Source organism: Exilibacterium tricleocarpae (genome assembly GCF_007004655.1).
Lineage (GTDB): Bacteria > Pseudomonadota > Gammaproteobacteria > Pseudomonadales > Cellvibrionaceae > Exilibacterium > Exilibacterium tricleocarpae.
The window spans coordinates 115,344-171,748 of the sequence record NZ_ML660088.1; the positions used below are offsets into that span (position 1 = coordinate 115,344).

Annotated in this window: 66 protein-coding genes and 2 tRNA genes (1 of these 68 only partly in view); 27 read left to right on the forward strand and 41 right to left on the reverse strand. The window is 54.9% G+C overall.

Features of this window, described 5'->3' with window-relative positions; all coding sequences use genetic code 11:
* Positions 1-445: 445 nt before the first annotated feature.
* From FKG94_RS03055 to FKG94_RS03185, 28 genes are all read right to left on the reverse strand, one after another.
* Complete coding sequence (locus FKG94_RS03055) at positions 446-709, reverse strand: hypothetical protein (protein WP_142902729.1); 264 nt, start codon at positions 707-709, stop codon at positions 446-448.
* A gap of 337 nt (positions 710-1,046) precedes the next feature.
* The gene (locus tag FKG94_RS03060) at positions 1,047-1,406 is read right to left on the reverse strand and encodes a DUF2793 domain-containing protein (protein ID WP_142902730.1); all 360 of its coding nucleotides are present in this window, start codon (positions 1,404-1,406) and stop codon (positions 1,047-1,049) included.
* A gap of 9 nt (positions 1,407-1,415) precedes the next feature.
* Positions 1,416-1,760, reverse strand: a complete 345-nt coding sequence (locus FKG94_RS03065) for a DUF4156 domain-containing protein (protein WP_142902731.1) — start codon at positions 1,758-1,760, stop codon at positions 1,416-1,418.
* 60 nt (positions 1,761-1,820) lie between these two features.
* The gene (locus tag FKG94_RS03070) at positions 1,821-4,277 is read right to left on the reverse strand and encodes a hypothetical protein (RefSeq protein WP_142902732.1); all 2,457 of its coding nucleotides are present in this window, start codon (positions 4,275-4,277) and stop codon (positions 1,821-1,823) included.
* 2 nt (positions 4,278-4,279) lie between these two features.
* Positions 4,280-5,095 carry a phage BR0599 family protein gene (locus FKG94_RS03075; RefSeq protein WP_142902733.1) on the reverse strand — a complete coding sequence of 272 codons (816 nt, stop codon included), beginning with the start codon at positions 5,093-5,095 and terminating at the stop codon, positions 4,280-4,282.
* Entirely contained in the window at positions 5,095-6,657 is a 1,563-nt protein-coding gene (locus FKG94_RS03080) for a hypothetical protein (protein WP_142902734.1), read from the reverse strand. Before FKG94_RS03080 ends, FKG94_RS03075 begins: the two co-directional genes overlap by 1 nt.
* A 77-nt stretch (positions 6,658-6,734) precedes the next feature.
* Complete coding sequence (locus FKG94_RS03085) at positions 6,735-7,652, reverse strand: hypothetical protein (RefSeq protein WP_142902735.1); 918 nt, start codon at positions 7,650-7,652, stop codon at positions 6,735-6,737.
* 1 nt (position 7,653) lies between these two features.
* A complete protein-coding gene (locus FKG94_RS03090) occupies positions 7,654-8,574 on the reverse strand; it encodes a hypothetical protein (RefSeq protein ID WP_142902736.1) in 921 nt (306 codons plus the stop codon).
* A gap of 3 nt (positions 8,575-8,577) precedes the next feature.
* Positions 8,578-10,638, reverse strand: coding sequence for a phage tail length tape measure family protein (locus tag FKG94_RS03095; RefSeq protein ID WP_142902737.1), 2,061 nt, complete (start codon positions 10,636-10,638; stop codon positions 8,578-8,580).
* A complete protein-coding gene (locus FKG94_RS03100; protein ID WP_142902738.1) occupies positions 10,638-10,910 on the reverse strand; it encodes a hypothetical protein in 273 nt (90 codons plus the stop codon). Before FKG94_RS03100 ends, FKG94_RS03095 begins: the two co-directional genes overlap by 1 nt.
* 77 nt (positions 10,911-10,987) lie before the next feature.
* On the reverse strand, positions 10,988-11,329 hold the full coding sequence (locus FKG94_RS03105; RefSeq protein WP_142902739.1) for a hypothetical protein: 342 nt from the start codon (positions 11,327-11,329) through the stop codon (positions 10,988-10,990).
* Entirely contained in the window at positions 11,329-11,757 is a 429-nt protein-coding gene (locus FKG94_RS03110; RefSeq protein ID WP_142902740.1) for a phage tail tube protein, read from the reverse strand. The genes FKG94_RS03105 and FKG94_RS03110 overlap by 1 nt, the downstream gene beginning before the upstream one ends.
* A 46-nt stretch (positions 11,758-11,803) precedes the next feature.
* Positions 11,804-12,307: a hypothetical protein gene (locus FKG94_RS03115; protein ID WP_142902741.1), complete on the reverse strand. Its 504-nt coding sequence runs from the start codon at positions 12,305-12,307 to the stop codon at positions 11,804-11,806.
* Between the two features lie 10 nt (positions 12,308-12,317).
* The gene (locus tag FKG94_RS03120; RefSeq protein WP_142902742.1) at positions 12,318-12,695 is read right to left on the reverse strand and encodes a hypothetical protein; all 378 of its coding nucleotides are present in this window, start codon (positions 12,693-12,695) and stop codon (positions 12,318-12,320) included.
* Positions 12,679-13,272, reverse strand: a complete 594-nt coding sequence (locus FKG94_RS03125) for a phage tail protein (RefSeq protein WP_142902743.1) — start codon at positions 13,270-13,272, stop codon at positions 12,679-12,681. The genes FKG94_RS03120 and FKG94_RS03125 overlap by 17 nt, the downstream gene beginning before the upstream one ends.
* Positions 13,269-13,580 carry a hypothetical protein gene (locus FKG94_RS03130; RefSeq protein ID WP_142902744.1) on the reverse strand — a complete coding sequence of 104 codons (312 nt, stop codon included), beginning with the start codon at positions 13,578-13,580 and terminating at the stop codon, positions 13,269-13,271. The genes FKG94_RS03125 and FKG94_RS03130 overlap by 4 nt, the downstream gene beginning before the upstream one ends.
* A 45-nt stretch (positions 13,581-13,625) precedes the next feature.
* Complete coding sequence (locus tag FKG94_RS03135) at positions 13,626-13,961, reverse strand: DUF2190 family protein (protein ID WP_142902745.1); 336 nt, start codon at positions 13,959-13,961, stop codon at positions 13,626-13,628.
* 69 nt (positions 13,962-14,030) lie between these two features.
* Positions 14,031-16,106 (reverse strand): ClpP-like prohead protease/major capsid protein fusion protein, encoded by a 2,076-nt coding sequence (locus tag FKG94_RS03140; RefSeq protein WP_179957469.1) that lies wholly within the window; start codon positions 16,104-16,106, stop codon positions 14,031-14,033.
* Positions 16,099-17,610 carry a phage portal protein gene (locus tag FKG94_RS03145; RefSeq protein ID WP_142902747.1) on the reverse strand — a complete coding sequence of 504 codons (1,512 nt, stop codon included), beginning with the start codon at positions 17,608-17,610 and terminating at the stop codon, positions 16,099-16,101. The genes FKG94_RS03140 and FKG94_RS03145 overlap by 8 nt, the downstream gene beginning before the upstream one ends.
* Positions 17,607-17,807 (reverse strand): phage head-tail joining protein, encoded by a 201-nt coding sequence (locus tag FKG94_RS03150; protein WP_142902748.1) that lies wholly within the window; start codon positions 17,805-17,807, stop codon positions 17,607-17,609. Before FKG94_RS03150 ends, FKG94_RS03145 begins: the two co-directional genes overlap by 4 nt.
* Before the next feature lies 1 nt (position 17,808).
* Positions 17,809-19,890, reverse strand: coding sequence for a phage terminase large subunit family protein (locus FKG94_RS03155; protein WP_179957470.1), 2,082 nt, complete (start codon positions 19,888-19,890; stop codon positions 17,809-17,811).
* Positions 19,787-20,290 carry a hypothetical protein gene (locus FKG94_RS03160; protein ID WP_142902750.1) on the reverse strand — a complete coding sequence of 168 codons (504 nt, stop codon included), beginning with the start codon at positions 20,288-20,290 and terminating at the stop codon, positions 19,787-19,789. The genes FKG94_RS03155 and FKG94_RS03160 overlap by 104 nt, the downstream gene beginning before the upstream one ends.
* A 267-nt stretch (positions 20,291-20,557) precedes the next feature.
* On the reverse strand, positions 20,558-21,127 hold the full coding sequence (locus tag FKG94_RS03165; RefSeq protein WP_142902751.1) for a hypothetical protein: 570 nt from the start codon (positions 21,125-21,127) through the stop codon (positions 20,558-20,560).
* Positions 21,128-21,162: 35 nt separating this feature from the next.
* Complete coding sequence (locus tag FKG94_RS03170) at positions 21,163-21,480, reverse strand: phage holin family protein (protein ID WP_142902752.1); 318 nt, start codon at positions 21,478-21,480, stop codon at positions 21,163-21,165.
* Positions 21,473-21,967, reverse strand: coding sequence for a hypothetical protein (locus tag FKG94_RS03175; protein WP_142902753.1), 495 nt, complete (start codon positions 21,965-21,967; stop codon positions 21,473-21,475). Before FKG94_RS03175 ends, FKG94_RS03170 begins: the two co-directional genes overlap by 8 nt.
* 158 nt (positions 21,968-22,125) lie before the next feature.
* A complete protein-coding gene (locus tag FKG94_RS03180) occupies positions 22,126-22,479 on the reverse strand; it encodes an antiterminator Q family protein (protein WP_142902754.1) in 354 nt (117 codons plus the stop codon).
* Positions 22,480-22,495: 16 nt separating this feature from the next.
* On the reverse strand, positions 22,496-23,209 hold the full coding sequence (locus tag FKG94_RS29465) for a DnaT-like ssDNA-binding domain-containing protein (protein WP_425460029.1): 714 nt from the start codon (positions 23,207-23,209) through the stop codon (positions 22,496-22,498).
* Positions 23,210-23,383: 174 nt separating this feature from the next.
* Entirely contained in the window at positions 23,384-23,650 is a 267-nt protein-coding gene (locus tag FKG94_RS03185; RefSeq protein ID WP_142902755.1) for a YdaS family helix-turn-helix protein, read from the reverse strand.
* 230 nt (positions 23,651-23,880) lie between these two features.
* Here FKG94_RS03185 and FKG94_RS03190 point away from each other — a divergent pair, with 230 nt between their 5' ends.
* The 25 genes from FKG94_RS03190 to FKG94_RS03310 all read left to right on the forward strand — a co-directional run bounded on the left by FKG94_RS03190 (position 23,881) and on the right by FKG94_RS03310 (position 36,936).
* On the forward strand, positions 23,881-24,471 hold the full coding sequence (locus FKG94_RS03190; protein ID WP_142902756.1) for a S24 family peptidase: 591 nt from the start codon (positions 23,881-23,883) through the stop codon (positions 24,469-24,471).
* Positions 24,472-24,626: 155 nt separating this feature from the next.
* On the forward strand, positions 24,627-25,109 hold the full coding sequence (locus FKG94_RS03195) for a helix-turn-helix transcriptional regulator (RefSeq protein ID WP_142902757.1): 483 nt from the start codon (positions 24,627-24,629) through the stop codon (positions 25,107-25,109).
* Positions 25,100-25,681 (forward strand): deoxynucleotide monophosphate kinase family protein, encoded by a 582-nt coding sequence (locus tag FKG94_RS03200; RefSeq protein WP_142902758.1) that lies wholly within the window; start codon positions 25,100-25,102, stop codon positions 25,679-25,681. Before FKG94_RS03195 ends, FKG94_RS03200 begins: the two co-directional genes overlap by 10 nt.
* Before the next feature lie 12 nt (positions 25,682-25,693).
* Entirely contained in the window at positions 25,694-26,182 is a 489-nt protein-coding gene (locus tag FKG94_RS03205) for a hypothetical protein (RefSeq protein WP_142902759.1), read from the forward strand.
* A 16-nt stretch (positions 26,183-26,198) separates the two neighbouring features.
* A complete protein-coding gene (locus FKG94_RS03210) occupies positions 26,199-26,384 on the forward strand; it encodes a hypothetical protein (protein WP_142902760.1) in 186 nt (61 codons plus the stop codon).
* A gap of 158 nt (positions 26,385-26,542) precedes the next feature.
* A complete protein-coding gene (locus tag FKG94_RS03215) occupies positions 26,543-26,785 on the forward strand; it encodes a hypothetical protein (protein WP_142902761.1) in 243 nt (80 codons plus the stop codon).
* A 32-nt stretch (positions 26,786-26,817) separates the two neighbouring features.
* On the forward strand, positions 26,818-27,639 hold the full coding sequence (locus tag FKG94_RS03220) for a YfdQ family protein (RefSeq protein WP_142902762.1): 822 nt from the start codon (positions 26,818-26,820) through the stop codon (positions 27,637-27,639).
* A gap of 71 nt (positions 27,640-27,710) precedes the next feature.
* On the forward strand, positions 27,711-29,519 hold the full coding sequence (locus tag FKG94_RS03225) for a DNA cytosine methyltransferase (protein ID WP_142902763.1): 1,809 nt from the start codon (positions 27,711-27,713) through the stop codon (positions 29,517-29,519).
* Positions 29,516-30,040: a hypothetical protein gene (locus FKG94_RS03230; protein WP_142902764.1), complete on the forward strand. Its 525-nt coding sequence runs from the start codon at positions 29,516-29,518 to the stop codon at positions 30,038-30,040. The genes FKG94_RS03225 and FKG94_RS03230 overlap by 4 nt, the downstream gene beginning before the upstream one ends.
* A gap of 3 nt (positions 30,041-30,043) precedes the next feature.
* Positions 30,044-30,364: an acetyltransferase gene (locus FKG94_RS03235; RefSeq protein ID WP_142902765.1), complete on the forward strand. Its 321-nt coding sequence runs from the start codon at positions 30,044-30,046 to the stop codon at positions 30,362-30,364.
* A gap of 25 nt (positions 30,365-30,389) precedes the next feature.
* Complete coding sequence (locus tag FKG94_RS03240) at positions 30,390-30,671, forward strand: hypothetical protein (protein WP_142902766.1); 282 nt, start codon at positions 30,390-30,392, stop codon at positions 30,669-30,671.
* A gap of 3 nt (positions 30,672-30,674) precedes the next feature.
* Positions 30,675-30,983, forward strand: a complete 309-nt coding sequence (locus FKG94_RS03245; RefSeq protein ID WP_142902767.1) for a hypothetical protein — start codon at positions 30,675-30,677, stop codon at positions 30,981-30,983.
* Positions 30,980-31,402, forward strand: a complete 423-nt coding sequence (locus FKG94_RS03250; RefSeq protein ID WP_142902768.1) for a hypothetical protein — start codon at positions 30,980-30,982, stop codon at positions 31,400-31,402. The genes FKG94_RS03245 and FKG94_RS03250 overlap by 4 nt, the downstream gene beginning before the upstream one ends.
* Positions 31,402-32,352, forward strand: coding sequence for a DUF5131 family protein (locus FKG94_RS03255; RefSeq protein WP_142902769.1), 951 nt, complete (start codon positions 31,402-31,404; stop codon positions 32,350-32,352). The genes FKG94_RS03250 and FKG94_RS03255 overlap by 1 nt, the downstream gene beginning before the upstream one ends.
* Positions 32,336-32,593: a hypothetical protein gene (locus FKG94_RS03260; RefSeq protein WP_142902770.1), complete on the forward strand. Its 258-nt coding sequence runs from the start codon at positions 32,336-32,338 to the stop codon at positions 32,591-32,593. Before FKG94_RS03255 ends, FKG94_RS03260 begins: the two co-directional genes overlap by 17 nt.
* Before the next feature lie 17 nt (positions 32,594-32,610).
* Positions 32,611-32,823: a hypothetical protein gene (locus tag FKG94_RS03265; RefSeq protein ID WP_142902771.1), complete on the forward strand. Its 213-nt coding sequence runs from the start codon at positions 32,611-32,613 to the stop codon at positions 32,821-32,823.
* A 39-nt stretch (positions 32,824-32,862) separates the two neighbouring features.
* Positions 32,863-33,111: a hypothetical protein gene (locus tag FKG94_RS03270; protein ID WP_142902772.1), complete on the forward strand. Its 249-nt coding sequence runs from the start codon at positions 32,863-32,865 to the stop codon at positions 33,109-33,111.
* Positions 33,112-33,119: 8 nt separating this feature from the next.
* A complete protein-coding gene (locus tag FKG94_RS03275; protein WP_142902773.1) occupies positions 33,120-33,350 on the forward strand; it encodes a hypothetical protein in 231 nt (76 codons plus the stop codon).
* A 10-nt stretch (positions 33,351-33,360) separates the two neighbouring features.
* Positions 33,361-33,552 (forward strand): hypothetical protein, encoded by a 192-nt coding sequence (locus FKG94_RS03280; RefSeq protein WP_142902774.1) that lies wholly within the window; start codon positions 33,361-33,363, stop codon positions 33,550-33,552.
* Positions 33,536-33,814: a hypothetical protein gene (locus tag FKG94_RS03285; protein ID WP_142902775.1), complete on the forward strand. Its 279-nt coding sequence runs from the start codon at positions 33,536-33,538 to the stop codon at positions 33,812-33,814. The genes FKG94_RS03280 and FKG94_RS03285 overlap by 17 nt, the downstream gene beginning before the upstream one ends.
* Before the next feature lie 374 nt (positions 33,815-34,188).
* Positions 34,189-34,557, forward strand: coding sequence for a hypothetical protein (locus FKG94_RS03290; protein WP_142902776.1), 369 nt, complete (start codon positions 34,189-34,191; stop codon positions 34,555-34,557).
* Between the two features lie 3 nt (positions 34,558-34,560).
* Positions 34,561-34,848 (forward strand): hypothetical protein, encoded by a 288-nt coding sequence (locus tag FKG94_RS03295; RefSeq protein WP_142902777.1) that lies wholly within the window; start codon positions 34,561-34,563, stop codon positions 34,846-34,848.
* A gap of 35 nt (positions 34,849-34,883) precedes the next feature.
* Entirely contained in the window at positions 34,884-35,084 is a 201-nt protein-coding gene (locus FKG94_RS03300; RefSeq protein WP_142902778.1) for a hypothetical protein, read from the forward strand.
* 5 nt (positions 35,085-35,089) lie between these two features.
* Entirely contained in the window at positions 35,090-36,163 is a 1,074-nt protein-coding gene (locus FKG94_RS03305; RefSeq protein ID WP_142902779.1) for a site-specific integrase, read from the forward strand.
* A 101-nt stretch (positions 36,164-36,264) separates the two neighbouring features.
* Positions 36,265-36,936, forward strand: coding sequence for a hypothetical protein (locus FKG94_RS03310; protein ID WP_142902780.1), 672 nt, complete (start codon positions 36,265-36,267; stop codon positions 36,934-36,936).
* Positions 36,937-37,632: 696 nt separating this feature from the next.
* Here the strand turns inward: FKG94_RS03310 and FKG94_RS03320 are convergent.
* Positions 37,633-37,709: transfer RNA gene (locus FKG94_RS03320), tRNA-Arg, on the reverse strand.
* A 223-nt stretch (positions 37,710-37,932) separates the two neighbouring features.
* Here FKG94_RS03320 and FKG94_RS03325 point away from each other — a divergent pair.
* Positions 37,933-38,430, forward strand: coding sequence for a hypothetical protein (locus tag FKG94_RS03325; RefSeq protein ID WP_142902781.1), 498 nt, complete (start codon positions 37,933-37,935; stop codon positions 38,428-38,430).
* Between the two features lie 63 nt (positions 38,431-38,493).
* On the opposite strand, the gene FKG94_RS03330 is transcribed toward FKG94_RS03325, so the two are convergent.
* The 10 genes from FKG94_RS03330 to FKG94_RS29330 form a co-directional block, all read right to left on the reverse strand.
* On the reverse strand, positions 38,494-38,742 hold the full coding sequence (locus FKG94_RS03330) for a helix-turn-helix domain-containing protein (RefSeq protein WP_142902782.1): 249 nt from the start codon (positions 38,740-38,742) through the stop codon (positions 38,494-38,496).
* A gap of 95 nt (positions 38,743-38,837) precedes the next feature.
* On the reverse strand, positions 38,838-39,086 hold the full coding sequence (locus FKG94_RS03335) for a helix-turn-helix domain-containing protein (RefSeq protein WP_179957472.1): 249 nt from the start codon (positions 39,084-39,086) through the stop codon (positions 38,838-38,840).
* A gap of 357 nt (positions 39,087-39,443) precedes the next feature.
* Positions 39,444-39,533 (reverse strand) — tRNA-Ser (locus FKG94_RS03340).
* Between the two features lie 190 nt (positions 39,534-39,723).
* Positions 39,724-39,918 (reverse strand): carbon storage regulator CsrA, encoded by a 195-nt coding sequence (gene csrA, locus FKG94_RS03345; protein WP_142902783.1) that lies wholly within the window; start codon positions 39,916-39,918, stop codon positions 39,724-39,726.
* A gap of 283 nt (positions 39,919-40,201) precedes the next feature.
* Positions 40,202-41,440 carry an aspartate kinase gene (locus FKG94_RS03350; RefSeq protein ID WP_142902784.1) on the reverse strand — a complete coding sequence of 413 codons (1,239 nt, stop codon included), beginning with the start codon at positions 41,438-41,440 and terminating at the stop codon, positions 40,202-40,204.
* 178 nt (positions 41,441-41,618) lie between these two features.
* Positions 41,619-44,219 (reverse strand): alanine--tRNA ligase, encoded by a 2,601-nt coding sequence (gene alaS / locus FKG94_RS03355; RefSeq protein WP_142903037.1) that lies wholly within the window; start codon positions 44,217-44,219, stop codon positions 41,619-41,621.
* 410 nt (positions 44,220-44,629) lie between these two features.
* Positions 44,630-44,995, reverse strand: coding sequence for a histidine triad nucleotide-binding protein (locus FKG94_RS03360; RefSeq protein WP_142902785.1), 366 nt, complete (start codon positions 44,993-44,995; stop codon positions 44,630-44,632).
* Positions 44,996-45,018: 23 nt separating this feature from the next.
* Positions 45,019-45,207 carry a Trm112 family protein gene (locus tag FKG94_RS03365; protein ID WP_142902786.1) on the reverse strand — a complete coding sequence of 63 codons (189 nt, stop codon included), beginning with the start codon at positions 45,205-45,207 and terminating at the stop codon, positions 45,019-45,021.
* 70 nt (positions 45,208-45,277) lie between these two features.
* Positions 45,278-46,105, reverse strand: a complete 828-nt coding sequence (locus FKG94_RS03370; RefSeq protein WP_142902787.1) for a M23 family metallopeptidase — start codon at positions 46,103-46,105, stop codon at positions 45,278-45,280.
* Between the two features lie 31 nt (positions 46,106-46,136).
* On the reverse strand, positions 46,137-46,271 hold the full coding sequence (locus FKG94_RS29330) for a hypothetical protein (RefSeq protein WP_281284204.1): 135 nt from the start codon (positions 46,269-46,271) through the stop codon (positions 46,137-46,139).
* Between the two features lie 227 nt (positions 46,272-46,498).
* On the opposite strand from FKG94_RS29330, the gene FKG94_RS03375 reads away from it, so the two are divergent.
* Entirely contained in the window at positions 46,499-47,491 is a 993-nt protein-coding gene (locus FKG94_RS03375; protein WP_142902788.1) for a YheT family hydrolase, read from the forward strand.
* 19 nt (positions 47,492-47,510) lie between these two features.
* Here the strand turns inward: FKG94_RS03375 and FKG94_RS03380 are convergent, their stop codons facing one another.
* Both FKG94_RS03380 and FKG94_RS03385 read right to left on the reverse strand, forming a co-directional pair.
* Positions 47,511-55,277, reverse strand: a complete 7,767-nt coding sequence (locus tag FKG94_RS03380) for a retention module-containing protein (protein WP_142902789.1) — start codon at positions 55,275-55,277, stop codon at positions 47,511-47,513.
* A 62-nt stretch (positions 55,278-55,339) separates the two neighbouring features.
* A protein-coding gene (locus FKG94_RS03385; RefSeq protein WP_246124895.1) for a TolC family outer membrane protein crosses the window boundary here: on the reverse strand, positions 55,340-56,405 show its 3' portion. Its footprint extends 230 nt past the window's final position; only the last 1,066 of its 1,296 coding nucleotides appear in the window; its start codon lies off the right edge, out of view; it ends in the stop codon at positions 55,340-55,342.

Below are 56,405 nucleotides of genomic sequence, written 5' to 3' on the forward strand. Positions count from 1 at the left end.
AGCCTTTTTTTTAGGCGGTTTTCTGGTCTTTATCGCTCTAACAAGTACATCTACAATGTTCTGTATGGTTTTCAATGCTAGATTCCTCCTGAAATTGGATTTAGCAGAAAATCATTAAGCCGGGTCTCTTCGCGGGGGTTCGGCTTATTCTTTCTACCTACCTACACTCACGCAGAGACTAGCTAGTCACCTCATGAAAAAAAGTGAAAAGTGCTTTAGAAACAAACAATTACAGATTTTGACTATTGAGTGCGACAGATTAATGTAGGTTGGATTATGGCTAAATACTACTGTAATACTACTTAGCAGTTCTTAAAGGAGTTTTAATAAAAAACAGAAGCGTCGGCGGCTCGCCGGCAGAAAACCAGCGAAGATAACAAAGCGCACAGAGAAATACCGTATGCCGCCTGGCGCTTGTTGCTGATTACCGCCGGCGTTGTATCGGTTAATTAAGTGTACCCGGATCGATCCCCAACAGCTCAAACAGCCGGCTAAATACGCTGCCGACGTCTACGCGCGCGTGGTGGGTATCACTGACCGCTTGCAGGTAGCCGGCGACGAAGACCCTATGATCGCCGTCGAGGACCTTGACCACGTCCAGCGGCGACAGTGGCTCTGCGTAGGTGCCGCGAACACTCACCAACGCAACGGGGTTGTTGTGCAGCAAGTCCAATTGCCAGCCAACAATTTCGAATTGATACATTTCCATACATTCCACTCCTCGGCTATGCCGTTTTTTTGGGACCGATTATCATAAGATGGTCACAAAACCGGGGAGTTGATCCAGCACCTCTCCACCACGCCGACATACCGCCTGAATGGATACCCCTGCAACCAGACAGGAAACCGCAGACGCTGGGAAGTACGGAAAAAAAGAAACTTAAGAGTAGCAAGTCATGACGGGACTCGCGTTAATGGGCTGGATTGGCAGACGATGAACGGCTTTATCAGTGGGATGTGTGGCGGGCAAAAGGCTCGAGGTCAACAGAGCTTACGCTAGACCGCCGCTAAGCCGGTCTGGCGCATTGGAGAAAGTACTGCGCCCGTTAGACAGCAACACCGGCGGCCCAACCAGCGACCTTACGCACAGTGAGAACGGATTCGTCATCGATGTACCAGGGTTTACCGATCGGCGACGTGTAGAACTCCCACACGGTTTCTGCGTCCCGCCACACCGCGATTTCATTCTCGTGGCCGGCCCAGAGACCTGTGGGCGCTGGACCGACAATATACGTATCACCATCAGTGGGCATCGCCGGCGGTGCACTCAAATTGCGATCCAACACAGTAGCACGATTGAAAATATCCAGCCGCCGCAGATTCGTGGTCATCTGCTGATCCCAACCGGATTCGTCAAAGTCCCAACCGTAGTACAACCCGATCCCCGGCCCCTGCGTCGCAGGCATAGCGTCACCTCATGTTTTACAGCGGTAGGCTTTCCCCACGGCCGTTGTGTTAGTGGTCCCCAACGACCCATAGGCGTTGGTGTTTTTCATGTCCTGGATGTAAACCAGATTAGCGCCCAACTGGTGCGCCTTGTTGCGCAACTCATTACGGGCACCAATGACCAAATTTTCGTTTGAGGTAATATCGCCGGTAAACCAATTACCCTGGGACCCGACAATTTCACCGACGTACTTGCAACGCGCCTTGTCCGGTGACTCGTTAACCAACTCGACCCGCTCGGCACCGGGCACTAATTTATTGGCGGCACAGCCGACAAGTGACGCAAAACACAGCAAGAGGAGTGATCGTTTCATGGTTGTATCCCTATCGTTTTTATAATGGCGCCTGAAACATACCATAAAATATCCCCAGGGTTAATTCCCCCAGTGCGCACCCCAACGCATCCCCCAACCCCGCCGCTCAATAGTATGATTAAAAAGCGTGTGGCTGCTCAGCAGGCCATTTTCGGTCGTTAGCGTGATCCTGAGTCGGTCATTGATCCGGGGGACCGGCGCCGGCACGGCGGGTGACGCCAAACCACTTTCCGCCTGCTCGTCGGCCTCCAGATAGGTGTAGGATGAAACTATTAAACCGGCCACGTCGCGCACCAGGACATCATTTTCGCCATAGAACCTAATACGATAACTATCACCGGACCCGATAGCACCCTCGCCGACAAACCAACTGACGATGCCCGCCGCATGCCCCGCTGCCGTCCGATACGCCCAACTGACGGTGGTAGGCGATGCGGCCACAGCCGGGAAGTAGCCCGCGTTGATTTGGACATTGGCCGGCGGTAGCGGCTTGTCATGCCGTCCCGCAATGACCACGTTACGGGGTGTCGCCGATGCCGGGTCGAGCTGCCCTCGCGACGTCACCGGCAGCAGGCGCAGGTCCAGTACCTGCGCAACCGCAAACGCCTCCTCAATGACAAAGCTGTTGTCCAATAAATACAGGCTATCATCCGCGAGCACCGGCGCCGGCGAGGTATCGATCAGGCCACGCTCCACACCGCCAAGTGTCGTTTGATCCAGGACGCTGTCATAGGTGGCGGACAGAAACCCCACCAGCTCGCCAGACGTCAACAGAGCGAGATTGTAGCGCTCCTGCAGCACCTCGGTCGCACTGACGGTATCCGCCAAGAGCTGGCCGGAGACCACCAACGTCGTCGCCCCCGGCCCGGCCGCCAACAGGGAATAGGCATCGACAAAATCCGCCGTGTCATCCAGTTCACGCCAGTCACTCCCCGAGTTTACCTCGAGGGCATAATGCACACCGTCAGACACTGGCGCCACCACGAGGACCGCCAACGCATGCGCGGGTTGATCACCGATCAGAAACACCGGCAGCTCCATGATTACCAGGTCGTCGACATCGATGGGTAGTTGACCGATCGGCGCCGGAACCGGTGACGGGGCGACATCAAAGACAAACTGGCCAAAACTAAATTTATCCTCAATCACGGTCATCCGGACCACCGGCTGCGCGTCCGTGATACGGCCCGGATCAATTGCCCCGACCCGCAACACGAGGCCGGTTAACCCTAAGCGCGAGTCTGAAAACACAAACGGTTTACCCGGCTCCCAATCCCAGGGTGTGCGATCCAGGGTTAATGTGCCGCTGTAGAGCGGCTGGAATTGCCGCTTGCCTTCACGCGTCAACAGCTTCTGCGCCAGATCACCACGCGAGCAGGCTGGGAAGTCGAGCTGCTCGAGAATCCGCCGGCCCAGATTCGCCCGGTTTGCCGTGTTGGGCAACCGCACCGTCACCGGCTTATCCGCTTCGCGATCGGTATATTTGAGACTCAAATCGGTGGCGACGCCGGTGATACTGGGCTGAGTTAGCTCAGGCTCACCGACCAGGTTGTCCTGGGTTAACACCGGCAGTTCACCGACGAGATCATCCTCACGGATCACCCGCAGTTTGATCGTTCGGGTTCGCGGGTCGGTGTAGCGCATCCCGTCGATCAAATCCAAACACTCTTGCTCCAATGCAGCACCTTGGCCCTCTTGCCAAGTACGGGCCATGCCAAACCCCTCAGTCAACAACCGTGCCGCTACCGCCTGCACACTCACCTGGTCGGGCAGCGCGCGTATGTCTGCGCCGTAGGCAGGGTGCTTCCACAGGTTGTACAGCACATAGGCGGGGTTCGCATCCTGGCCGATTTTGTGGTCGACCGCTGCGAACGGGTTCGGGAAATGCCCGTACCGGAATGAGAGACCGCGGAATGTCCGGGTATTGCCAAACCAGAAATCTTCGAACACGCAATAGGCCAGAAAAGGATAACCGGGCTGTCGACTGCTTAACCGCGACTCGGCGTAGCTGTCGGAGCTCTGAACCGGATTGCCGGGATAAAACCGCACCCACCCGCGGACACCGCCGTTAACTTTGTCACCGAATAGCAAAGGCTTATCGATAAAAAACCGGGTAAACGCGGTCAACGCCACACCACCGTTGTCTGCCACATAGTCCCATATTTTAAAATCGCCGAGCCAAATCTCGTACAACTCGCCCGGGCCATAGCCAATCCCGGCTACGATATCTAAAAAATAGCGCTCCGCAATCGTGCTTTTTATTCGCCCGGTGATGAAATTCCCGGATTTTTTTTTGACTTTTTGCACACGTAAATTGCCGGCATCGAGTATGTTTGGCCCGCTGGTTTTGCTATTACCGACCGTCAGCGGAATATGGCGAGACTGGCTCACCGTTGGTAGATTAAAATCCTCGAGCGTGGCCGGCTCCTGCCCCTCCGGACCGCGTGGGCGAGCCAGCCGGGCAATGATCGCCGCTAACGCAATCTGCTTAATCAGGGCAATAAAAAACGCAGTCACGGCTACTTGTCTCCGTCGATACCCTCACCCACAAACGGGTTGAGGCTATTGGCGTGCGGCGCCCCCAAGAACTGCGCACGGTTATCAAACACCGTATCACACCGATTGAATGCACCGCGGCACGACGGCGTCACCGTCACTGTCTGCCCGACCGCTAAATCGGGCAACCGGCGATCTAAAAGCACGGTGGTCGCATCCTGCGACACAATCCAGGCACTGAGGTTTTCCGCGGTGGTGAACCGGCCACCGCGCACATGCTCGGCGGGCTGACCGGCGATGGCGTCGGTGGTGATCGTTAAGCCATTGATCGCACTGACCGTCCCGGACAGCTCCCAGTCCGAGACAATCAATCGACAGTTCTCATCATACTGAGACCACTGACAGTCGGGCCCATACGTAGGCGTCAACACCGGACGGTTGATCTCATGATCGAAGGATTTACAGATAAACGCCACACTCGGAAAACGAATACGTGGCGCGACCACCGCCCCCGCCCACAGCAACAGTTTTTCCTGATCGACATCGGTTTCATGGATCGCAAAGATCGCGATATCCATTTCGCGGGTGCCGATAAACTTCAGCAGTTCGCGGGCCACCGCCTGGTTGTGTGGAAGGGTGACGGTAACATCGTCCTGCGCATCACCGGTCTGCGATCCGCCCACATAGTCCAACCCAGGGACCGTCGTGTAGGTGTTAAACCCGAGCACGTAATCCCTGTTAGCGGACGTGTGATAAAAGGTGGTCAACCCTAAACTGAACTCGTACAACACCACCGGCAGGCCACCCTCGGTGGCCAATTCCAAATCATTAAACGCCATTAGAGTGTGCTCACCGGTGTATTGACGCGTTGAATATGCTGCGCATAGCGGCCGGCGTGGTTTAACCCGATACTGTCTGATCCCTGCCGATACAGCCGCAACAGACTGACCCGCCGTATTTGCTCAATGGCCAGGTCGACACCCAACGCGGCCGCCAAAATTAACCGATCTGTGCCCGGCAACTCGGCGACCGCGGTGACCTGACGATAAAACCGCTGCTTATCCACTGACTCGACCATCACATCAAACGGCCCCGCCATGCCGACCGGTTCGACATCGATGGCCGTCGCGCTGCTGCCGATACCCGACTGTGGCAAGAAATCCCGCTGCCAGGATGGCACCCAAAAAGGAAGATGCCGCCCTTGGCGGGCATACAGCCACTGTCGAATAGCCCAAGCCCGGACATGGCCCTTCGTCACCCAGCCCTGGGACTCCACCGCCCGCGTTCGGTTTTCAGCGGGATAAAACCCGAACACGCCAATGCCATTGTCCAGCCGGTGGCGGCGCTGAGAAAAGCTTAGCGTCACCTTGCCCGCTAGGACAGTGGGGTCCTCCAACACATCAAACCCCCGATGCTGCGGGTAGGTGTCAGGCACGACGATGCCGTACTGGTTAATCAGGAAATCCACCTGCGCTAGATTGTTGTCGGCGCCCAACCGGTCGATCGTGTGCTGTTGAATAAACCCCACGCGCATCGGCATCGCAACTGGGGCAGCGTAGGCGTTGACCACCGGCCGGCTGAAGGTGATCTGGCTATTGGTCAGACTCTGGACTTCGATGGCCTCATTGTGGGTATCGGTCTCATACAAAAACAACAACTCCCCCACCCGGTAATCACTATATCGGGTATCAATCAACAAGGTCTCTGCACCGGCCGCCACTGCCCCAACCGACTGGGCCTCCCACATCACAGGAACCCCGTAGGCCCGGGTTTGGTCTTGTAACAGCGCCTCAAACTGCGTGCGTCTATCGTTTGGTAGATAGTACTGATACTGTATCGATTGTCGCGGCGCCCGCCGTAAAGCAGCCCGTTGCTCCTGGGCAAAGGCGGGCACGATGCGTGTCCGCCAGGCCAGTGTTTCAGTGGCTTGATACTGCACCAAAAACGGCACTAGCACGACCCGCGCACCCGTCACCACTAGCGTGACCTGATCCAGGTCAAAGACAAAGGTAAAACGAGTGTCCACTACCACCGGGCCGGATTCTGACACCGAGAGCGTGTAAGATTCTAGCTGAAACGGCTGATACACGCCCGACAACAAGCCGTTCAGATCGACACCGTCCACATTGGTTCCGGTGATATCGATCAGTGTTTGAGGTGTTAAATGCGCATTCCAAACGTCCACGCTACGCACCTGTTCACTGGCCACATTCCCGAGATCAATCGCCGCCGGCAAAACATGCACACGAAAATAAAAGAAAGAAAACCAACTCTCTGATTTTTCCCCTGCCTTTGCAACACCGGGAACCATCACGGGCTGATTATTGACAACGGCGCCTACCGCTGACGGCTGGACCTGAATAGACTCCGGTTGCTGGGGATCGGTAAACGCGTTCGTCATCCAAGCTGCTGCAGGCGCTTGCAACGGGACTACGGAAGGCGATGGCGTCGCTAAAAAATCGGGCATATCACAAATCGTTACGGGACTATTCTGTAGGCAATGCCCATGTTGGCAGAGTTTGGCACTATCACACTATCGCCATTCTTGCGGGTCACGGGATACACATGCCACTGGTCCGACCCTACCGTGAAAATGGTATCGGGCGTTAGGTTTTCGATGTTAATGACACCAATGTCGTAAAAAGCACCAAGGGGAATAAAAAGCTGACCCGCATCTTCCCAACCAAACAATTCCATCGGGTGCACCTGCGCCTCAGGCGCTACGGGTCCTGGGGCATCCATTAACAATGGCGCCACAAAACTGAAGTTACCGATATCATTCATCACCGATATTGCATAATGCGGAAAACCACGGTACCGGAACTGAGCCCAAATACTGGCGATACCAGGCAATTCGTGGTGTACCGCCCCAAAAAATGACGCACTACGACTATCTACAGTATAGGGGGTGCAGTTATTCAAACTACCACCGATAGTCGCTGCGGGTGATCGATAGTAACCGCCCGTACAAAAGCCACCCCCTGTCCAAGCCTCATTTTTATCCAAATCAACACCAAACCCCATATGGTTAAACATACCGCTAGCCACTTCCAGCGCGATATAGATGTAATCTCCCGCACCATTGGAAAAAAACTTATGAGACACATAAGGGCCATCGACGTCGTAGAATGTCAACGCCGCTTGATGCGATCCATTCGGTATAACGTTGTACCATTCGTTGGCCCAAACACGCGACAACTTAAGATCGACATGAAACCTCGCATTAAAATCTCGCAGCCGAAAGTGGAAATAGTAACCATCTTTTAGCAGATGCCAGACCGTGTCGGAGCCTTCGATTGTCTTACCCAAATCCGTGTAGCCGACCGTAATAGCAAACGCCACCAATTGGTCAAGAAAGTCCGTTCGATCGCTCGCCGACCCCACCACCGTTGCCATATCAAACCTTTTGGATTGCTGCCATCATATCAAAATCAGAACGCGTTGCCGCTTGCGTCACAAAATATTGGTTACCTGCCAGAGTATTCGCTGGACCATTACTAAAACCCGTCACAAAATAGACTCCTTCCAGGGTCATATAGTTTTGGCCCACACCGGTATTGCCATGGACCGTCGCCGGCCACAGCCGGTATGTGCCACCCATGCCAGGGCGCAACTGTTGCGGCGCAGGAAGCATTAAACCGGTACCTGCCCACGGCCAAACATTTGTACCGGCTGTCGGGCTTCCGCTAATGTTACGATTCAGCACATCAACCCAACTGCCGTCAAAGTGGTACACCTTGGCACACCCAGCCCCAGGCTGAAAAAACGCGAGGTGCCGAAAATCACTGGCGGACCAACGCGCATTAAACACCCCATGATTCGCCCCGATAAACATCGGAAAGGGATAGTTGGTCGCAAAGACAGACGGCAAGCCAAAGCCCATATACATAGGCTCAAAACTACCCATGACTTGCGCATCACCTGTCAGGTGACGACCATTGACCTTAATACGGTAGTTAATGGCACTGTTAATCAATAACCAAAAGACCTCACCACTGTGATTCGGCTGATTAAAAAACGACGACGCACTACTATAGCCTGTAGCAGCGCTGATACCGATATTGAACCAGTCGGCGGCCACACTCTCTATACGACGCAATTGTAAAAAGGGCTGTGCGCCCCCTGGTGACCCCGGCGCCCTCAGATACACGTGACGCTCATTCAATGAGCCACCTTCCTCGGTGTCTGCCAGCACAGTCCATCTCTCATTAACCGGTAACGGATTCATGGCCACATCCAATTCAACACCCGTCACGATACTCAGGAGACGATCTATCAGCGCGTTGTGCCCAATCACACTGCCCTCAAAGTACGCCACGCGCTAAATCCCCAATGCCTGTCTAAACTCGCTGGCCCGCCTGCGCATGGTGTCCAACGCGACGTCTTGACCGCGTCGTGATGCTAATGCCTCCAACGCTTTTTCCTCACTGTCCACCACAATCACCATGGGTTCAGGCACGCTTTGTGGTTGGCCCAAATCGCTAAACGGGACAATCGTGCCGGCTGTATCTGGGACAAACAATTCAGGTTCACCACCATCCCCGACAACGCTAACTCGGCCCAACGGTGGACGCCCACCTTGAGCAAAGGCACCACCAAACAACGATGAAAAAATGCCCGTAGTACCGCTCGTCGTGGTGCCGCCAAGTCCCAACACCTGAGAGAGTTGAGCCCCAGCGGCCTCCACAATCAACCGCGACAACAGACCCTTGAAGCGGTCCTCGATATTGTCAAAATCCGTGAAGAGTTGCGCCAATTCACCCGCGCCGAAAATCGAGTCAAACCCTTTGGGCGTCTCGTCTTTCAACGACTCTAATTCCTCGGTACGCTGCTTTTCGGCTTTAGCAATCAACTCACTGGCCTTCGCCTCCTCATCAACCGTACGCTGGATGATGGCAATGCGGGCATCCCATACATCATTGACGCGCTGCACATCGTCCTTAAGCAACTGCTCGATGCCTGCGAGTTCTGACAATAGCTGCTTTTGGGTTTCGGCAGCATCAACCCGTGCCGCGGCACCCAATAACGCTTCCTTTTGCCCTTCTGACAACGCTGCGAAACGCCCTTTCTCTAACTCGAAGAGCACCCGCTGCTTTTCCGTAGTAGCATCGAGCAGTGAAAGCTTTTTTTCGAACCCGACTAACTCCTCTTCCGCACTCTTACGCAATGATTCTTGCAATTCCTTCGCATTAGTCTGCTGGTTCAGCGTATCAGCGACCCCTTGCAGATCGGCCACAGGCGTTACACCAGGTTCTGGAGTGGCTACTCCCTCTCCCGCCGACGGGCCAGAATTCTCGACGACAGCGGCCTTTAAACTGTTTGACAGATCAAGCAACTCTTGGGTTTTACGGATTTGCAGATCAAGCGCCTGCACGCGAGGGTCTTCTGCAGGGTTCGTACCAAAAGCCTCAGCCTGGCGAAAAAGCGCTGCTCGCTTCTCGGTAAGCCGATCCAGCTGGCGATTCAGGCGGTCGAAATCCCCAACGGCGACTCCGCTGATATCCGCGGCTACTGACTCGGCAAAGGATTTAACCAGGTTCACCGTCCCGGCGATGGCCTGCGTGGCAGCGGTAAACCCTTTAATAATGGCGGACGTCAACACCTGCACAGCTTGCACCGTGGCCGGGTCTTTTAATAACGCGGTCAAGGTTTCAATATCGGCGGTGGTATTGTCGAGGTTGTCAGTGACTTCAAACAAATCACCGAACGCATTTTTTAACCCTTGAAGTGCACCACCGAAAGTCTCGCGCGCGGCGCGGGCCGACCCACCAAACTGCGTCTCCAACTCTTTGAGGATGACACGCTGAGCATCAGCAACCCGCCCGCTTTCAAAAAGCGTCTTAATCAGCTCTTTTTGCCCTTTATCGAACTGTATACCCGCTCGGGATAGGGCGCCTAAGTTGGCGACAGGATCATTCAGCGCCTTACCCAGCTGTAAAGCCGCAGAGCGTAAGTCGCCCTGAAACTTCTTGGCCAAATCTAAGGCCAGTTCGGTGGACCGCTGGAACTCATCGCCCGTAATACGCGTAAACGTGGCCAACTGGGACTGGGCACGGATGATCTTCTCATCACCGAAGACGGTGACGTCCTGCAGTTCGGACGCTTTCGCCACCAGGTCATCAAATGATACACCAACCGCATTATTGGTACTGAGCAACGTTTGCTGCAGTTGGGCTAAAGCGTCTTCTTGCTCGGCTGTCGCATCTCTAACCTTGTTGACAACCGCTGCCAAGCTGATCACACCGACGGCGGTCTTCAGCGTTCGACTGATACGCTTACCCCAATCCTGGGTATCAACCACGCTACGATTCAGCTCGCGGCGCAAACTGGTTCCGTCCCCCTTCAGTTCGGTAATCAGGGTCTCAATAACACGTCTCGGCATTAACTCAATACCTGCTTTGTACGCGCGACCAGGCGCCGACTATAGGCGATTTGTTCATCGCCATCCAATTGTGCATATTCTTCTTCGCTCAACTCACCACACTCAAACGGGTCCTGGCAGCATAAATCTGCTATGGTGGTGCCGGGTTGCAGGCGGCCGGTCGCCGCAATTAACTGATGAGCAAGCTTGCCGGTCAGATAATCGAGCGCGGAAAACCCCCAGGGTTCACGGCTGTATTCCGCCTGCCAATAGGGCAACTCCCAAGCCGGCACTCTGTCCCCGACCTCAGAGATCGGACACCCAAACAATTTGGCGAGGCGCACTCGGAGCTTGACATCCGAGTGCACTCTCAGTTTTTTTGGGCATCCTTTTGGGCTTTATGCCCAAAACCATTGATATCCAGCGCCTTACTGTACATGTCCTTGATCTGCGGCAAGGTGTAGGTAGCAGTCATAAAATCGATATCGTCTAGCGTCGGTTCATAGCCTGGCGGGTTCAGCAGACATACGACTTGATGTACCCTGCTTGGAACAACGCCTTCACCCGATTCATGATTCAATATTTTTTCGAAGTCGTTCCACGAAAATCGGTAAATCAGAATATCCTCCGACAGACCGTCGATCTGAACCGATTCGGGTTCAAGCTCCAGACTACCGCCGCGCTGCCGCATCTCCTGAAACGAGATAGCCATTAGACTTCACTCCAACTAACATCACCCGATTGTTGCCCAAACACAATCTGCTGCAGCTGCGTGTTTCCCTCCGGGTCTTCCATGATACGCCCAGAGGTCACCAGCACAAAATCGCCCCGGTCGCCCGATTTGTAATCAGCACGCATATTCAGCGTTTCGTCATTGTCCACCAGGCCCAGAAACTCCTGATAATTGCCATTGCCCGGCACATGATTAAACGTGATTTGTTTGGTTGGCGGAGTCTTCAGGCCACCTATGTATTCCCTGACCTCCGCCGAAATCGGTGTCGTTTCGACAAACTCCCCCTGGGTACCTAACTGGCCAATGCGAAGCGCATTGGCCAGATGTTTGTACACCCCTGGCTCTGCGGGGTTTTCAAAATACAGGCGCGTGCCGGCGCCAAGTTTTACTGTGGTTGCGAAAGCCATAAACTGATCTCCTCAATGATGCGTAATAACCAAGCGGCGTTCGGCGCTACACAACACCCGTTAAAATGATGTCGTACGACGCAGCACCCGCAGCATCGGTATTGGTAATCCGCAGCAAATCACCTGTACCGGCAGTGACGGTATAAGCAGCGTCATCCGGTGCGGATAACACAAATAGACCACCGGGACGCAACCGCACCACATGCGCCGCAGCGCCGACCCAATCGGCGAAGCCATTGGCTGCTGCACCACCGACCTCAATAACATCACCATTGCTTTCTGCAGCGAACATCACCACACTTTTAATTTTGGTGAAGGCAATAGCACTGCCAAACGCATCGGTCAGAGCACCAGACAAATCCAACTCTTCATTAGCGGACGCTGCCAACGTTCGTTGGTCGTGGTAAGTTTTGTTGGCCTGGTTGGCCCCCGTCCCTTCCAGCAACTGGATTGCTTTAGCATAGCTGAGTGAATCTTTCGGAGCGGAAAAGTCTAACGCGGCCGTTTGCTCGACAGTCAAACTCACGCTAAGTCGTGCACTGTGTGTCATAGCTTTGTCCTCAATAGGTGATCACATAGTTGTGTAACAGGGACGAAAATTCGGCTGTCGTATCGCTGTACTGAAACCCCGTCGGCGTCAACCCTTGCGCCACATCGCCTAAATCGGGTTCATTGTCGAGTAAGGCCGCAATCGGTTCCATCCCAGCGTCTAGCTGGTCGTCTTTGGGGTGCCCTGCACGGTGGTAACCGACCACTAACCGGGCTTCGGTAAATCGATAAAGGCCCTCAGTGATGATCTCGCCTTCCTCAAAGTAGATATTGACGTACTCATCCAAACCGCGCCCGTCGGTATCGCGGGTCGTGAAGACCCGACCAGGGTAAACCGTCTCCACTAAGGCGCCAATGTGGTCACGAATGGCTTTACGTTCGTCGACCATATTTACTCAACCTGAAATTTAGGTCCTGTTGCAACAGACGAAAGTAATCTTTTCGCATGACGCGGGTGCTCACCGCTGCGGTAATGCGCTCCGCCTCCGCTTGAATAGCAATGCGTTCGACATCGATCAACTCTACACGACGCCCGCCACGTGGACCCGCCACTCGCTTGAACTTACCCTGCCGGGTGAACACATGCAGATTTCCACTTTTCCCCCGCTGAATAAACGCGTGGTCAATCTGGCGTCCACGGGCGCGCACACCCCGTCGGTTAGTCCCCGTCCCGACACTGCGCCCAATTTGCCCCTTTGTGAGCAACTGGACAAACGAGATATCTTTCGCATAGACCTTGTACAGCACACGTAGCGTGCGGAGTGTTGATCGGCTGATAAAAATTTTCTGTCGTATCAGCTTTTGCGGTACCCGAATCGACCGGGAGAGACCGCGCACCACCCGCGTGTTAACCCGTTGCGCCGCTTTATTCAGTGCGGAGTTTGTCGCGAGTCGCGTGTCGCGTTTGGCAATCCTGTTTAACTTACGGGCTAAGCGAGCAGCCTGCTGCTGGGGCGATACCGTCATGATGCCCACACCTGGACAACGGTACCATCATCAGCGATCAGCCCTTTCACGACAAACCGCTCTGTGCCTGCGATGACGTAATCGTCCACCTTCGCGGTACCAATTTCCTCACTGAGGAAATGCAGCACGGTTGTTTTCATGGTAGCCATACCGCCCTCGGGAATGATGGTGACATCCCGCTGGATTATCACCAGAATCGGGTCTATCAGAACAGCGCCATCGGCGGTGCGGTAAGCTGCGGGTACCGCCCCCAACAGTACAAATTGCTGCCGGGCGTTTAGTCCCGCCAAGGCGTTAAAGTCTGCCATACTCGCCCATCCCTAACCGGCAACGCGGTACCAGCACGGTTGACTTTATACCGCAGGTAACAGCTTGACGTCGGCGACAGCGTCGCCATTGACAGCAGCCTTGGCGAAAACCCCAATTTTGGTATTGCCGGTAGCAGTGGTCGTGACACGCTTCGTCGTATCGTTCCAATAGGCGGTTGCAAACTGATCTGGGGCATTTGCAACGGTTTTGGGTAGTGAAAATACGCCCTTAACCCTGGCTTCACCACTCTGCCCGGTGACAACGTCATAACTGTTCACAGCAAAGAAACCGTTCGCATTCAGTAGAAATCCCGCACCGGCGACAATATCAGCCGTTGCTACAAATGTGAGAGTGTCACCGTTCTTGATAAAATTTTTCATTGTATAAGCCTCATTGAGACCCAGCCGGCCCCGAGGCTGGCTGAGTGCTACATCGGGTGGAAAAGTGGATTAAGCGCCCGGGTTACGGACGGCACCACGGAAGTCCTCCCAGCCCGCACCAAAGTCATGCCGCACCTTCAGCTGCATACCGTCAACCTCGAAGCCCTCCTTGGTTTCAATGTACGGACCGGATTCTCCCTCTAGATACGCGTAGACCAACGTGTCGATAGCCATCGGACTAGCAAACGTGTAAAACGCATTGGTACCATTGTTCACTCGTGTTTCAACAATCAACTCCATCGACCGCGAAAAAGGGTTTACGCTCGATGTCTGCTCGGGCTGAACAGCCGCCAGAATTTTTTGCGCGGCCAGCTCCCGAACTTCGTTCACTACCAGGTAAGAGGGCGCCACATTGATTTTTTCACCATCTAAACCCAGCATCTTACGGTGTAGCTGTCGCATCGCATCCAAACCCGCCTCAGTCACACCCGTACCCGCGACTTGGTTCCGCAACCCCACCGGTCGGGCTGTCCCAAACACCGGGTTACCGTCACTCAGATTCGGGTTTGCGTTCACCAGTCCCCACACTATGTTGCTTTCTTTGCGAGAGGCCAGATTACCGATCCGCTGAAAAAAGCGCATAAAGACATCCAGGTCGTCATTGATCATCAACTGACGGCTGAAATTGAAAATACGGCCAAAGGTCGACAGCCTATACGTCTCCTTCGATTCGCTCACCGTACCTTGTGCGAATTCACCGTTTTCGTTGACCTCCTCGAGGCCGGTACCGTTACCCAATTGGATGCTACTTTTGGCCTTAAAGTCAGCCGCAGTAGTTTGTCGAGCAATGGGCGTAAACGTTCTTGGTGTCTCCTCATAGGCGCGTCGCAGCTCTTTATTGGCTACGTCCGCCACGACCGCCGGGAAATCGCTGGTAGTGTGCATGGCCATCGCCAAGACTTCCCGTTTATTCTTACCACGTACACTTTGGCCATTTAGCTCAAGGTACGCTTTCGCCATTTCGACAAAGGACAAATTGGCAAACTCGGCGCTACCCTCGTCTAGCGGATAGACACCGGGTTCCGCGCGGTGCAACATGGCGGCGCCTAGCGCTTCACGCAACGCTGAGGGGTCGCCCGATTGGTTACGGATGTGACCCTGCGCCGGGGCACCTTGGTCGTCCCGATCAGCGACGAGTGCCAATGCTTTTTCCCGGGCATCCTCAACCGTAACACCGTCATCGATCCACTGTTGGACCATGGATGCATCGGCGCTTGCCATCGCACCAACTTCCCGTACCGCTTTCGCCCGCTGCCTTTCTGCGGCGGTGGCATCAGCCGCCGCTTTCTTTGCCACGGTTTCTGTGTCCGCGGTGGCTGCTGCTGGCACATCTGCCGAATCTGGGGGCGCAGGCGTCGCCGGCGAGGTCGCGGCGGTGTTTTTTGCGGCATCAGGTTTCGCCGCCGGTTTGGTCGTACTATTCATATCGGATTGCTCCTGTTGGCGTGATAACGCGGGCGAAGCCGCAGGGTGTTGAAACAATAGTGTCAATTTGTCGGACGGCGGGTTAACCGCCGTGAGGTCTATCGAGGCGGCGGCTTGAATCGGTTCCACAACCTCATCGGCGAAGCCCATCTCAAGCGCCTCCGCACCATTAAACCAGGTCTCATCGGCCAACATATCCGCCAGGTTTTTTTCATCCAGGCCCGTTTTCTGCTGGTAAATCATCAGAATACTGGTTTCCATCAGATCGAGCGCATCCGCTTCATGCCGTAGTTCCTCGGCATCGCCGCAGGCGCACAACCAGGGTTTATGGACCATCATGAGCGCGTTATCGGGCATGATCACCCGATCGCCCGCCATGGCGATCACACTGGCCATACTCGCGGCGATACCATCGATATGCACCGTGACAGATTTGGGCGATTGTTTGAGCCGGTTGTAAATGGCAAGGCCCTCCATGATCAGGCCACCGCCAGAGTGAATACGAACTACCAACTCATCGCCGGGTAGCGCCTCCATTTGCCGTACGACGCCGGCCGCGTCCAGGTCGTCCCACCAATCACCGATGGCCCCGTACAACAACAACTCGCCATCAGCACTGATACTGTTACGGGCGGCAATAGCACCCCCGCTACTATTCATCGGTGCCTGCCGCCTCATCATCGTCCTCATTGTCATCCTCGTTATCGCCGTCGGTATTTGGTGACACCGTCGCTGCGGCTTGAAGCTGGCCCGATCGCGTCGTGCGCCGAGGATCACTGTCAAGCACTAGGCCCAATTCATCTAAAAATTCAAAGTCTTCGGCCAGCTCTTGCAGCATTTCGCGCGGATTCGACACACCGCGTTCTCGCAGTGAACCGCTGAGAGAGTTTCCACCCGCCCGGACCTCCTGGATAATGGCCGGCATTTCATTCTTGATGTCTAAAATTTCCTTCTTCGGTGGCGTCCAATCGAATGTGACACCGGCAAGGTCGTGACCACGAAAGGCTGCTGCTGCCAAAAACCAGCGCTCCACTGTTTTACAGAAGTGAGGAATAAACATATGCTTTCGCCACCGGTTGATATTGGCGTACATCTGGATACGACCCATTTTGCCGCTGGCAAAGTTCACAAGGCTGTGGTCACCGGTTAAGGATTCGTAGGTAATACCCCATCCCGCCGCGATCAAATGCTCCTCACCGCGTACAAATTCACTTTGCCCGGAGACACTGGGCGGGGTGTTGAACAATACCTGCTCGCCCTGCTTGAGGCGGGCCAATAGCCCGGGCTCCAACTTTTCAGGCAACATATTGCCGGTGCTTTCATCTTCAGCAGTAATAAAAGCGGCTAAGCATGCTGCAATTTTTTGCTGTTCGATACGGGCATCCTGGAAGTCGTCAAGTCCCTTCACCTTGGTAAAGACTGAGACACCCCGCGGTATACCGCGTACTTGCCCAATACGGCGTTCGTCGTAGACATGTGCCACTTGGTCAGCACTTACCGGCTCAGAGGTCACACGTGTGCGGCCGCTTTCACCCGGGTGTTGATCAAACAGCCAATAGCGAGACCGGCGACCACCTCGAAGTTCCACACCTTGAATGACCTGCGTGTCGCCGTTAAGGTCCTGGTTTTTCTGATGATCGAGGTAGTCACCTTCCAGCAACTGCAATTGCAACGGGATAGCTAACCGAGAATTTCTCGACATGCGCCGAATGGCCAGACTCTCCCCCGACAGGGATTCACCATGCATCGCCAGGGCTTGCAAACCAAACAAGTTGTGGCGTCCAGTGAAGTCACACTGCGTACTGTTGGCCCAGTCCGTCATTAGCCTATCGGCAAGTTGTTTTTTCCGTTTGCTTGTCGGGTGCTTGGCCACCGGGGTGATCCCTACCCCGATCGTATTGGCTGTCACAACCCAATTTGCGGTTTCCACATAAACGTTATTGCGGTCCAGCTCCCGAGCCGCAGCACGTATCGTGGGTAGCGAGCGGCGTAACACCGTGTTTTGATCCGCATCAGTGCCGCGAAACCACCGCCGTCCACGACCACCTGCATCGTAGTCGGCCTGCGCGCTCAATATCTCAGTCTGGAAACGAGCCCGCGCACGCCGGTGGGCACGTATGGGGTCGAAATACGCGATAACCCGATCCAGGCCATTCAATCTCATTGATAGCCTCGGTCATAGCTGGTAAACGTATGCGGTGTCCTTACTTTGCCACTCAACTGCGCTCGAGCTTCCTCAAGAAGTGCTTTCATTTCCTCGAAGCTGCGGTATTCGGTTTCCCTGTCTTGGTACTTCACCTTCAAGACGCCGGACTTAAACGCCTTTTCCAGGTCATCCAAGTCTTTCTGTGTCCACGCCATATCAACGATTCCAAAAGGTAGAGGGTCTGCGTGCATCGCCGCGCACGGGGTCAGAATCGACAGCCGGTAGCGACACCAAATCCGTCGTCGGTGCGACGGTGAACAGATCGTTCTGTTTCAGCTCGGCTTCCAGGGTTAGCCAGGCATCCAGCTGCATCAAATGCACTCGCTTCGCGCGAGCAGCATGGAGTGCATACACCTCACAGTCCCACGCCTCGCAACGGCGCCCGGACTTACACTCCCACACTTTTTTGCCGGGGGATCGCTTACTGGGTATTTTGGCCTCAGCGGTCATGTGATCGAAGTAGTCATCCCGGACACCCTGGTAGTAGTGGAAGCGCCCGGGTCCAGCCCCGAACAACTTCATATGGGCGGCCAACCAATCTTTTGCTTTGTTAGTACCAACGCTGAACACCTTGACGCCGTACTTATCAGCCTTCGTCTGTTTTTTCGGGTTTTTATGGTCGACGGATTTCACCTTGGGTGTCGAGAAAATTTCCGGGTCACCGAGGCTTGCCCCTTTGATCGCCATTACCAATCGCTCGCGGTATTGCTTCTGGCGCGAACGCACCCAGTGGTATACCGCATCGCTCGTGGCACCATCACTGCTGTCGATTGAAATTGCCTTGACATAAATCTGACAGCCCGTCGCGTGTCGAATAGACGCAAAAATTTGGCTATCCAATGCCGGCCAAACCGCATCATTTTTATCAGCGCAGCTACCGTCGGCATAAATCGCGCCATAGTAAAGAAGCCAGCTTTCTTCACCGACGCCCCACGCTCGGAACACCAATTCCACCCGATCATGTTGCACATCAATGCCACAGGTCACCAATAAGCCCTGTGCTGGACACACCAATTCCGCGCCCTGGGAAAACTCGTCTTGCTTTGCCCGCTCGCGTAGCGACTGGGCATCGTCCCGCCCATCATCGTACTCATACGGCCGCCCCAACTTTGAGTTGACGAATACAATTTCCGCATTGTCATCACCCTGTGCTTTTCGGTGATCGGCCTGCAGCTTGGCTTCAACCAGCTCCCGCATACCGGCGCCCGGCAGACAGCTGTACAGCTCGCTCAGCTCCATAAAACCAGCCACACCGGCAAACGTGCCTTGTGCAACCCATCCACAGTTAAGATCACCCGCTGCAATCGCTGCCATCACGGTATCGCGAATGTTCTCTTTGCGCTGGTAATCGTCCCAAGTAACGCCGCAGTGTGGACAAACATAGAACGCTGTGTCGGGCAACGCTCGCCCGTACTCTTCGTGCCAGGGCATCTCTGCCTCATCCCATTTGACATGGTCAAAATCCAAGACATGCTTTTCACCACAGGCATGGCAAGCCACCGGTAACACCCGCCGATCCGATCGAAGAATGTGTCGCTCAACGCGAGAGAAGCCCTTTAACGCTGGCGTGCCGCCTAAGATTTTCTTAGGCTTTCGCTGCCGCTTCGCCCGCTCCCACAACAGCAACACGGAATCGCCCTGCTCTTTCACATTCTCGTTGCTGTCGTCGGGCTCTTCGACAAATAACACTTTCGCGGGCGTGGACTTTACTGACCTAATGGCGTTAGAGCTGATCAGCTTTAAGAAACCGCCTGGGAAATTTCGGTGTAATGTCCGGTTACCTGAACGACGTGACATCGAAATATCAATTTTCGCTTGGACGCGCGCTGTTTCTTTGACAATAGGCACAAGCTTTTCATCACTGAATTCCCGTGCCGCGCCCTCCCCGGCAAACATGCCGATAATCGCCGACGGGTCACAGTCAACCCGCTTCAGGATGTAGGCAATCAGCGCCGTCGTCCACGCGACTTGCGCCGCTTTCATGCAGTTGACCTCCGGAATGTCGGGATCATCAAGCGCAGCGAAAATACCGTACAGGTACGGTGCGTAGTACAGATCGTACTCGCCTGGTGTATCACTATTTTCTTTCGGTAGTTTCAGATAAGCTTGCGCCCATTCAGCCGTATCAACGCGATCAGCCGGTTGTAGTTTCCTCAGCGCTTGGCAAAAGATGCTGTGCAAGTTCGCCCGCGCTGCCTGCAACAGCATCCAAGGCGGCACGTAGGTGTTTGTCGACACTGTCATCATCCAAAGTCAATGCGTGCTTAGACTCGATCGCTTCGATGATCTTGTCCTTAGCATTCATCACCTGGGATTGAATCGACAGACATAGATTCTCCAAAAGCGGGGCAATATCCTCCCGCCATACGACGAGCTTCATACGGTCCATGTATTCAATCTCTTTCAGATTGGCTGACATTTCCGTTTCCCGAATCCGAGCCGAGGACAACCGGTCACCTTGGTCACGTCCGGCCGCCTCTGTGCGGAGGCGTTCCACGTAGGCCAACAGCCATTCGCGATAAGTACCACCCTCGGCAAGCACCCCCTTGTCTTTCAATTGGCTCACAGCTTGCTGCGATATGCCGACGAACTGGGCAAAGCGGGTCTGGACCGCTTTTTCGACGGGGTTAGGCCACATTCGGCGTCACCCGAATCAGATATTCGCCTACCACTACAACCCCCCTTAGACTTTTGTTATTAGCGAGAATCCGCGCCGCAGCGCTCCGTACTTCAGTTTCCCCGGGAAGGACCCAATAGCCCCCCTACCACCCGACCAATAAGCAAGACCGGCTATCAGACAGGAAGCGGAACCCCCTATGCGCCCGCGACTTTTCAATTAACCTGCGTGCAGTACCCCCGTACGCTACCGGCCTCAGGGAGGACCCATTGCCGGCAAGCAACGCCCTCAGCTCTTCCCGCCAAACCAACGCGACAGCAGCCCCTGATCTTGCATCATCGAGAACTCGCCATTGCTGGCCGCGTAGCGCGACTGCTTTTCAGTCGTGCGTAAACCAAAGTAGGCACGCAGCAGGTAGGTTGGCGTAGCCAACACAGCCCCCACGAACAACCAACTATCCGCAACACTCTTTGCCATCACTGCATCAGCCAACACAATGGCGTACACATAGCCGCCAACAGTAGCGAGCGCACACACGACAACCAACCACGCCATCATCAACGCAATTAGCGGGCGTGTTGAATGTCCAGTCATATCGACTTGGGCCATCGCTCGCACATTAGCGGTAAAGTTCTGGGACTCAGCAATACGCACAGCAGCGAATTGTTGATACACCTTTGCTCGATCGCCTGCGGTTAAACCACCGATAGCTGATTCCACGTCAACACCAGTAGCGGTGGCCGGTAGCGCATCGGTCACAGGTAAATACTTATTGACGATACTCAATAACGCAGCACCAACCGGGTGCTGACCTATTGCAACCGTGGCCATAGATTTTAGAAACGATTTCCAATTCATCGCGCACTACTCGCTAGTAGATGTTCCCCGTGGAACTATTCTGAACGACCGCCAAACTTGCGCTGCAAGCTTTGCTCTAACAACGCTATTGCGCGGCTGCCCATATGCCCAGAGACACCAACGAACGCCGCCGTCAGCAGTGGTGGAAACGCCGCCAACTCACATAACCAAAACGTCAACATGCCGGCAAAGGCTGATATTACCATTTCACCGACCAGCTCAAGAATGGAGAACCGCTTTGTATGACCGTCGCGGACGTTCCGAAAGTAGCTTGCCAATCCACCCCAAGCTGACAACCCAAATACCCAAAGATAGGTCAGCAAGCTATAGCCAAACGGGTCTTTCTCAATCATCTGTGATTGACTCACTTAAATCATCGAGCAATGTGGCATTTCGCATATACTCGCCAACAGACCCTTTTCCAGCCACGGTGTTGTAGTGCCGCTTCCAATAGCCGGCGCGCTCGGCCAGGCTCTGTGGAATAGGATCGGGGATTAACAAATAAAATAAACGGCATACCACGAAAGATAGCAGCGGACTTAGCTCTAACTCTCGGTAGTGAACCAGCGACAGGTCAATACCAAAATATTCGATAGTCTTGTAGCGATGGACATCGCGCGTCCGCGTTAACACATCATCGAACCCAATCTGGTCAACCTGGCAAAGCCCAGTCCCTGCGGCGTAGGGTGTCAAATCCCGATAAGTCCCTAGTCGTGTCTCTTGGGCCGCCGTCTCGAGCAGCAACCTATCGGCATTTCGGTTGGCGCCATTGCCCAACACGTTACACACAGCTTTAGCGATTTCTACCGCATGCACCCGCTTGGCCAAACCGTAGTACATAATCATCCCCGGATTTCAGGCAATAAAAAACCGCAGCCGGTCGCCCGAATGCGGTTTTTAATAGAGTTCTTGTACACTGACGATCTGCTTAAGCGGCAAAACCGCAGTGTTGGCAGAATCCTACAGTTTTTGTCTAGACAGCGCAAATATTTTTTCAGCTAAGCCGCGACCCGGCTTAAGTCGGAGTCAACCCAAGCTACCCCAGCACGCAGACTGGTAGCCGCTCGGTCCTTGCTAAGCCCTAGCTCTTTTCCCAACGCCCTGACAGTCAAACCCCGCACAAAATACAACACCACACAGCGACCCAATTCGCGATCCCGCCCTAATAGTCGTCCGACAGCTCGATCAACGAGCAACGCCTCATCGTCGCTGATACAGGGCTGAGGGTAGACAGCCCCCATGTTACCCTTGATCAACGCAAACGCCGGCGACACATAGCCGGTAACACCGCTCGCAAAAATTACCCATTGCCCCCATTGCGTTAACTTCTGCTCGGTTTCCTCAAAGCTCATTTTTTGCCCTCAGATGTCATGAATTCTTCCGACAAGACGCTGCCGCCTCCGGACTGTTTGCAACGTACTCGCTAAATAACCACTCCCAATCGACCCTTGCGTCACCCCGGTCCCGCCAATAAACCCGGAACTCTAACCCCTTCCGCTCGACAACACCCACGCTCAGTCGGTGCAGCATCGACAACCGATCAACCAAATCATCGGGTGGTTTCCAGTCAGTGGGAATCACCTCCCCTGCGCGCGCGCGCGTGCGCGTATATATATATTTATTTATACACTTGTTATTACTAATATCGGATAATACGGAGGTGTGGCGCGCTTCTTGTGGCGCGCTCCTGGCGGGCTCTACCCCTCCAGGCCCCGTAGTTACTGGATTCTCATGTGGCGGGCTTCTTGTGGCGCGCTTATGGCGCGCTTCATGCGGACGGACTCCCCCTATGTCCATCAGGGAGAGTTTAAAAATCATGCTATTTCGCGGAGAAGTGCGGTCGTGAAGCGGTTCGATGAAACCGGCATTGATCAACCGAGATAAGTAGCGCTTTATCTGATCTCGGCTGTAAATTTTCTTAATTTCGTTAGAGTTCCTATGTGGCAGGTACTCAAGGAATTCGCGGATACTCTGGTAGCTAACACGGCGTGTGTACCCAACACACCCAGAATCATAATCTACCCAACGTCGAAAATAAATATAAATCAGTTTACATTCGTGTGGCAAATCGGACGGCAACATCACACTGTCAAACTCAGCTTGCTGCACAAAACTCTCCGAATAACCCCTGATGACAACATGTTATAAAAGACTAAATACTGTATAAAAATACATACATTCTTAAACAACTACACTTGAGTTAACCTGCAGCCAAATAGCAGAGGGTGCAACCAACGCACGTCCAACTACAGCCAATTAGCCAGCGCCATAAATGTCAGGACGTAGACGGGAGTTAGTGACAATCATGCCTTTTTTCTTAAGCGCGGCAACAACAGCAGGCAGCCTCTCAGCAGGTATCTTGTGGCTAGTTTTCACCCAATAAGAGACGCTTTGCTGTTTGACCTTTGCAGCGCGAGCAGTCGCCGTCTGCCCACCCAAAACCTCAATAACCCACAACAGCGCCTCATGCTCTGCCGCCAAACCAGTAGCAGTGCTATCATCGGACGCGAAAACGCCACTCATACCCACCTCCAGAGATGTTACAGATCACCAGAATACAAATATTTTTGTAGAGATTCAACAAAATACTTGTAGAGACTTGCTACAAAACAATCTGTATCTTCTCTAAAAACTGTGTACTTATGAGAATGGCTGAACACGAGGAAAAATCTAGCTACGCCAAGCGGCTGCGATCTGCGCTCGAGTGGGCCAACATGTCCAAATCCGAGTTGGCACGAAGAACAGGAGTTAGCGTGCAGACAGTACAGTACCTCTGCAGAAAAGGCCAAGGATCTGCCCACACCAATAAAATGGCACAGATGCTAGACGTGAACCCTATCTGGCTGGAGCGCGGAGTAGGCCCCAACAAGCCTTATCATCTGCCGCATGCCCCATCACAGAATAGTGACTACGCAAGAGTAATCCAAGTCCCAATAATAAACATGGCCGACGCCATAAACTGGCAGGAACTATCGAGTAAAACCGGCGAGTTTATGCTTTACGCAGTGACAAATAGCCTACCAACCGACACAGAGCACTTGTTTGCATTTGAAATGCAAGGCGAGAGCATGCAGCGAGATACAGGATTATCTATTCCCGAAGGGGCTATGGTGATAATAGCACCAGGGCTCGAACCACAAGAAACAAAGCATAAACTTGCGCTGATTTATGTTGAAAAAGACGACAAAGTCGTCTTCCGAAAACTCGCCAAAGAACCCACCGAAACCTATCTGCAAACGCTCAAAACCAGCTACAATCCAGAAATACTCCCCCGCCTTCAGCCTGGCGACATCGTAATCGGGTCCATGGTCAGCGCCGTGATAACAGGCAGCCTCAAGTTTTAAGAACCAGCACAACAATCCTAGCCAAACCGCCGAATCCATACCCACAACACCAATAATTACCTCAAATCACAAAGAATCCTGTTGACAGATGCAAGTTTATCTGTATCCTTTAATACAAATATATTTGTATTCTAGATGCTAAGGATTCAAGCACCATGTCGCACTCACCTTACGCTGAACATCTCATCGAACGAACCGCACACGGGTATTCATTGAACCGTATTGAAGCGGTGAAACTACCCCCGCGACAATCACTCGCACTGCTATATAAATCTGCAGGCCTAACTCAGGGACAGATCGCAGAGGAAATGGATTGCAGCGCCGATAACGCCCGCAACCTTATCCGCGAGCTGCATTTCAAACTACAGACCACCCGGGAAACGGCTCTAATAGCCCGAGCATTTCTAAACGGCTACCTGCGACTACTGAACTTCATGGCGGCCGCTTTCCTGATCGGATTGACAACCCTCAGCAATCCAGCAAGCGCTAGCCGCGACCCCGATCAACTCCGTGTTCGCCATCGCCCAGGGCGAACACATCGCACGCGAAACAACAAAAAAATCATCCCTTGGTGGGATGAAGAACAAGGCAAGTTTTTCATCGACGACTATAGCGGAGGCATAAAGCCATGGCAGTAACCGAAACCAATATCCTGATTGGGGTCTCGGGCGTCTCAGGCACTGGACGGCATGGCGCCGCGATGTACCTGGCCCGCCACCTGGAACTGCGCCCACATGCGATTGCCCTCCCTATCCTTCGGTGCTGCGCGGCGACCATCAACATGGATTTTGAGATTTTTAAAAACCTCGAAAAAGATCAAACGATAGGCATGCTCGGTAACCGGACAAAGCGGCAGTTCCTTCGCGATGTGGGAAAGTTTTACCGCGAACAAGTCGATGTGTTTTTTCTACTCCGCCAACTGGAGCACCGCATCCAATGCGAGGAGGCATCCAATAATCTATTTAACGGCAATCTTGTTACAGACGTCAAACTGGACACAGAAGCCGAGTGGGTACGGTTTAACGGCGGCCAGGTGATCCACATAAAGCAAGACAAAGCGCCAGCTGATTTTGATGTGATCGACTTAGGCGTGGAGGTCGACCGCGCCGATATCGTCATTCAGAACAACGGTACCGTGGAACAACTCCACAAAAAACTGGACAGCGTTATCCAGCTAATCCGCACCAATAGCGGACTACCCGTAACGTAAGCGGTGACCACTATGAAAAAGGCGCGCGACTTAAAACTCAAACCTGGCGAGCACGACAGCAACAGTGCTGCCGAGGTACTTGGTGTCTCAAAGCTGAAGTTGCTAAAAACACTGCGCGAAGTCGGTTTTTTGCAAACCGACACCAAGCACGGCATGGCTGGCGATCGGCACAACCTCCCCCGCGACGGCATCAAGCGCCTGGGTTGGGCATACACGCAAAAGCTCACCTTTGGTGATGGCCCCAACCGTGAGCGAAATCGCGAGTACTACATCGTGATATTCACGCGCCGCGGCTTTCTCGAAGTAAAAAAGATCATGCAGGACCCAGACGGCTACGAAATGCCCGAGATGCCGCCAATTGATCTGCAAACCCAGATCACACCCGCGGGCAATGTACGAAAAAGAACCATCAAACAGCGCGCCGAGGCCGCACACCGCAGCTACCTGAAAGATCTCAAAAATATAGGTATCGAGATCGACGGCAGCGTGGCCGACAACTAACAGTTGAGGAGCCATTATGAATGTTGAGATACCCAAAGGCGTTAAAAAATGGGCCCAGGACCTCAAAGAGCTGCACCTGATCAACACAGAGAAGTTAAGCACCGATGAGCGAAAAACGTTAACGGAAAATGAAAACAACCTGGCCAAAAAAATCGCGCTTTACGTCATTTATGAGTTAGATGAAGCCGGTACACTAGATTAACCACAGGCATAACTTTTTAGGAGCGAAACATGCCATACAGACCAGACCTCTATATCCACACCGTCTCAGAGCTAAACAGCGGCCGGCGGCAAGAGGAATTAAGCAAAAAACTAAACGAACTGGTAAACGCGTGCCGGGACACTGGTAAAGCAGGCAGCTTGACACTGAAAATCAGCATCAAACCTGACAAGGGCGAGACCGGACAATACTTTCTGGAGAGCGCCATCACTGAAAAACGGCCGGAGTTCGAACCGGGGAAAACCATAATGTTTGGCACGCCCGACGGCAACTTACAACGCAGCGACCCGCGCCAAGGAAGCCTGGACTTCCGGACCATTGGCGGAACAGATCAACCCGCAAAGTCGGTCGCTGAAACGACTCAGGAAACACGAGAGGTTTAACCCTCACTCACTTGAAACTCACAGGAAAAACCATGGACCAGAATCAGTGCAATATCCAACACGCTATTGAAGCGGGCAAAAATCAGACGTTTTCGGCTGAGCATTTTGGTGTCCCAACCTATGTGATACCTCGAGACATGAAGATCGAAGCGCTGGAAGCACTCGCACTAAAGCACCAGGAGAGACCAACGCGGCTAGAACAACGTATCACACTGCTCAGCCCGGAAAGCTTTATCGATTACCACAACCGCTACGCGAGCCAACATTCCACCATTTTTGTTGACCCGGCCGCCGGGCTGTTTGTCTCTGTATTGGACTACCATCAGTCGCCAACAGAACCCGCCTGGGGTAGTCATATAGCTGAATACAAATGCCCGCACACACCAGAGTGGAAACAGTGGACCAAGCATCACAACGAGCACATGAGCCAGGAAAATTTTGCGCTATTCATCGAGGAAAACTACAAACAAATCGATGAACCGAATCCAGCCGAAATGCTGGAAATCGCGACCACACTGAAAAGCAAAACCGACGTAAATTTCAAATCGTCAATTCGGTTGGATAATGGGCAAAACCAAATCCAATACGAAGAAACGATCAATGGCCAGGCCGGCATCATGGGGCAACTGGAAATTCCCGAAGTTTTTAAGCTGGTCATACAGCCCTTTCTCGGATCGCCCGCCTATAAAGTCGAAGCGCGGTTCCGCTATCGCAACCACGGCGGCCAATTGAAAATGTGGTACACGCTGATCACGCCACATCTCGTCATTGAGGACGCCGTTAACGACGTCATTGCCTCAGTGGAGGACGGGACCAACCTGGGCCAACTTCTGCGCGGCGAGCACCCGCGCTAACCCTACCCTTTGCTGGTGGTCGCTTGCCCCGCCTTCGGGCGGGGATTTTTTCTAAATTCAGGAATGCACAAATGAACAAAATGGAAATCCGACACTTTCACCTCTTCTGCGGGATCGGCGGCGGCGCGGCCGGTTTTAATCGCGGTCAGGCACGGATAAACGGCCTTGAGGGAAAATTTCGCTGCCTGGGCGGCATCGATGTCGATCCTAACGCTATTAAAGATTTCAACACCGTCAGCGGCGTACCGGGCGCCGTGCTCGACCTGTTTGACCGACAGCAATACATCGACTGGCACGGCCAGGAACCGCCCAGCGATTGGCAAGAGGCGACGCCTGACGACATCCGACGTGCTGCCGGCAACGAACGCCCACACATGGTGTTTACCAGCCCCCCATGCAAAGGGTTTTCTGGCCTACTTAGCCAACGCGTCAGCGCCACAAAACGCTACCAAGCGCTAAACCGATTAACCGTGCGCGGTTTGTGGCTCACACTCGAGGCGTGGCGAGATGACCCGCCCGAGTTTGTTTTGCTGGAGAATGTACCGCGTATCGCTACCCGCGGCGGTCCCCTGCTGGACCAGCTCGAGGCCATGCTATCGCACTACGGTTACACCGTGGCCCGCACCACGCACGACTGCGGCGAACTGGGCGGGCTGGCGCAGAGCCGCCGGCGCTTTCTGTTGGTGGCGCGGCACGCCGAAAAAGTGCCGCCGTTTTTGTATGAGCCGGTAACCCGCCCCCTGCGCGGTGTCGGCGAGGTGATCGGTAAACTCCCGGTACCGGGCACACCCGGCGCCGGCGCCATGCACCAACTCCCGAGCCTGCAATGGAAAACCTGGGTTCGTCTGGCCTTTGTCGAGGCGGGCAGCGACTGGCGGTCCCTGCGGCGCCTGGCGATCGAGAACGGCTACCTGCGGGATTACCTCATTACCCCCGAGCGGTACGGCCACCGCGGCGCCCTGGGCGTCGTGGGCTGGGATGAGACCGCCGGCACCGTTACCGGCCAGTCCAGACCCGCCAACGGCCGGTTTAGCGTGGCAGACCCCCGGTACCCAGGCGGCCACGAGTATGGGCAGTACGGGGTGCGCACTTGGTCCGAGACCTGCGGCGCTGTCAGCGGTCAGTCGGCACCCGGCGGCGGCCGGTACGCCATTGCTGATCCCCGGCTATCCGGAGTGAGACACAACAATGTGTACCGCATTATCCCCTGGGACCGCCACAGCGCTGCGGTGACCGCTGGTGGCGGCCCTAGCGCCGGCGGCCTGGCGGTGGCCGACCCGCGCCCGCACATACCAGGCAAACCATTCCCCAAGTACCGAGTAACACCTTTTGCCCAACCGGCCCACACCGTTATCGCCGGTAGTGGCAAGGGCGAAGGGGCGTTTGCCGTCGCCGATCCACGCACAGGCATCGATCGCCACCAGGGCGATCACTACCTCACCGCCAACCACTATGGCGTGCTGCCCTGGGATGCCCCGAGCGGGTCTGTGACGGCCAGCGCTAAACACGACAACGGGCAGTGGAGCGTGGCCGACCCGCGGGAACTCCCCGCCCCCACCGACAACTTGGTGACCATGATCCGCGCCTTGGATAACACCTGGCATCGGCCGTTTACCACGCTCGAGTTGGCGGCTCTGCAGGGACTGGTGGATACCGACAACGACCTCACCCTATGCGGCAACAGCCACAGCGCCTGGCGCGAACGCATTGGCAACATGGTACCACCACCCGCAGCACAGGCTATCGCCTCAGTCATGGGGACTACCCTGCTACTGGCCTGGAGCGGAGAAACGTTTGTACTCGGGTCTACGCCGATATGGGTACGCCCGTTAGCCATTGCGGCAACCATCAAAAACAACCCACCGCAGGACACGCTATGAAAAACATCGACAGCACGGACAGATACATGGTGTTAGACACCGAGGACATCGGCGATGCCCTGTCATTCGCGGAGATAAAGTGTCTACGACGGCTTGAGAAAAAAATCGACGGCTACCGGCAATCCAAAAACAAACCACCTCTACAGTATGGAGTGGTGGACCCCGACTGGGATAAAAAACTGTTAGACGGCCGCACAGTGGTGCAGTCGATCACGCATGCAGAAAACAGCCGCCGACCGTTTAGCGCCACGGTGTCTATGGGACTGCTTACGATTGAGTCCGGGATTAACCCCATCATTCAAGCATTTCAAAATTCGTATCACTCGTTCGACCTCGGTGTGCAGATCACCAATCGAGCCGGCTTTGTCCAGGACATTGTAGATGTGCTGTCGCGGAAGGTACCGGGTATTGGCGCCATGTTTTACGCCAGCACCAACACGGCCGCCGTCGAGGCGCTGAGCCAAGGCAGTCAACACGCCGCTGTCAAATGCCAATACAACAACGCATCTGCGGGAGAGTAACCAATGGACGACAACAAATTCGAACAATGGGCCATCGTCGAACTGATGGGCCACCAACGCATGGCCGGCTGGGTCACCGAACAGCAAGTCGGCGGGACTAATTTCGTGCGGGTCGACGTGCCCGCCGCTGGCGACAATCCGGCATTTACACGGCTATTGGGATCATCGGCCATCTATGCGATCAATCCAGTGACCCAGGAGATTGCCACAGCGGCCGCTAACGCGTACAAGTCGGCGCCGATTAGCGCGTATGAATTGCCGCGACAACCCTACAGCGGGCGCAGCCTGGAGTCTGACTGTGACGATGACGAACAGGAAATCTAACGCTATGTAGTAGCGGGAGGCAGCAATGGCCAGTGCGGCACAAAAACTACCAGACTGCTCAAACCGACGGTTACTGGTCTACGCCAGGATAGACAAAACAGCCTGGGGTACATTGATCATTGAGGCTGAAAAACGCGGTCGATTTACAGAACAGGACAAAATGCGGGCGATAACGATGTGGCCACTTGATGATGATTTCACTGCGGCTGTTGTCAGCGATGATATTACAACTGCAACCGCACTCATTATTAAAATCGAGAATGATCTAACGGCAAACTGGCAGAGTCACACCGGACGGAAACTGTAAAGCATGGCAAACCTACACGACATCAAACGACAAACTACCTCGATGATTCGGTGGTTACACGTCTTAGACTGCGGACTGCACGGCGATCCAGCACAGCTAGGTTCAGGGCAAGGATCAGCATTTCAAAAATGCATGGAAAGGATGGGCTTTACACTGCTATCCAAAACCCAAGCCGCAAAGGAAAACCTTGCGTTGAAACCGCAACAGAAACCCATCGTCCGGCGCTACTACGATGCACCCATCAGCGCCTATTACGATTTGTACTTGATCGAACAATTTAATGCAAAGAAAAGCAGAGGGAGAAAAACATGATAGTGTTAGCTCTGATTATCGCTCTACTACAATGCACTATTGCCGCAAGCATTTTTGTCCATATTGCCCCCGATTTGTGGACGGCGAGCTACTACCCACCTGTGCTGCAATTGATCGTTACCGCGTTTGGCGTTGTCTGTGCGGCTACAGCGGTCCTTTTGGTATATGTTGCTGTGCGGTTTGCGGGAGAGAGTGAGGTTGTTGTCGTTGAAGCTGAAAAACTGCGCGCATACTTCAAGGCCGCGAACAAACCCGTCAAAGAACCCATTGTAGCGGATGACTGGGAGAAGGGTCTGCAAGTAGGTATCAATCACATGGCCATCCTGGCGCTCCACGAGATCGAGCACGAATGTTTTACGATTAGCGGCTATCAACCTAGGCGTGACAGCCGCAATGCCATAGCACCTGGAGACGAGTAATGGCCGACAAAACAGGTATCGAATGGACGGACACGACCTGGAACCCGATACGGGGTTGCTCGCGCGTGTCAGAGGGTTGCCGCAACTGTTACGCCGAAACCGTCGCGAACCGGTTTAAACGCTCCGGACAGCCCTATCATGGGCTGATAGCTAAAGGCGGGCAGTGGAACGGTGAGGTTAAGTTGGTGGACTACAAACTCGAGGACCCATTACATTGGATAAAGCCCCGGAGGGTGTTTGTAAATTCGATGTCCGATCTGTTCCACGAGAAAGTGCCGGAGGATTACATCTGGAATGTTTTTGCGGTGATGGCATTAACGCCGCGACACACGTTTCAGATTCTCACCAAGCGCCCGGAGCGCATGCTCAAGTTTATGCAACACCTCAACAGCTCGCCCGACTATTTGGGAGATGTGGCGGCGCAGTATGTCGAGTACGACAAAATCCCGGAACACAAACATTGGCCGCCCAGAAATATTTGGCTGGGCGTGAGTGTTGAAGATCAGCTAACGGCAGACTATCGAATTGCACTACTGATGGAATCGCCAGCCGCTGTCCGCTGGGTGTCGATAGAGCCGATGATCGGCGGCGTCAATTTAAAAAAAATCGCAGTCGGTGGTGGTTACGTCGATGCACTCATCGGCGCGCGACCTGCCTGGCACCCACTCGATTGGGTCGTTGTCGGCGGCGAGTCCGGACACAATGCCAGACCGATGCAAGCAGATTGGGTGCGCAATATTCGAGACCAGTGCGCCGACACAAAAACAGCTTTCTTTTTCAAGCAGTGGGGAGCATGGGCGCCGAATTGGTATAACGATGACAACGGCAACATGATCCCCGGCAGTGAATGGCTAGACCGGACCGGCCAAAAAAAAGCGAAACCGGTATTAGACGGTAGAGAACATACCGAATGGCCTAACACGGAGACCTCCTATGGTAATTGTAAATAACCACGACAATTTAGTTTTCGATGAATGCAGCCCGGACTGCCACCTGCAAGTAGAGCAAAGCCAGGGCCAGCTCTTTGCGTTCGTGCAGTGTGTTGACGCCTCATTACAAGAGCACCGCAGCGGCAAAAATCGGGGGACCAAGCGCTACTGGGGCAAGTTCGACTGGAGCACTAAAGAAGAGTCTATCAGGGCCATTTTACACTACGGCGGCAAGTGGCCGACGCTACCCAAATCCCAATAATGTACGGAGGTAGAGATATGATAAAGATCGATGAAGTAAATAATCCCGCTAGCTGTTTAAACAAAGCAAACGATGACGAGCTTTTGTTTGTACTGCTAGAGCGAGACAAAGCTGCCGCTGATACAGTTAGATACTGGTGTCAAAGACGCATAGAACTGGGGTTAAACAAACCTGATGACAAACAAATTATAGAGGCTATGCATTGGGTAGATCAGGTTTCATTGATTTGATTCTAAGACGCAATTTTGTACCGGCAGGGAGTTTTAGAAGTGGCGGAAATCAGCTTTTCTGACTGGCAAAAAAAGCTGGTATTTGTGGCACAGCAAACCAAGCAGGCCATGGATAAAAATCGGCCATTTGTTAGGTGCGGATGCCAGAAAAAGCTGTGGATGCAGAATGCATACAAATGCCTCTATTGCGGCGAGTGGTACTGTAAAGAGTGCGCCGAAATCCACTTTGGGAAAACCGTTGCGGAGTACCGGGCGCAACACCCTGTAGCTGTACTAACTGAGACATAGATATCCATATGAATCAAGCAAAAAATCAGAGCGATATTTTCATCCAGCTACTTAAAGCCCAGCAGAAAATAGAGAGTCTCAAGCCCAAATTGAAGGCGGCGCCCTGGCAAATCGAGGTGGGCGCAGTCAAGGTCATAACGCACGACTTTTTGCCTAACGGCACTATATTGGTCAGCCGTGAACTTGGCGATGCGCTTTTTACCGCTCTGAGTGAACAAGCAAACGACTGTACTAACTGAGAGATAAACCATGCCAACCCCAGATTTTGCGCAGATCGAGAAGGAAGCCGTTGCAGGAAACTATAAGCCCCTAAGACGACTTTCCCGCGCGGAGCGGGTGGCGTTTATTGAAGACCTCGAAAGCTGGAACTCTACGCGAGCCCTGGCGATGGCGATGGCGAAGCTTATTATTTCAGGAGAGATAAATGCGGCAAAGAGTTAGAGGTGAAAGCAAGTGGAAAGGCAAGCTGCATGTCATACAAGATATGGCCGGTCTTGCCTCGACACAGGAAATTGCAAACGAGTTGGGCGTTTCTGTTAACAACCTGCATAAAATTTGCCATCGCAACTCGATTTCATTGCCACGCGACCCGAAATCCTATACAGGGCCGAAAGGAAAAAAGAGGCAAGCGGGTGATATCGAATGCGCTAAAAACCTGTTGAGAGAAGCCGGGTATGTCGTGGTTTCTCCGGCCAGCTTTTAGTCGCCCGTGAATGTACTAACTGAGATCATCTTAATGAGAAAGAACCCTAGAAAAACGGTGGTGTCCGTTGAAGTTAGATCAAATACCGGCCCAACCAAAACTCTTTTCCGTGAGTGCGCCGCTGCCGTCCTTGAGTGCGGACATAAAATAGATTGCGGGGTCGGCGTCGAATACGCGCGATCAAAAAAAAGAATGGCCTGCAGTGAATGCATAAATTTAGCCAGCGGTTTCAACGAAGAACACACCGAAAAGATAGTCTGCCCAAGGTGTGGACTAGCCCAGGACGCAACGGTGCAGCATACAGTCCCTTGGGACACCTATGTTCATCATTGTGACTGCGGCCACACTATAACTGAGAGCGAATGGCAACAGGTATGAAACACGAACAAATGCACTGCCCTTTTTGCGGTGGCACCAACCTGCTAACCAATATCTGGGACGTTGACGACCAAGAGGTTGACGCCCTCGAGTGTGACACCTGCAAGGCCGGCGCGCCGATGGCAGCGTGGATGAGGCACAACGCAACAACGCTGGGAAACACCTGGATTGATGGATCAGTGCCAACCCAACCTGGGCAGCAGGTTGTACGTTATTATCTGGCCAATGACGGCAGTGCCATTGGCCCGATCATTTCCACACCGGTTCGTGCCGACGGCACCACAACCTACAACGGCAAACCGATTTACAAACCCACAGTCTGGTGGCTGGCTCTGCCGCCACTCCCACAAACTGCAGAGGACTAAACGATGCAATCCGACAAACAGACCGATGTCATGCAAGTAGGCCGCTTGGCGATGCGACAGGAAGGCGGGAACTGGAATGCCTACTACGCCCTCCCTGGCACCATGGACAATGCACACCTGCTCGGCTCAGTAAAAATGGCGCTAATCATCGGTCGGCCTGACAGAAAAAATTCCTTTATAGACCTAATGCGTGACTGCGTAGCCGATCTGATCGAAGACACCACCAGCACCAGACCAGACTGGGGAGAGCCAGCGACCGCCCCTGCACACGAGCAGGCCGGCAACGCATAGAACAAACCGATGAGTGCACTACTGAGAGTGGATAAATGGGTGCGTTAGTAAACGAAGATGAACTAAAAAGCTGGCTGGGCTTCGACAGACGCAGCGCAATAGAGAACTGGCTAGACAAGCACAAAATCCCCTTCCACTACGGCAAAGGGAATCAAATCTGCACTACACAACGTGCCATAGATGCTAGTCTGCGCCTGACGAACGATGCTGACAACGACAGCGAATGGAAACTGTAGTCTGAATGGCCAGAAAGCGAAACGACAGTAACTCAAAGCTGCCGCCTTACACCTACCGCCGAGAGCGCGATGGCGGTTACTACCTGCGCCCCTATCTTGGGTCAGAAAATGGGAAGCCGAAATTCGGTAAAGACATCCGGCTGTGCGGCTTGAAAGCCCCTCTCTCTGAAATCTGGAAATGCTGGGAGCGGGAGACCAACCAAACCAAAGATACATTACGCTGGCTGCTGGGCGAGTATCATGATAGCAATCAATTCAAAGACCTCAGCGGCAGCACGCAAGGCAATTATGAGGATTACCGGGAAAAGCTCACAAACCGATCCACCCAGTCAGGTAAAAAATGGGGCGACGCGCCTCTTACAGCAGTTTCAACGAAAGATATCATGCGGTACCTGGACACCTACCCCGCAAAAATTAGCGCAAACCGGCATATCCAATACCTGAAGGCCGTCTGGAATTGGGGCCGGCTGCGCTACGATCAGGTACCCCAACGCAATCCATGTATGGGCGTACCGCTCAACACAGAGACCCCCTCAGAACGGTACGTCGAAGATTGGGAGTATCACTTGGTGCTAGACCTGGCCAAGGAAAGCAAAAGGGTACCCTACTTGTGGATCATGATGGAGATTGCTTACCTCTGCCGTGCCCGACGTGGAGAAGTAACCAACCTCAAAATCAGCGATATCCGCAACGGCAGAGTCAGACTCATCCGCGGCAAGGGCTCAAAGGGAGAATTGACCAAGATTTCTCCAAGACTACAGCTTGCCGTCGATGCCGCTATGAAACTGCACCCAAACGCTCCCAGCCCTCTCTCAGGAGGCTATCTGATTCATGACAAGCACGGACTGCCAATCAAGAAGAACGCATTCGACAGCGCCTGGCAGCGCCTTTTGCGCAAAGCCAAAGAACTGGGGTTAAAGATCGGCGATGAAGTCCTTAAGCTCGAAAAGCACTTCACATACCACAATCTAAAGGCGAAGGGAGTGACGGACCACACCGAGCAATGGGCAGGTCATAAGTCAGAAAAGGCCCGCATGGTCTACATCCGCAAACTTAAGGAAATAGACGCAACACGATAAAGTGTGGTGGCTCAGGTGTGATCTGACAGACAATGTCAGAAATCGTTGGAGTTCCCCCCAAAGGAGGTTAATATATTCAAGATCGATTTGGGGGGGGATTTATGACAAGTATGATTCCATGGTGGAAGTTCTCCGTGCCCAATTACCGCTGGTCCCACTGGGTGCCGTATATTGATGGATGGATACCCAAAATTGCTTTCACGGTTCCTATCGTAGGATATCTTCTAATATTTAATGATCAAATAGCAGATGTACTGAAATTTCAGCAGCTAACCGAGCAGGAGGCTCGCAGTGCTGAATTATCTGCAGTGACACGTTTGCGACTATTATACTTTGGTCTTGTGTCATTGGGGGTGAGCAACTTCATTTACAGACTTCGAAAACCGACGCTCTTTGCATACGGCACCAACGAATATAGCTTCATAAAGGAAGGGTTGCAGGTCTTTACTTATAGAGAATTTCTCCAGTTCTATAAACTTATTCAGCGAGACGGCAATAAAAATTATGATAGTGAATGGGGAAGATTTGAACACGAAGTCGGCGCGCTTAGTAGAAAAAATGAAATCAGTAAAAGCGTCAACTGGGAGGAAGCTAAGCGCAGCAATGGTAACGTATTGACTGAAATCTTGATGCATACCTTTTTACAAAACGACAGAACAAACCTGAAATCACTTACGGCATGCTTAGTGCTTTCAACAATTGGCTATATTTTCTTGGCGATACCAAGCGCGGATATTTTCCTTAAAGTTGTTATCTCAACATTGCCTTTTTAACATTACGAGAAAAATAATAAGTTTTTAGTCTCATTGGTAATATGTAGCCTTTTAGTCCTGACCCTGTCTGCCAGGTCAGATACCGACTATTACAAACAAAGCATAACTGGCAGCCTTGGGGCTTGCCACCTGAAACACGGAACAGTTAGATTCGTTGACCCCTACTCCTGGGATATCGTGTTTCTGGCGGATGGTATGACGGGCCATTTATCGTGCTTTTGCAAGCTAAACAATGCCAAACATCATTCTTACCACCCTGCAGCCTAACCAGGTTAGAATCAACATCCTGGCACCTTTGACAGTATGGCCCTGAGTTTACCCCATTACCCTCAGTCCCATTTTCCGTCTTCAACCAGTAAAGACCCGCTTCGTACACTAGGTTCCCTTGCGTGGCAAGCTTGCCCTCTAGCTCCTTGATCTTCTCTTTTAAAGAGCTGTTTTCCTCCTGTAACTCAAGCGCCCCCTCTCTTAGCGCCATTATCTGTTCCTGAGCCTCGACAGTCGCACCCTTCTTCATAAGCGCCAATATATCCTTGTACCTTGGAAGCATAAACAGTTACCCCATTTGCCATCTCATTACCCAGGATAAAAACATGCCGGTTAAGGCAGTTGCTGTCAATGGTAATAAGTTTTGGGGGGATATTTTGTGGGAGAGAAAAAAGGCTAGTGGTAGTTAACCTTCTAGCCCTTTATATATGGCGCGCTCGGCAGGATTCGAACCTGCGACCGCCTGGTTCGTAGCCAGGTACTCTATCCAGCTGAGCTACGAGCGCGTACTAACACCGTCTGCCGGTAAGGCCGCGTATAGTAGAGATTTGGCCCGATTGAGTCAAGCATCACAGTCCACCAAACCCATAAATTTAATACTTCTTTCAGTGACTTATCCCGCACCGACAGCACTCGCCAACAGCACGCCCCACTCTCCGCCCTTGACAGCTTAAGTACTCACCCTTAACATCAAATGAGAATTATTATCATTTGATGTTAAGGGTCTATATGTCTTTCCTCTGCACACGCCACCGGCAAAACGTTACAGCAGCGCCCGCCAAAGCCTATCCCACCTGGCGGCGGTTGATGGGTGATGGCGCTAAAGCGCACAAATCCGGCGACTACCGGCAGGCCCACGACTGCTTCGGTAGCGCCAGTGAAATCGCCAGCTTGATCCTGGATAAAAGGCCCCTGGACCACAAGCAGCTCCATCCCATGGACATGTGGGTCAGGGCCACCCACAATCTGTCGGCAACGCTAAATGCGGCTGGAGAGCACGCCGCGGCAGAGAACCTACTCAGGCAACTGCATCGCGATCTGCTGTCACTGTGCCAGTTGTCCAACAAACAACGCCATATGCGGGTGGCCGCCCTGGCTTGTCTGGATATCGCACTGTTCTCACTGACGTCGCAATTAGGTAAATCCGGTAAAATTGGCGATATCTACGACCTGATCAGCGAGTCAGAGCGAGTTGGCGATGCCACCGCAAGCCAGTTGTTTCACTGATTGAAAACGGGCTCCGCTCGCCCAGGACCGCAATACTCAAAACCACAAACAGGCGGCTGCCGTCTATAAATCTGCCGGCTCCGGTGGCAATGACTTTATCGGTGGAAAAAGATCACCGACCTCTACACCCAGAGCCATTGCAATACGGATCAAACTCAACGCCGCCACGTTGCGATCGCCGCGCTCCACACCACCGAAATAGGAGCGGCCAAAGCCCGCTTCATTGGCAAAGCCTTCCTGCGAGTAGCCTGCGGCCTTGCGAGTAGAGCGAATCCGGCAACCGACGGCAATCTGGTAGGGATGTCCTTTCATGCCGCCAAAACTATAGAAGCTCCTCTTATAAGGACACGCCCTATCGGTACCGTTGGCATTATAGTCAACGACTGCGCAGGGGTTGAAAATTGGTGTTACGACTCGGAGGATAATGATGTAACCGGCGGAAACAGGTCTCCCACTTCCACCTCGAGGGCCATGGCAATACGCACCAGGTTGACAATACCCGGATTGCGCTCGCCACGCTCTACACCTCCGATATAGGATCGATCAATGCCGATGTGCTCGGCAAGTCGCTTCTGCTTGTAGCCCTTCTCCAGACGCAGATGCTTAATGCGCCTGCCAAGGGCGAGCAGGTGGGGATGAGGAGGAATGTCTGGCATGCCAGGAAGATAGCGGAAAGGCACTTTTGCAAACACGCCCTATAAATACCCTATGAAAAGCATATCGCTCTTGGGTGGCGTGAATTCAGGGGATAAAAAAGCCCGGCAAATGCCGGGCTTTTTGTAGAAAGCGTCTTAACTTTGGATAGAGTGCGCTGGGGGGATAAAAAAGAACGCAGTGAACTGGAGCCAGGGATTTAATGATTACAGCCTAAGGGCTGTAATCACCCCTGCGGGGCTTCGGCGCCGACGCGCCTCGTTACAAATGCTGCGCATTTGTCGAACAAGGGTTCGAACCAAGGCCTCCCTCTCCGCCATCCACAAAAAAGCCCGGCAGATGCCGGGCTTTTTTGTGGATGGCGGAGAGGGAGGGATTCGAACCCTCGATCAGGTTTCCCCGATACTCCCTTAGCAGGGGAGCGCCTTCGACCACTCGGCCACCTCTCCAACGGAGCGGCATAATACCACATTACACACAAAATCAAAGGCTTGTATGCGGCTAAATAATCGCTGGCACAGCACAAAACGAAGGCTGCCGGATCGCCAACTACCGGACTCTCAACCGGCATTAAACGACTCGATGAAGGGAAGCCCAGCTCAGTAGGGTAAGTACCGAGCCGGACAGACTACGACATGATCAGCCGGTTTGCTGATCCTGCTGTTCCTGCTTTTCGCGTTGAATTCGCTGGTAAATTTCTTCGCGGTGAACGGCGATTTCTTTTGGTGCGTTAACACCTATGCGAACCTGGTTACCTTTTACACCTAGTACGGTGACGGTAACCTCATCGCCGACCATTAAGGTCTCGCCAATGCGGCGCGTCAATATCAACATATATATCTCCTTTATATCATCCTGTGAGAACAACGGTTTTCTGTGAGAAACTTACACTACCTAAGCTGTTGCCCTAACCCGTTGCCGGTTACCTTAACCTGCCCCTGTGTCGCCGATTTTTTTGTTGCTATTGGCGCTGCTACCTTCAGTATTGCCCAGCTTAGTAAAATTGGAAAATAAAACCTTCTCTATAGACCCTATAATTTTGTTATGGTTTCAGGTTGTACCTATTAGCCTGAGTTCTAAGCATTTCACTACGTTTTACTGGAAATTACCAGCAAAATTAGCGACTTTCTATCGGGTCGGCATCCAGCTCAAAAGCCGAGTGAAGGCTGCGCACCGCCAGTTCCAGGTAGCGCTCCTCTATCACCACGGAGATCTTGATCTCCGAGGTCGTGATCATCTGAATATTGATGTTATCGTTGGCCAGCGCGTTGAACATCCGCGAAGCCACCCCCGCGTGGGACCGCATGCCTACGCCAACAATGGATACTTTAGCAATTTTGTCATCTGAAACAACCTCTCTGGCCCCGATTTCCGTCGTTACCTGCTTCAGAACAGCGGTCGCACGGTCGATATCAGTCCGATGTACGGTGAATGTGAGGTCAGTGGTTTTGTCTTCGGCCACATTCTGCACGATAACATCCACCTCGATATTGGCCTCACCGATGGGAGCCAGAATGCGCGAGGCCACGCCCGGCGTGTCCGGCACTCCCATCACGGTGACCTTGGCTTCGTCACGGTTAAACGCTATTCCGGAAACAACGGGCTGTTCCATGGTGGGATATTCCTCATCGAGGGTGATCAGGGTCCCGGGACCCTCTTCAAAGCTGGACAACACCCGCAGGGGCACACTGTATTTACCGGCAAACTCCACAGCCCGAATCTGCAACACTTTAGAGCCCAGGCTCGCCATCTCCAGCATTTCTTCAAAAGTGATCCGATCCAGACGCCGGGCGCTGCTGACCACCCGCGGATCGGTGGTGTAGACGCCGTCCACATCGGTGTAGATCTGACACTCATCCGCTTTCAAAGCCGCTGCCAGGGCCACTCCCGTGGTGTCCGAGCCGCCACGCCCCAGGGTGGTGATATTGCCCTGTTCGTCGACGCCCTGGAAACCGGCGACCACCACTACCCGGCCGGCATCAAGATCGCCGCGCATATTGGCAACGTCGATATCCTGGATGCGCGCTTTGGTGTGGGAGTTGTCGGTGAGAATACGCACCTGGCTACCGGTATAAGAGCGGGCGTCCCAACCGCGCTTTTTCAACGCCATACACAACAGGGCTATAGTCACCTGCTCGCCGGTGGACACCAACACGTCCATTTCCCGCGGATCGGGACACTCCTGTATGTCGTGGGCAAGTGCTATCAAGCGGTTGGTTTCACCGCTCATAGCGGATACTACCACGACGAGGTCATGCCCCTGTTGGCGAAACGCAGACACCTTGTCGGCAACAGCCTGAATACGCTCAACGGTACCGACCGAAGTTCCACCATATTTGTGTACAAACAAGCTCATCCGCGGGCTTATCCCAGAATCAAGTCAAACCAACATCCGTCAACAACCGGAACTCAAGTAAAAACAGTGGATTGCGATCAAAAAAAGGGCCGCCAATTAAACACTAGTTTGGCGCCAAAGTTAACCAACTTATTGGAATAATGAAAGCTTATACTTCACAAAAACCAACTTAGCCGCACTAACCCACCAGCTGAGTTTTTACCCATTCCGGCACGGCACCCAAAACCGCCGGCAGACTGGCGACATCGGAACCGCCCCCCTGGGCCATGTCCGCCCGCCCGCCACCTTTGCCGCCTACCTGAGCGGCTACATGTTTCATCAGGTCACCGGCTTTCACCCGTTTGGTCAGGTTTTTGGTCACACCCGCCACCAGTGCCACCTTATCGCCCGTCACCGCCGCCAGCAACACCACCGCCGGCTCCAGCTTGTTTTTGAGCTGGTCAGCGGTATCGCGCAACGACTTGGCATCGGCCCCCTCGAGGTTTACCGCCAGCACATTTACACCGTCAATATTCACCGCCTGTGTCTGCAAATCACCGCTGGCGGCACTGGCCAGTTTGGCTTTTAGCACTGCGATTTCTTTCTCCGCAGCCCGGTTTTGCTGTACCAGTTGAGCCAGTTTGTCAGTCAGTGTCTCGGTATTGGTCTTCAGCAGACCCGCGGCCCGCTCTACCTGCGCCTGAGTGCGGTCAAACAGCGCCAGGGCCCCGGCGCCGGTTACCGCTTCGATACGGCGCACCCCGGCGGCAATCCCCGACTCCGATACAACACGCAGCAGACCGATATCACCGGTGCGCTCGACGTGGGTGCCGCCACACAGCTCCACGGAAAAGCCCTGCCCCATAGTCAATACCCGCACTTCATCGCCGTACTTTTCGTCAAACAGTGCCATAGCGCCGCGCGCGATGGCGGTATCCATATCGCAAAGTTCGATTTGCACCGGGGAATTGAGGCGGATCTGTTCGTTGACCAGTTGCTCGATCGTCTTCAACTGTGCCGCACTGACCGGCTCAAAATGCGAAAAATCAAAGCGCAGCCGCTGCGAATCCACCAGCGACCCTTTCTGGGTCACATGCTGCCCCAGGACCTGCCGCAGCGCCGCGTGCAGCAGGTGCGTGGCGGAGTGGTTGAGGGCCGTATCCCGGCGCACGCCGGCATCCACCTCGGCGTCGAGACTGTCCCCCACTTTGATATGACCTTCCAGCAGACAGCCATGGTGCAGATGGTTGCCGCCGCCTTTGGTGCAATCGCGCACTTCGAAACGGCTGCCGGCCCCGGACAGAAAACCGGTATCCCCCACCTGCCCCCCCGCTTCGGCATAAAAGGGCGTGCGGTCCAACACGATAACCCCCTGCTCGCCGGCCTTCAGGCTGTCCACCGGGCCCTGTTCGCTCAACAGCGCCACCACTTTGCCGCTCTCGGCCAGTGAATCGTAACCGAGAAAATCGGTGTCGCCCTCCAGATTCAGACTGGCCGTGTAATCCACTTTAAAACTGCCTGCCGCGCGAGCGCGGGCGCGCTGCTGCTCCATACAGGTTTCATAGCCGCCCATGTCCAGCGTTAACCCCCGCTCGCGGGCAATATCGTTGGTGAGGTCGGCCGGGAAGCCATAGGTATCATAGAGATTGAACACCACGGCGCCGGGTATTTCCGTTCCCTTGAGGTCCACCAACGCCGCCTCGAGCACCGCCATACCCTTATCGAGGGTTTTCTCAAACTGTTCCTCTTCGGCGAGCAGAACCTTTTCGATGCGGGCCTGCTGCTCGACCAACTCCGGATAGGCGGGGCCCATTTCCGCGGCCAGCGCCGCCACCAGCCGATGGAAAAACGCCTTTTTCTGCCCCAGTTTATGCCCGTGGCGGATAGCCCGGCGAATAATGCGCCGCAGTACATAACCGCGGCCTTCATTGGCGGGAATGACGCCATCGGCGACTAAAAACGCACAGGATCGAATATGATCGGCAATCACACACAGGGATTTGCTGTTCGAATCCCTTGCACCGGTTACCTCAACTGCCGCCTGCAACAGATGTTGAAACAGGTCGATCTCATAGTTGCTGTGTACCCCCTGCATAACCGCGGCGATGCGCTCGAGCCCCATACCGGTGTCCACTGAGGGTTTGGGCAGCGGTACCAGTTCGCCATCGGGCTGGCGCTCGTACTGCATAAACACCAGGTTCCATATCTCGATATAGCGATCCAGATCATCGTTGTCGCTGCCCGGCGGTCCGCCGGGCACCGCTTCCCCGTGGTCGTAGAAAATCTCCGAGCAGGGACCGCAGGGACCGGTATCACCCATCTGCCAAAAGTTGTCCTCGTCGAGGCGGGAAAAGCGCGCCGGATCAATACCGATTTCATCCATCCAGATGGCGGCCGCCTCGTCGTCGGAGACATGCACGGTCACCCACAGGCGCGCCGGCGGCAGGCCGAGCACCGCGGTCAAAAACTGCCAGGCAAAACGGATGGCATCGCGCTTGAAATAATCGCCAAAGCTGAAGTTACCGAGCATTTCGAAAAACGTGTGGTGGCGCGCCGTGTAGCCGACGTTCTCCAGGTCGTTGTGCTTGCCGCCGGCCCGCACACAGCGCTGGGAACTGGCGGCACGGGTGTAGGGGCGCTTGTCGGCGCCGAGAAATACGTCTTTGAATTGATTCATCCCCGCGTTGGTAAACAATAGCGTGGGATCATCGGCAGGCACCAGAGAGCTGCTCGGCACCCGGGTATGGCCCTGACTTTCGAAAAACTTCAAAAAAGCGTCGCGTATTTCTGCGCTCTTCATAAATACCGTACCGTTATCAATAGCTGAACTGTCGCCGGGACCGACCCCGGCACCGCCGTGGCGGTCACCCGGGCGGGCGCTAAGTATATAGGGAACCGGCGACATATTCACCGGCAGCGGTCGAATCGGCAGAACCTTTGATCTGAGTCAAAGCCATCAGCCGCGATTTCCGCTTATGCTGCCGGTTCCAAGCGTGCCGCCCCGGAGATTACCCGATGGACGACTCACAAGTGTGGAAAAACCTTGGTATTGTGATCCTGTGCCTGGGCGCACTGGCAGTCGTTCTGATCGTGCTGGCCAACCTCTTCTAGCGATCCGAATCCGCGGTCATCTGTAACCGCAGCGGGTCCCGGGTGCTCAATAGACCGTAACTTGGAGGCTAGGACCTATTGGCCGGAACTTAACGACCCCTAGAATCCCAGATCGTTCTCGGCAAATGCTTTGCCCGCCAGCAGATGCAGGTGCAGGTGGAACACGGTTTGCCCGGCCCCGGTGCCGTTGTTGATCACTACCCGAAAAGCCTCTTCCACGCCCACCTGGCGGGCGATATCGCCGACCTTCAGCAACAGGTGTCCCAACAGCGCCTGATCGGCCGCGCCGGCATCGGCCAGGCGGGGGATGGGTTGCCGCGGAATAATCAGCAGGTGGGTGGGCGCTTTCGGCGCGATATCCCGAATGCAGATACAGTCGTCATCCTCGTAAAGGATATCGGCGGGAATATCGCCGTTGATAATGCGGGTAAATATTGACGGTTCCGGCGCGGATGCTTCTGTCATGGCGACAACCTTTTTCTAGCGTTTCAGCGTTTTTGCTTTTCTTCCTCGGTCAAGTGCCGGGCCTGTGTCTCCAGCATGACCGGAATGCCATCGCGAATCGGATAGGCCAGCCCGCTCGCCTTGCAGACCAGTTCCTGGTTTTCCTTGTCGTATTCGAGTGGGGCTTTAGTCACGGGACAAACCAGGATGCTTAGTAGTTTCTGATCGATCATAGTCATACTTAGATGTAAAGTCAGGGTTCAAAGTCAGGCGCTATGGTACACCGGCACCGGCGCCCCGTCTCTAGTCTGGCCCCGGCATATCCCCCACCAGCAACTGCGGGTCGACCCGAAACTCGAACCAGTTCATACGCCAATCCAGGTGGGGGCCCGTGGCCCGACCGGTGGCACCCACCTCGGCAATGGCCTGACCCTGGCTGATCTCCTGCCCCGACTCCACCAGTATCTTACTGAGGTGGATGAATGTGGAAGAGAGACCGTGACCGTGATCGAGGATCAAGGTGCCGCCGGAGAAAAACATGTCGTCGTAAGCAAGGGTAACTTTCCCCGCCGCCGGCGCGCGTACCGGGGTACCGGTGGGCGCCGCCACATCCACGCCGTAATGGGGCCGGCGCGGCTCGCCGTTGTAGTAGCGCTGGCTGCCGTAAACACCGGTCACCGGACCCTGCAAAGGCCAGATAAACCCCTGCAGGAAATCCTGGCGAGGCAAGTCCTGCCGGCGCGCCTCGCGCGCCAGGGCCGCCTCCCGGCGGATGCGCGCGAGCGCCTCGGACGGCGGATTGACGGTCTTCTTGGGCACCCCCTCGATTCGCTGGATATTGTACTGGCGCTGTTTTACGGCAAACCGGTGTTCGGCCACCGCCCCGGTTTGGCTGTGTACCCGAATCACCGCCTCAGGGGCGGCATCCCGATCCAAGCCGACCACGAAGTGCCCCTGTTCCGTGGTCCTGAGGCGACGGCCGGCAAAACTGACCTGCGCCTGCGGCGCCACCCGGCCAACCAGCGTGGCCCCCTGCTGCCATACACCTTCGATTTCCAGACCGGAGCAGGCGCCACTGCCGGCCAGGCATAGCCCAACCACCAAGCCTTGCAGTTTACCTTTGACACTCATTGGTACAACCCCATATTTTGCAACAATATAATCACTTTACACCGCTGTGCCGTATCTTTGCTGCGATTTCATCAGTCCCGGCGCCCAACGGCTGTTGCTCGCTAAACCCCAACGGCCAGCAGCCGTCCGCTATATCCTGGCGACCAATAGCGGCGGCTCTTTCCATTTGCCGCTCTCCATCAGCCACTCCCCAGGAGACCAGCGTCTATATACCCCGACATCTGCCAATCCCCCTGGCGCCAACAGGCTTTTGCCGGTGGTTATGTTTGAACATATTCGGGCTAACACTTTTGCACCAACCTTCTCTTACCGACACTTTTCAATAAACATTTCCTCACCAACAACGTTATCATTAAGGCTCCACAACTGTAAAACCCGTGTTGCTTGCAGCTTATGTCAGATGCTATACCCGAACCGTCCCCGCCCGCGTTTGTCCCACCGCGCTGGTTGCGCAGCCCCCATGTGCAAAATATCACCTCGAGTGTCGGTTTGCGCAAGTGGCTGGTACACCACCAGGCCAGAACCCTGCGGCAAAAAACCGAGGATTGTATCTTAACGTGCGATGACGTGCGGCTACACGGCGAACTGAGCCGACACCCGGATGCCGCGGCCGGCATGGTATTGTTGTTTCACGGCTGGGAAGGTTCGAGTCGATCGACCTATGTGGTATCGGCGGCGACCCATCTGTTTAAGCTCGGCTACAATGTTTTTCGGCTTAACTTTCGCGACCATGGCGACAGCCACCGCCTCAACCGCGGCCTGTTTAATTCAACCCTGATCGAGGAGGTAGTCACAGCAGTGGGCGCCGTGCAGCAGCAATTCCCTCACCCGCGCTACTACCTGGCCGGTTTTTCCCTCGGCGGCAACTTCGCCCTGCGCACCGCGCTGCGCGCGCCCGAGCGCGGCATTCAGCTCGATCGGGTCGTGGCGGTCTGTCCGGTGATCGATCCGGCCAGCGCCATGGCCGCGCTCGAGAACGGCAGGTTTTTCTACCATCAATACTTCGTCAGTAAATGGAAACAATCGCTCGGCAGAAAGCTGCGCCATTTTCCGGAGTACAACTACGGCGAGGCGTTGCGCCGAATCAAGACGCTGCGGGGAATGAACAATCACTTTATTCCCAAATACACCCAGTATCAAAAGGTGGAGGACTACTTCGACGCCTATACACTGACCGGCGATCGACTGGCTTCGCTGCAGGTAGATACCACCATTATTCACAGTCGGGACGACCCGATCATCCTTCACGATGACTTTGCCAAACTGGCCGCCTCGCGGCACCTGCGCGTGGAGACCACTCCCTACGGAGCTCACTGCGCCTTCCTGGAAAACAGCCGCCTGGGCAGTTGGGCCGATCGGCGGCTCGGTGAGATATTCAGCGCCTAGCGCCGGCCGTCCCGGCTAACTACTGATCCACAGACAGGTTATTGTTGTTCAACAGGTTATCGAGAATCTGGTTGTTATCTGTCAGCCCGAAAGTCAAGTCACTGTTCTGCACCACAATAGTCTGGTCGGGCGACGTGAAATCACCGCCGTCGGCGTCAATCACCACCCGGGTATCATCGGCGGCGCCGTCGGCATCAAAATCACCCAGCGTCAGTTGAATAAAATCCGCCAGGGAGGCCTCCGGGTCTTCCTCACCATTGAGGAGATCGCGCAGATCGAGCACATCGCCATCCGCTGTAGAAAAATCGACAATTGTATCCGTACCGCCGTCGGCGTCAGCGGCAGCCCAGGCAAATACGTCGGCCCCGCTTCCTCCGCTCAGGCTGTCGGCTCCGCTACCGCCAAGCAGAATGTCATCGCCGTCGCCGCCAAATAAAATATCATTGCCGGCGTCGCCGATCAGTGTGTCGTCACCGGCGCCGGCCACCAGTGTATCGGCGCCGTTGCCGGCCACGAGAATTTCATCTTCTCCGGTGCCCGTCAACGTATTGCCGTTGACAACCACAACATCGGCCCTGGCGGTATCCTGGTCGCCGCCCTCGCTAATCGTGTAATCAAAGCCCGCCAGGCGATCGACAGACACCCACAGGTCGTAGTCGCCGCTGTCGGCATTGCTAAAAGAGGTAATCTGCAGATAGTACTCACCATCGGCCTCGGCGGTGTACTCCAGATAGGCGTCCCGTGCGTTTGCCGAGCCCGCTCCCCCCAGCGAAGCCGGCGCGTCATCATTCGAACTGATTAGGTTACCGGCGCTGTCGTAGAGAAAAATAACGGTGTCCACACTGACATCGGCACCGCCGTTGGCATGGCCGTTATCGATGTCAAAGATAACCCGCTCACCGCGATCCAGGCTGATTTTGATCCAGTCCTGATCTTTGCCACCGGCCGCCACCAGCTGCCCGGAGTACTTGACACTCAACATGGTGGCATCGGCAACATTAGCCGCATCGGCAGCGCCGACAAAACCAAACTCGGAGCGGTCGATCTCCGTGGCGGTGGCGAGGCTGCCGTTAAGTTCATTGGTCTCGCTGTCGGCGGGGTTCTCGACTATCTCACCGGCCTCGGCCTTGGTAAAGGAAACCACACCGCCGGCAAAAGCCACAGTGCCGCCGTTGGCGTTGGACACACCGGTGACTTGCTGCGCGCCGTTGCCCGAATCATTGTTCAACAGCGCCAGGCCGGGAATCTCAATCACCGGCCCCTCGTCGACGTTGGTTAGAATAATGTCCCGGTTGGCATCGAGGTTCGCCACATAGTCCAGGGTCACCACCATATCGATGGTGGTGGTGTCGCCGTCGCCGTCGACGACACTGAACGTAATGGTTTCCTGTTCGCCCTGGATCGTCTGATCCAGACTGACATAGTAACGGTATTCGCCGGTAACAAAGTTAAAATCCAAAAACGCGCCTTTGGGCGTATTGATGGTCGTGCTTTGCGCATCGCCCGGCGTATAGGTGTAAACGACGCCGTCGATGGTAATGGCATTGATGTAACCGCCGTCGGCACCGGTGATCACACCATCGCCGCCGGTGCCCGCCAGAATGGATATGTCACCGGCCACAACACCGCCGTCGATGGTGCTCAGCAACGTGGACGCCAGGTCTTCGGCATTCGACAGCGTGATCGCGTAATCTTCGTTGCCATCGTTGTTGCCGTCGTCGTCGGGATAGGCCACCGGCTGCAACGACCCTAACCCGGCATCGCCGATACCGATGCCGAAAGAGAGGTCCACATTATTGTCCTGTAAGAACTGAATCCAGCTGGCTTCACCGGCCGCATCAATTTCATTGCCGGCGGTGGGTTCGCCGTCGGAGACGAAATAGACAACCGTCTTATCGGCCGGCGGCGGCGCGTAACCGGACATGACCTCATTGAGCGCGGCATCGTAAGCGGTCTCACCACCGGTCGCCACCGCCTGGAGATAGTCCACCGCACCGTTGATATCATCCACATACCAGGCGGACTTGTTGGCGGCATCGGCAAAGTCGACAATCTGTACATTGACGTTGCCGGCTTTGTCATAGGCATCAAACAACTGCTCAAGCGCATCCTTGGCGATATCCATACGCGTGCGGCCGTTTTCGTCGCTGTTCATGCTGCCGGAGCGGTCGAGCACAATCACCAGGTTGAAACTCGAGGCGCCGGAACCATCGTCGAGCGTGACATTGATATCGCTGCCCTGGGGAGCATCGTCCAGTATATTCACCGAGAGCGTGGAACTGGCCGATTGCCCGGTTAAGGTATTCTCAACGGTGTAACTGAAGGCTTCCAGATCATTGACACCTTCGGTGGCACTGGTTTGTAACACGTACTCATAATCACCGGCCTGCTGGCCGGCGACAGCCGCGGTATAGACCGTCAGCACACCCAGCGGCGTGGTCACCGTGATAATGCCGTCGCCGTCGCTGTCGGTCTGTCCCGCCACTTCGGTAATTTGGGTGACCGCACTGATGCCGGTGTCGTTATCCAGTAAATTACCGCTGGCGCGGGTCGCCGCCACGCCCGCTTCGGTGCCGGTGGGCAGACCGGCTTCACTGACCTCAGCCGCATCGGCATTGCCGCCGAGCAACTCGTGTTGCACGGAAAGCACTGCAGTATCGGTATCGCCGTCGATATCCGACAACTGATAGGTAAATTCATCCAGGGGCAAAGATGAGTTATCAACGCCAAATCTCAAGCCGTTGACACGGATTAGTGAAGTGTCGGCTTCAACGACAATGTAGCGAATCGTGTCCAGGCCGGCGTCGATATTAGCGGCGGCCGCCTGTGACGGATCACCGGTAACAGTGCCATTGGTCACCAGGTTACCGTTTTCATCGAACGCATACCAATCGGCGGATTCGATCGGACGGATACTGGTAAAATCAACAATGGCCAGTGACGAATCGGCGCCTAAATCGAGCACCAGGTATTCGCCGGGACCCAGTTTGCCATCGCCGTTGCCACCTTCGACACCGAGCCCGTCCTGGTTGGTTCCGGTTGCGTCATCAAAAGTTACTATGTCAGAGGCACTGGCATTGAGTTTTGTCAGGTCGAGGCCGCCACTGATATCATCGCCGACAAATGGCGTGGTATCGCCGCCGCCATCGTTGTCAAAGCCATAGTAACCGACACCGACAGCGTCCCAGTCCGCGGCATCCGGTCCCGACACAATGTCGGAAAACAGTGTCGACAGGTAGCTGTAGTTTCCGCTCTGATCCATACTCAGCACACCGCTGTCGGTGGTAATGGTCCAGGTCCCGGTATTACTGTCGAATACGCTGCTAACAGGGGTGCCGTTGTAGCTGACGTTCGTTATCTGTACAGGGTCGGCGCCGGTGGTATCGGTGCCGCCGGGGCCGGTAATCACATTGCCGATGGCGGTGGCGCCCAGGCCGACGCTGTCGCTGTCGTCGACAGCAATGGGGGCAGTATCGGCAACGTCGATAATCACCGTTGTCCAATCACTGGTGTCTGCGCCGTCGGAGGTGCGATAGGTAAAACTGTCCTGCAGTACATCCGCCGCGCTGTGATCGAGACTTGCCGGTGCGGTATAACTAAATGAACCGTCCGCATTTACGATCACACTGCCGCCCAACGCTGTAGCAATGGAGGTTACGCCGTCTACCGCCACAGCCCCTGCGCCAGAGGTATCGACGGCAACTTCAGTTACGGACAGCGCAGAGCCTTCGGCGTCGGTGTCATTATTCAAGACGCCGGCGGCGGCATCGATCGTCAGACTGTCGCCCTCGCTCGCGGAATAGCTATCCACCACAGCCACCGGCGCATCGTTGACACCGGTGACGGTGATGGTAACGGTGGCCGGTGCGCTGACGGTACCGTTATTGTCGGTGGCCGTGTAGGTAAAACTGATATCGCGGCTGGCGCCAGGGGCCAGATCGTCAAAGTCGCTGCCCGGGGTAAATGTGTAACTGCCGTCGGCGTTAAAAACCAAGGTGCCCGCCGTGACACCGGTCACCAAGGCATAACCAGTAGCATTCACCGTACCATCGACGTCGGTGGCCGCCGGTACCGCGCCGTTTAATACCGTGTCCTCATCGGTGCTCGCCGCCGCGGCACTCGCGATAGGGGCATCGTTGGTCCCCGTCACGGTAATCGTAACGGTGGCCGGTGTACTGACGCCGCCGTTATTGTCGGTGGCCGTGTAGGTAAAACTGATATCGCGGCTGGCCCCCGGGGCCAGATCGTCAAAGTCGGTGCCCGGCGTAAACGTGTAACTGCCATCGGCGTTAAACACCAAGGTGCCCGCGCTGACATCGGTCACCAACGCGTAGCCATTGGGGTCGATGGTGCCGTCCACATCGGTCGCCGCCGGCACCGCGCTGTTTAATACTGTGTTTTCCTCCGTGCTGGCCGTCGCCGCACTCGCCACTGGTGCATCGTTGGTGCCCGTCACCGTAATCGTGACGGTGGCCGGCGCACTGACGCCGCCGTTATTGTCGGTGGCGGTGTAAGTAAAACTGATATCGCGACTGGCCCCCGGGGGCAGATCGTCAAAGTCGCTGCCCGGCGTAAACGTGTAACTGCCATCGGCGTTAAACACCAGGGCACCCGCGGTGACATCCGTAACCAATGCATAACCGTTGGGATCAATGGTGCCATCGATATCGGTCGCCGCTGGTACCGCGCCGTTTAATACTGTGTTTTCTTCAGTGCTGGCGGTGGCCGCACTCGCCACCGGCGCATCATTGGTCCCCGTCACGGTAATCGTGACGGTGGCCGGTGCACTGACACCACCATTATTGTCGGTGGCCGTGTAAGTAAAACTGATATCGCGACTGGCCCCCGGGGGCAGATCGTCAAAGTCGCTGCCCGGCGTAAACGTGTAACTGCCATCGGCGTTAAACACCAAAGTACCCGCGCTGACATCGGTCACCAACGCGTAGCCATTGGGATCGATGGTGCCATCGATATCGGTCGCCGCCGGCACCGCGCTGTTTAATACTGTGTTTTCCTCCGTGCTGGCCGTCGCCGCACTCGCCACCGGCGCATCGTTGGTGCCCGTCACCGTAATCGTGACGGTGGCCGGTGCACTGACACCACCATTATTGTCGGTGGCCGTGTAGGTAAAACTGATATCGCGGCTGGCACCCGGGGCCAGATCGTCAAAGTCGCTGCCCGGCGTAAACGTGTAACTGCCATCGGCGTTAAACACCAAGGTGCCCGCGCTGACATCGGTCACCAACGCGTAGCCATTGGGGTCGATGGTGCCATCGATATCGGTCGCCGCCGGCACCACGCTGTTTAATACTGTGTTTTCCTCCGTGCTGGCCGTCGCCGCACTCGCCACCGGCGCATCGTTGGTGCCCGTCACCGTAATCGTGACGGTGGCCGGTGCACTGACACCACCATTATTGTCGGTGGCCGTGTAGGTAAAACTGATATCGCGGCTGGCACCCGGGGCCAGATCGTCAAAGTCGCTGCCCGGCGTAAACGTGTAACTGCCATCGGCGTTAAACACCAAGGTGCCCGCGCTGACATCGGTCACCAACGCGTAGCCATTGGGGTCGATGGTGCCATCGATATCGGTCGCCGCCGGCACCACGCCGTTTAATACCGTGTTTTCCTCCGTGCTGGCGGTGGCCGCACTCGCCACCGGCGCATCGTTGGTGCCCGTCACCGTAATCGTGACGGTGGCCGGCGCACTGACGCCGCCGTTATTGTCGGTGGCGGTGTAAGTAAAACTGATATCGCGACTGGCCCCCGGGGCCAGATCGTCAAAGTCGGTGCCCGGCGTAAACGTGTAACTGCCATCGGCGTTAAACACCAGGGCACCCGTGGCGACATCCGCAACCAATGCATAACCGTTGGGATCAATGGTGCCATCGATATCGGTCGCCGCCGGCACCGCGCCGTTTAATACTGTGTTTTCTTCCGTGCTGGCGGTGGCCGCACTCGCCACCGGCGCATCATTGGTCCCCGTCACGGTAATCGTGACGGTGGCCGGTGCACTCACGCCGCCGTTATTGTCGGTGGCGGTATAGGTAAAACTGATATCGCGGCTGGCGCCTGCCGCCAGATCATCAAAGTCGCTGCCCGGGGTAAACGTATAACTGCCGTCAGCGTTAAACACCAAAGTACCCGCCGGCACATCAGTAACCAAGGCATAACCGTTGGGGTCCACAGTGCCATCCACATCGGTCGCCGCCGGCACGGTGTCAACCAAAACGGTATTCTCTTCAGTATTACCGGCGGCATCGGCCGCCAAAGGGGGATCATTGAATCGCGCAATATTACTGATGCCAGTCGCGCTAGCCGTGTTAGTGCCGTCGCTGACCTGGACGGTAACCGGCAGGTTTGTCAGGCCAAGCGCATCACTGTTGATCGCATCAACGCCGGCCTGCGTCAACAACACATCCGTGCCACTTATCTCGAAGTAGCCGTTGGGATCATTTGCCAGCGTATAGGTCAGGCTGTCGCCATCCACATCGACAGCGCCGATAGTGGCGATCACATCGCCGACGGCGACGCCATTTTCCGCCATATCATTGATCGATAAAGACGCCGAGGGCGCATCGTTGACGGCGGTTACCTGGAAGGATACAGACCCCGTTATTGAACTATTGCCGTCACTCACGCTGTATGTCAGAACGCCGGCATCAACACCGTCGTAAGCAGGCCCGGGGCCATCAAATTGCAGACCCTCCAATGCCTCTGCACTCAGCACCTGACCACTGACCACAGGCGAGCCGTCGGCAAGTTTTACCGTGCCGACAGTCGGCAAGCCGGTTACTGTAATAGTCAACTCGGCGCTGTCCACATCGGTCGGAGCACTCAGTCCCAAACCCACATTTGCCGCCGTTTCCACCACGGCGACAGTGGCGGTGTCCACCACCGGTGCATCGTCGGTGGCAATGACAGAAATATCAACCGCCCCGTTTACCGTTTCAGTCCCGTCACTCACGCTGTAAGTAAAACCACCGACATCATCGCCGTCATAGGCCGCACCCGGGCCGCTGTATTGGAGGCCTTCAAACTGCGTCGCGGTCAATACCTGGCCGACCGCAACCGGGGTCCCGTCAGCCAGCGTCATGCCACCTTGGGACGGCAAACCGGTTACCGTGATCGTCAGGCTGTCACCGTCGGCATCGGTCGGTGCATTGACGCCAAGGTCGACGTTGGCATCCATCTCGCCAACACTGAGCGCAGCGCCGGTGATTTCGGGTGCGGTATTTTGTGCGGCCAGTAAGTCATTGCTGTCCCGGCCGCTGAGTTCATCCGCTACAACGGTGTTGCTAAACCCGAAACCCGTGGTTTCAAAACCGCTGTCGGGTGTTACCTGTTCATTGGTGTAAAAAATGCGAATACCGGGGATCCCCGCAGCCGCTGAATCACCGGGACCTTCTTCACCTGCAGCGGCGGGCGGCAGCAAGTCTTCAATACTGCGACCTTCAGCCAGCGCTTCGGCCAGCAAATCAAAATTAACAGGCTCGGCATCCTCGGCAGTACGTTGTTCTTCGAGCAGGGCTTCCAGGCGGTCGAGGAGTGCCTGGTCGAGGGTCAACAGTCTGTCGTGCCCGATATTCACCACCGCACCGTTGGCAAATTTCAGCAGCACGGCACTGGCACCCAGTGTTTCAAGTGTATCGCCCAACTGTATCGACTGGCCGCCGCTCAGCGGCCGGCTCTGATCACCACCCGGGGCATACATCACCTCACCTTGAAAGGCAGTCACCACCGCCAGCGGTGCCTGGGTTGCAGATTCATTCGATTGATTGTCAGTCATAATACACCTACCTCAAGAACTAACATCGCCTCACGGCGGTAAACGTTGTGGCAAAATCGGGCTCAACTGCCGATATTGTCCAACAACTCACCCATAGCGTTGTAGATTCGGTACTGGGCAAACAGTTTGTCGTAGCCCGCCTCAACCAATGCTCGCTTCGCCTCTACCAGCTCGTTTTCGGTATTGAGCAGGTCCAATAGCGTACGCTTGCCGATATTGAACTGCTTGGTATAGGCCGATTTGGTGTCGAGCGCAGCTTTCACATGCAACTCCAGATACTTCATTTGTTCGGTCACCGCCTGGTAGGCACTCCAGGACAAGCGCGCACTTTCGACGACCTGGCGGCGCGTATTGTTGCGAATCTCCCGGGCCTCCTCGCGCAGGTGGGCAGTCTGGCGCCGGCGCGCGGAATCGCCGCCGCCGTTGTAAAGGTTGTACCGCAGGCGCAGGGCAACGATTAAAGCTTCATCGTCACCTTCGACGCCACCGATATCCTGATCGAAATTTTTCTCGGCCTCTAACTGCAACCGCGGCCAAAACGTGCTTTTGCTGGCCTGGTACTGCGCCTCGGCGGCATCGATGTCGGCGTTGGCGGACATCAGTGTCGGATGGTTGTCCGTGGCTTTCTGCAACGCGGCCTCCAGGGAGCCGGGCAGCGCCTGCTCGATACTCGGTTTGGACAGGTCGGCGACATCGGGTAGAGCACCGATTACCCGAAAAAAATTGGTTCTGGCATCCAACAGATTGTTCTGCGCCGCAATTGCATTGCTATGGGCCAACGCCAGGCGTGCGGTAATCTGGTCCAGGTCCGCTTTGCTGCCGACACCGGACCTGTTACGCAATACCATCTGATCGTGAATGTTCTGGTGCTGGTAGAGCGTTTCCAGGGCGAGCTTGCGCAGTTCATCGCGTCGCAATACATTCAAATAAACTTCGGTAGTGCGCAATGCAATATTTTCACTGGCGGCCCGGGCCGCGTGCAGGGAACTGTCGGTGCGGGCCTCCTGGCGCTCCACCTCAGAGCGCGTGGCAAAGCCGTCAAACACCAACTGTCGCGCCTGGATCGAGGCTTCCTGCCGCGTCAGGCGAACCTTCTCGTCGTCGGTAACGGGCGAGCGGGATTCCTCC

Coding starts and splice junctions, on each gene's coding strand:
- FKG94_RS03085 (WP_142902735.1), bottom strand. CDS start 7,652: ATGGCAACGGTGGTGGGGTCGGCGAGCGATCGAACGGACTTTCTTGAC.
- FKG94_RS03335 (WP_179957472.1), bottom strand. CDS start 39,086: ATGCCAGACATTCCTCCTCATCCCCACCTGCTCGCCCTTGGCAGGCGC.
- FKG94_RS03105 (WP_142902739.1), bottom strand. CDS start 11,329: ATGGCTATCTCGTTTCAGGAGATGCGGCAGCGCGGCGGTAGTCTGGAG.
- FKG94_RS03145 (WP_142902747.1), bottom strand. CDS start 17,610: ATGAGATTGAATGGCCTGGATCGGGTTATCGCGTATTTCGACCCCATA.
- FKG94_RS03350 (WP_142902784.1), bottom strand. CDS start 41,440: ATGAGCTTGTTTGTACACAAATATGGTGGAACTTCGGTCGGTACCGTT.
- FKG94_RS03060 (WP_142902730.1), bottom strand. CDS start 1,406: ATGCCTGCGACGCAGGGGCCGGGGATCGGGTTGTACTACGGTTGGGAC.
- FKG94_RS03230 (WP_142902764.1), top strand. CDS start 29,516: ATGAAAAACATCGACAGCACGGACAGATACATGGTGTTAGACACCGAG.
- FKG94_RS03180 (WP_142902754.1), bottom strand. CDS start 22,479: ATGAGCTTTGAGGAAACCGAGCAGAAGTTAACGCAATGGGGGCAATGG.
- FKG94_RS03295 (WP_142902777.1), top strand. CDS start 34,561: ATGCAATCCGACAAACAGACCGATGTCATGCAAGTAGGCCGCTTGGCG.
- FKG94_RS03170 (WP_142902752.1), bottom strand. CDS start 21,480: ATGATTGAGAAAGACCCGTTTGGCTATAGCTTGCTGACCTATCTTTGG.
- FKG94_RS03075 (WP_142902733.1), bottom strand. CDS start 5,095: ATGGCGTTTAATGATTTGGAATTGGCCACCGAGGGTGGCCTGCCGGTG.
- FKG94_RS03235 (WP_142902765.1), top strand. CDS start 30,044: ATGGACGACAACAAATTCGAACAATGGGCCATCGTCGAACTGATGGGC.
- FKG94_RS03195 (WP_142902757.1), top strand. CDS start 24,627: ATGTCGCACTCACCTTACGCTGAACATCTCATCGAACGAACCGCACAC.
- FKG94_RS03375 (WP_142902788.1), top strand. CDS start 46,499: ATGTCAGATGCTATACCCGAACCGTCCCCGCCCGCGTTTGTCCCACCG.
- FKG94_RS03330 (WP_142902782.1), bottom strand. CDS start 38,742: ATGAAAGGACATCCCTACCAGATTGCCGTCGGTTGCCGGATTCGCTCT.
- FKG94_RS03240 (WP_142902766.1), top strand. CDS start 30,390: ATGGCCAGTGCGGCACAAAAACTACCAGACTGCTCAAACCGACGGTTA.
- FKG94_RS03140 (WP_179957469.1), bottom strand. CDS start 16,106: ATGAATAGTAGCGGGGGTGCTATTGCCGCCCGTAACAGTATCAGTGCT.
- FKG94_RS03305 (WP_142902779.1), top strand. CDS start 35,090: ATGGCCAGAAAGCGAAACGACAGTAACTCAAAGCTGCCGCCTTACACC.
- FKG94_RS03275 (WP_142902773.1), top strand. CDS start 33,120: ATGAATCAAGCAAAAAATCAGAGCGATATTTTCATCCAGCTACTTAAA.
- FKG94_RS03255 (WP_142902769.1), top strand. CDS start 31,402: ATGGCCGACAAAACAGGTATCGAATGGACGGACACGACCTGGAACCCG.
- FKG94_RS03160 (WP_142902750.1), bottom strand. CDS start 20,290: ATGTGGCCTAACCCCGTCGAAAAAGCGGTCCAGACCCGCTTTGCCCAG.
- FKG94_RS03095 (WP_142902737.1), bottom strand. CDS start 10,638: ATGCCGAGACGTGTTATTGAGACCCTGATTACCGAACTGAAGGGGGAC.
- FKG94_RS03055 (WP_142902729.1), bottom strand. CDS start 709: ATGGAAATGTATCAATTCGAAATTGTTGGCTGGCAATTGGACTTGCTG.
- FKG94_RS03370 (WP_142902787.1), bottom strand. CDS start 46,105: ATGAGTGTCAAAGGTAAACTGCAAGGCTTGGTGGTTGGGCTATGCCTG.
- FKG94_RS03185 (WP_142902755.1), bottom strand. CDS start 23,650: ATGAGTGGCGTTTTCGCGTCCGATGATAGCACTGCTACTGGTTTGGCG.
- FKG94_RS03290 (WP_142902776.1), top strand. CDS start 34,189: ATGAAACACGAACAAATGCACTGCCCTTTTTGCGGTGGCACCAACCTG.
- FKG94_RS03225 (WP_142902763.1), top strand. CDS start 27,711: ATGAACAAAATGGAAATCCGACACTTTCACCTCTTCTGCGGGATCGGC.
- FKG94_RS03250 (WP_142902768.1), top strand. CDS start 30,980: ATGATAGTGTTAGCTCTGATTATCGCTCTACTACAATGCACTATTGCC.
- csrA (WP_142902783.1), bottom strand. CDS start 39,918: ATGTTGATATTGACGCGCCGCATTGGCGAGACCTTAATGGTCGGCGAT.
- FKG94_RS03210 (WP_142902760.1), top strand. CDS start 26,199: ATGAATGTTGAGATACCCAAAGGCGTTAAAAAATGGGCCCAGGACCTC.
- FKG94_RS03120 (WP_142902742.1), bottom strand. CDS start 12,695: ATGGTCGACGAACGTAAAGCCATTCGTGACCACATTGGCGCCTTAGTG.
- FKG94_RS03080 (WP_142902734.1), bottom strand. CDS start 6,657: ATGACGAACGCGTTTACCGATCCCCAGCAACCGGAGTCTATTCAGGTC.
- FKG94_RS03260 (WP_142902770.1), top strand. CDS start 32,336: ATGGTAATTGTAAATAACCACGACAATTTAGTTTTCGATGAATGCAGC.
- FKG94_RS03280 (WP_142902774.1), top strand. CDS start 33,361: ATGCCAACCCCAGATTTTGCGCAGATCGAGAAGGAAGCCGTTGCAGGA.
- FKG94_RS03360 (WP_142902785.1), bottom strand. CDS start 44,995: ATGACAGAAGCATCCGCGCCGGAACCGTCAATATTTACCCGCATTATC.
- FKG94_RS03165 (WP_142902751.1), bottom strand. CDS start 21,127: ATGAATTGGAAATCGTTTCTAAAATCTATGGCCACGGTTGCAATAGGT.
- FKG94_RS03175 (WP_142902753.1), bottom strand. CDS start 21,967: ATGTACTACGGTTTGGCCAAGCGGGTGCATGCGGTAGAAATCGCTAAA.
- FKG94_RS03205 (WP_142902759.1), top strand. CDS start 25,694: ATGAAAAAGGCGCGCGACTTAAAACTCAAACCTGGCGAGCACGACAGC.
- FKG94_RS03115 (WP_142902741.1), bottom strand. CDS start 12,307: ATGACACACAGTGCACGACTTAGCGTGAGTTTGACTGTCGAGCAAACG.
- FKG94_RS03245 (WP_142902767.1), top strand. CDS start 30,675: ATGGCAAACCTACACGACATCAAACGACAAACTACCTCGATGATTCGG.
- FKG94_RS03150 (WP_142902748.1), bottom strand. CDS start 17,807: ATGGCGTGGACACAGAAAGACTTGGATGACCTGGAAAAGGCGTTTAAG.
- FKG94_RS03135 (WP_142902745.1), bottom strand. CDS start 13,961: ATGAAAAATTTTATCAAGAACGGTGACACTCTCACATTTGTAGCAACG.
- FKG94_RS03310 (WP_142902780.1), top strand. CDS start 36,265: ATGACAAGTATGATTCCATGGTGGAAGTTCTCCGTGCCCAATTACCGC.
- FKG94_RS03110 (WP_142902740.1), bottom strand. CDS start 11,757: ATGGCTTTCGCAACCACAGTAAAACTTGGCGCCGGCACGCGCCTGTAT.
- FKG94_RS03065 (WP_142902731.1), bottom strand. CDS start 1,760: ATGAAACGATCACTCCTCTTGCTGTGTTTTGCGTCACTTGTCGGCTGT.
- FKG94_RS03220 (WP_142902762.1), top strand. CDS start 26,818: ATGGACCAGAATCAGTGCAATATCCAACACGCTATTGAAGCGGGCAAA.
- FKG94_RS03125 (WP_142902743.1), bottom strand. CDS start 13,272: ATGACGGTATCGCCCCAGCAGCAGGCTGCTCGCTTAGCCCGTAAGTTA.
- FKG94_RS03200 (WP_142902758.1), top strand. CDS start 25,100: ATGGCAGTAACCGAAACCAATATCCTGATTGGGGTCTCGGGCGTCTCA.
- FKG94_RS03130 (WP_142902744.1), bottom strand. CDS start 13,580: ATGGCAGACTTTAACGCCTTGGCGGGACTAAACGCCCGGCAGCAATTT.
- FKG94_RS03265 (WP_142902771.1), top strand. CDS start 32,611: ATGATAAAGATCGATGAAGTAAATAATCCCGCTAGCTGTTTAAACAAA.
- alaS (WP_142903037.1), bottom strand. CDS start 44,219: ATGAAGAGCGCAGAAATACGCGACGCTTTTTTGAAGTTTTTCGAAAGT.
- FKG94_RS29465 (WP_425460029.1), bottom strand. CDS start 23,209: ATGTTGCCGTCCGATTTGCCACACGAATGTAAACTGATTTATATTTAT.
- FKG94_RS03285 (WP_142902775.1), top strand. CDS start 33,536: ATGCGGCAAAGAGTTAGAGGTGAAAGCAAGTGGAAAGGCAAGCTGCAT.
- FKG94_RS03325 (WP_142902781.1), top strand. CDS start 37,933: ATGTCTTTCCTCTGCACACGCCACCGGCAAAACGTTACAGCAGCGCCC.
- FKG94_RS29330 (WP_281284204.1), bottom strand. CDS start 46,271: ATGGAAAGAGCCGCCGCTATTGGTCGCCAGGATATAGCGGACGGCTGC.
- FKG94_RS03365 (WP_142902786.1), bottom strand. CDS start 45,207: ATGATCGATCAGAAACTACTAAGCATCCTGGTTTGTCCCGTGACTAAA.
- FKG94_RS03380 (WP_142902789.1), bottom strand. CDS start 55,277: ATGACTGACAATCAATCGAATGAATCTGCAACCCAGGCACCGCTGGCG.
- FKG94_RS03300 (WP_142902778.1), top strand. CDS start 34,884: ATGGGTGCGTTAGTAAACGAAGATGAACTAAAAAGCTGGCTGGGCTTC.